Annotated in this window: 83 protein-coding genes (2 of these 83 cut by a window edge); 74 read left to right on the top strand and 9 right to left on the bottom strand. The window is 37.5% G+C overall.

What is annotated here, in order from left to right; genetic code table 11:
• From MY533_RS16755 to MY533_RS16715, 9 genes are all read left to right on the top strand, one after another.
• A protein-coding gene (locus MY533_RS16755) for a glyceraldehyde-3-phosphate dehydrogenase (protein WP_248716862.1) crosses the window boundary here: on the top strand, positions 1-997 show its 3' portion. It extends 26 nt beyond the left edge of the window; only the last 997 of its 1023 coding nucleotides appear in the window; its start codon lies off the left edge, out of view; the stop codon is at positions 995-997.
• Positions 998-1222: 225 nt separating this feature from the next.
• Positions 1223-1693, top strand: a complete 471-nt coding sequence (gene nrdR / locus MY533_RS16750) for a transcriptional regulator NrdR (RefSeq protein ID WP_049667519.1) — start codon at positions 1223-1225, stop codon at positions 1691-1693.
• A gap of 24 nt (positions 1694-1717) precedes the next feature.
• Positions 1718-3088, top strand: coding sequence for a replication initiation and membrane attachment family protein (locus tag MY533_RS16745; RefSeq protein ID WP_371873268.1), 1371 nt, complete (start codon positions 1718-1720; stop codon positions 3086-3088).
• A 2-nt stretch (positions 3089-3090) separates the two neighbouring features.
• Positions 3091-4029, top strand: coding sequence for a primosomal protein DnaI (dnaI, locus tag MY533_RS16740; RefSeq protein WP_248719229.1), 939 nt, complete (start codon positions 3091-3093; stop codon positions 4027-4029).
• 486 nt (positions 4030-4515) lie between these two features.
• Positions 4516-6447: a threonine--tRNA ligase gene (gene thrS / locus MY533_RS16735; RefSeq protein ID WP_248716860.1), complete on the top strand. Its 1932-nt coding sequence runs from the start codon at positions 4516-4518 to the stop codon at positions 6445-6447.
• A gap of 562 nt (positions 6448-7009) precedes the next feature.
• Positions 7010-7513, top strand: coding sequence for a translation initiation factor IF-3 (gene infC / locus MY533_RS16730; RefSeq protein WP_024363824.1), 504 nt, complete (start codon positions 7010-7012; stop codon positions 7511-7513).
• Positions 7514-7544: 31 nt separating this feature from the next.
• Complete coding sequence (rpmI, locus tag MY533_RS16725; RefSeq protein WP_004226312.1) at positions 7545-7745, top strand: 50S ribosomal protein L35; 201 nt, start codon at positions 7545-7547, stop codon at positions 7743-7745.
• A gap of 61 nt (positions 7746-7806) precedes the next feature.
• Complete coding sequence (gene rplT / locus MY533_RS16720) at positions 7807-8166, top strand: 50S ribosomal protein L20 (RefSeq protein WP_004226314.1); 360 nt, start codon at positions 7807-7809, stop codon at positions 8164-8166.
• A gap of 139 nt (positions 8167-8305) precedes the next feature.
• Positions 8306-8569: a DUF1294 domain-containing protein gene (locus tag MY533_RS16715; RefSeq protein ID WP_132357175.1), complete on the top strand. Its 264-nt coding sequence runs from the start codon at positions 8306-8308 to the stop codon at positions 8567-8569.
• A gap of 47 nt (positions 8570-8616) precedes the next feature.
• On the opposite strand, the gene MY533_RS16710 is transcribed toward MY533_RS16715, so the two are convergent.
• Positions 8617-9012 (bottom strand): sigma-w pathway protein ysdB, encoded by a 396-nt coding sequence (locus MY533_RS16710; protein ID WP_132357174.1) that lies wholly within the window; start codon positions 9010-9012, stop codon positions 8617-8619.
• Positions 9013-9116: 104 nt separating this feature from the next.
• On the opposite strand from MY533_RS16710, the gene MY533_RS16705 reads away from it, so the two are divergent.
• Positions 9117-9602, top strand: a complete 486-nt coding sequence (locus tag MY533_RS16705) for a dUTP diphosphatase (RefSeq protein WP_248716859.1) — start codon at positions 9117-9119, stop codon at positions 9600-9602.
• Between the two features lie 96 nt (positions 9603-9698).
• Positions 9699-10787 (top strand): M42 family metallopeptidase, encoded by a 1089-nt coding sequence (locus tag MY533_RS16700; RefSeq protein WP_248716858.1) that lies wholly within the window; start codon positions 9699-9701, stop codon positions 10785-10787.
• A 507-nt stretch (positions 10788-11294) separates the two neighbouring features.
• Here MY533_RS16700 and MY533_RS16695 read toward each other — a convergent pair.
• Together MY533_RS16695 and MY533_RS16690 are read right to left on the bottom strand one after the other, a co-directional pair.
• On the bottom strand, positions 11295-12287 hold the full coding sequence (locus MY533_RS16695; RefSeq protein ID WP_248716857.1) for a serine hydrolase domain-containing protein: 993 nt from the start codon (positions 12285-12287) through the stop codon (positions 11295-11297).
• A gap of 13 nt (positions 12288-12300) precedes the next feature.
• Positions 12301-12759, bottom strand: coding sequence for a MarR family winged helix-turn-helix transcriptional regulator (locus MY533_RS16690; RefSeq protein ID WP_248716856.1), 459 nt, complete (start codon positions 12757-12759; stop codon positions 12301-12303).
• Positions 12760-12995: 236 nt separating this feature from the next.
• Between MY533_RS16690 and argF the strand changes: the two genes are divergently transcribed.
• Both argF and MY533_RS16680 read left to right on the top strand, forming a co-directional pair.
• The gene (argF, locus tag MY533_RS16685; RefSeq protein ID WP_248716855.1) at positions 12996-13961 is read left to right on the top strand and encodes an ornithine carbamoyltransferase; all 966 of its coding nucleotides are present in this window, start codon (positions 12996-12998) and stop codon (positions 13959-13961) included.
• 295 nt (positions 13962-14256) lie between these two features.
• Positions 14257-14412, top strand: coding sequence for a hypothetical protein (locus tag MY533_RS16680; RefSeq protein WP_248716854.1), 156 nt, complete (start codon positions 14257-14259; stop codon positions 14410-14412).
• A 388-nt stretch (positions 14413-14800) separates the two neighbouring features.
• On the opposite strand, the gene MY533_RS16675 is transcribed toward MY533_RS16680, so the two are convergent.
• The 3 genes from MY533_RS16675 to MY533_RS16665 form a co-directional block, all read right to left on the bottom strand.
• Positions 14801-15907: a site-specific integrase gene (locus MY533_RS16675; protein ID WP_248716853.1), complete on the bottom strand. Its 1107-nt coding sequence runs from the start codon at positions 15905-15907 to the stop codon at positions 14801-14803.
• 11 nt (positions 15908-15918) lie between these two features.
• Complete coding sequence (locus MY533_RS16670; protein ID WP_248716852.1) at positions 15919-16419, bottom strand: ImmA/IrrE family metallo-endopeptidase; 501 nt, start codon at positions 16417-16419, stop codon at positions 15919-15921.
• A gap of 106 nt (positions 16420-16525) precedes the next feature.
• A complete protein-coding gene (locus tag MY533_RS16665; RefSeq protein WP_248716851.1) occupies positions 16526-16927 on the bottom strand; it encodes a helix-turn-helix domain-containing protein in 402 nt (133 codons plus the stop codon).
• Positions 16928-17085: 158 nt separating this feature from the next.
• Between MY533_RS16665 and MY533_RS16660 the strand changes: the two genes are divergently transcribed.
• The 28 genes from MY533_RS16660 to MY533_RS16525 all read left to right on the top strand — a co-directional run bounded on the left by MY533_RS16660 (position 17086) and on the right by MY533_RS16525 (position 30349).
• Positions 17086-17310 (top strand): helix-turn-helix transcriptional regulator, encoded by a 225-nt coding sequence (locus MY533_RS16660; protein ID WP_248716850.1) that lies wholly within the window; start codon positions 17086-17088, stop codon positions 17308-17310.
• A gap of 39 nt (positions 17311-17349) precedes the next feature.
• Positions 17350-18051: an ORF6N domain-containing protein gene (locus MY533_RS16655; RefSeq protein WP_248716849.1), complete on the top strand. Its 702-nt coding sequence runs from the start codon at positions 17350-17352 to the stop codon at positions 18049-18051.
• A gap of 27 nt (positions 18052-18078) precedes the next feature.
• The gene (locus MY533_RS16650; RefSeq protein ID WP_248716848.1) at positions 18079-18348 is read left to right on the top strand and encodes a group-specific protein; all 270 of its coding nucleotides are present in this window, start codon (positions 18079-18081) and stop codon (positions 18346-18348) included.
• A gap of 158 nt (positions 18349-18506) precedes the next feature.
• The gene (locus MY533_RS16645; RefSeq protein WP_248716847.1) at positions 18507-18797 is read left to right on the top strand and encodes a helix-turn-helix domain-containing protein; all 291 of its coding nucleotides are present in this window, start codon (positions 18507-18509) and stop codon (positions 18795-18797) included.
• The gene (locus MY533_RS16640; protein WP_248716846.1) at positions 18788-19054 is read left to right on the top strand and encodes a hypothetical protein; all 267 of its coding nucleotides are present in this window, start codon (positions 18788-18790) and stop codon (positions 19052-19054) included. Before MY533_RS16645 ends, MY533_RS16640 begins: the two co-directional genes overlap by 10 nt.
• A gap of 80 nt (positions 19055-19134) precedes the next feature.
• Positions 19135-19527, top strand: a complete 393-nt coding sequence (locus tag MY533_RS16635) for a hypothetical protein (RefSeq protein WP_248716845.1) — start codon at positions 19135-19137, stop codon at positions 19525-19527.
• Positions 19528-19657: 130 nt separating this feature from the next.
• Positions 19658-19942: a hypothetical protein gene (locus MY533_RS16630; protein ID WP_248716844.1), complete on the top strand. Its 285-nt coding sequence runs from the start codon at positions 19658-19660 to the stop codon at positions 19940-19942.
• The gene (locus MY533_RS16625; protein ID WP_248716843.1) at positions 19939-20175 is read left to right on the top strand and encodes a YqaI family protein; all 237 of its coding nucleotides are present in this window, start codon (positions 19939-19941) and stop codon (positions 20173-20175) included. Before MY533_RS16630 ends, MY533_RS16625 begins: the two co-directional genes overlap by 4 nt.
• Positions 20176-20243: 68 nt before the next feature.
• Complete coding sequence (locus tag MY533_RS16620) at positions 20244-21173, top strand: YqaJ viral recombinase family nuclease (protein ID WP_248716842.1); 930 nt, start codon at positions 20244-20246, stop codon at positions 21171-21173.
• A 1-nt stretch (position 21174) separates the two neighbouring features.
• Positions 21175-21372, top strand: coding sequence for a hypothetical protein (locus tag MY533_RS16615; protein WP_248716841.1), 198 nt, complete (start codon positions 21175-21177; stop codon positions 21370-21372).
• Positions 21372-22175, top strand: coding sequence for a recombination protein RecT (recT, locus tag MY533_RS16610; protein ID WP_248716840.1), 804 nt, complete (start codon positions 21372-21374; stop codon positions 22173-22175). Before MY533_RS16615 ends, recT begins: the two co-directional genes overlap by 1 nt.
• Before the next feature lie 180 nt (positions 22176-22355).
• Entirely contained in the window at positions 22356-22721 is a 366-nt protein-coding gene (locus tag MY533_RS16605; protein WP_248716839.1) for a zinc-finger-containing protein, read from the top strand.
• Positions 22722-22762: 41 nt separating this feature from the next.
• Entirely contained in the window at positions 22763-23065 is a 303-nt protein-coding gene (locus tag MY533_RS16600; protein ID WP_248716838.1) for a hypothetical protein, read from the top strand.
• A gap of 50 nt (positions 23066-23115) precedes the next feature.
• A complete protein-coding gene (locus MY533_RS16595; RefSeq protein ID WP_248716837.1) occupies positions 23116-23988 on the top strand; it encodes a phage replisome organizer N-terminal domain-containing protein in 873 nt (290 codons plus the stop codon).
• Positions 23927-24802 (top strand): ATP-binding protein, encoded by an 876-nt coding sequence (locus MY533_RS16590; RefSeq protein WP_248716836.1) that lies wholly within the window; start codon positions 23927-23929, stop codon positions 24800-24802. Before MY533_RS16595 ends, MY533_RS16590 begins: the two co-directional genes overlap by 62 nt.
• A gap of 37 nt (positions 24803-24839) precedes the next feature.
• Entirely contained in the window at positions 24840-25043 is a 204-nt protein-coding gene (locus tag MY533_RS16585) for an IDEAL domain-containing protein (RefSeq protein ID WP_248716835.1), read from the top strand.
• Positions 25040-25360: a hypothetical protein gene (locus MY533_RS16580; protein ID WP_248716834.1), complete on the top strand. Its 321-nt coding sequence runs from the start codon at positions 25040-25042 to the stop codon at positions 25358-25360. The genes MY533_RS16585 and MY533_RS16580 overlap by 4 nt, the downstream gene beginning before the upstream one ends.
• Complete coding sequence (locus MY533_RS16575) at positions 25360-25566, top strand: hypothetical protein (protein WP_248716833.1); 207 nt, start codon at positions 25360-25362, stop codon at positions 25564-25566. Before MY533_RS16580 ends, MY533_RS16575 begins: the two co-directional genes overlap by 1 nt.
• Positions 25563-26075 carry a single-stranded DNA-binding protein gene (gene ssb / locus MY533_RS16570; protein WP_248716832.1) on the top strand — a complete coding sequence of 171 codons (513 nt, stop codon included), beginning with the start codon at positions 25563-25565 and terminating at the stop codon, positions 26073-26075. The genes MY533_RS16575 and ssb overlap by 4 nt, the downstream gene beginning before the upstream one ends.
• Positions 26076-26097: 22 nt before the next feature.
• Entirely contained in the window at positions 26098-26277 is a 180-nt protein-coding gene (locus MY533_RS16565) for a hypothetical protein (protein ID WP_248716831.1), read from the top strand.
• Complete coding sequence (locus MY533_RS16560; protein ID WP_248716830.1) at positions 26274-26891, top strand: dUTP diphosphatase; 618 nt, start codon at positions 26274-26276, stop codon at positions 26889-26891. Before MY533_RS16565 ends, MY533_RS16560 begins: the two co-directional genes overlap by 4 nt.
• 77 nt (positions 26892-26968) lie before the next feature.
• Positions 26969-27400: a DUF1064 domain-containing protein gene (locus MY533_RS16555; protein ID WP_248716829.1), complete on the top strand. Its 432-nt coding sequence runs from the start codon at positions 26969-26971 to the stop codon at positions 27398-27400.
• A gap of 7 nt (positions 27401-27407) precedes the next feature.
• Positions 27408-27662: a hypothetical protein gene (locus MY533_RS16550; protein WP_248716828.1), complete on the top strand. Its 255-nt coding sequence runs from the start codon at positions 27408-27410 to the stop codon at positions 27660-27662.
• A 30-nt stretch (positions 27663-27692) separates the two neighbouring features.
• Positions 27693-28094 carry a hypothetical protein gene (locus MY533_RS16545; protein ID WP_248716827.1) on the top strand — a complete coding sequence of 134 codons (402 nt, stop codon included), beginning with the start codon at positions 27693-27695 and terminating at the stop codon, positions 28092-28094.
• A 360-nt stretch (positions 28095-28454) separates the two neighbouring features.
• Positions 28455-28853, top strand: a complete 399-nt coding sequence (locus MY533_RS16540; RefSeq protein ID WP_248716826.1) for a LuxR C-terminal-related transcriptional regulator — start codon at positions 28455-28457, stop codon at positions 28851-28853.
• Between the two features lie 63 nt (positions 28854-28916).
• Positions 28917-29114 (top strand): hypothetical protein, encoded by a 198-nt coding sequence (locus tag MY533_RS16535; protein ID WP_248716825.1) that lies wholly within the window; start codon positions 28917-28919, stop codon positions 29112-29114.
• A 647-nt stretch (positions 29115-29761) separates the two neighbouring features.
• Positions 29762-29965 carry an Acb2/Tad1 domain-containing protein gene (locus MY533_RS16530; RefSeq protein WP_371873364.1) on the top strand — a complete coding sequence of 68 codons (204 nt, stop codon included), beginning with the start codon at positions 29762-29764 and terminating at the stop codon, positions 29963-29965.
• Positions 29966-30121: 156 nt separating this feature from the next.
• The gene (locus tag MY533_RS16525) at positions 30122-30349 is read left to right on the top strand and encodes a hypothetical protein (protein ID WP_248716823.1); all 228 of its coding nucleotides are present in this window, start codon (positions 30122-30124) and stop codon (positions 30347-30349) included.
• A 140-nt stretch (positions 30350-30489) separates the two neighbouring features.
• Here MY533_RS16525 and MY533_RS16520 read toward each other — a convergent pair whose 3' ends face one another.
• Positions 30490-30666, bottom strand: a complete 177-nt coding sequence (locus MY533_RS16520; protein WP_248716822.1) for a hypothetical protein — start codon at positions 30664-30666, stop codon at positions 30490-30492.
• An 82-nt stretch (positions 30667-30748) separates the two neighbouring features.
• Between MY533_RS16520 and MY533_RS16515 the strand changes: the two genes are divergently transcribed.
• The 31 genes from MY533_RS16515 to MY533_RS16365 all read left to right on the top strand — a co-directional run bounded on the left by MY533_RS16515 (position 30749) and on the right by MY533_RS16365 (position 53298).
• On the top strand, positions 30749-31621 hold the full coding sequence (locus tag MY533_RS16515) for a terminase small subunit (RefSeq protein WP_248716821.1): 873 nt from the start codon (positions 30749-30751) through the stop codon (positions 31619-31621).
• Positions 31602-33062, top strand: coding sequence for a phage terminase large subunit (terL, locus tag MY533_RS16510; RefSeq protein ID WP_248716820.1), 1461 nt, complete (start codon positions 31602-31604; stop codon positions 33060-33062). Before MY533_RS16515 ends, terL begins: the two co-directional genes overlap by 20 nt.
• Positions 33063-33071: 9 nt before the next feature.
• The gene (locus tag MY533_RS16505) at positions 33072-34406 is read left to right on the top strand and encodes an anti-CBASS protein Acb1 family protein (protein WP_248719228.1); all 1335 of its coding nucleotides are present in this window, start codon (positions 33072-33074) and stop codon (positions 34404-34406) included.
• Complete coding sequence (locus tag MY533_RS16500) at positions 34399-35181, top strand: minor capsid protein (RefSeq protein WP_248716819.1); 783 nt, start codon at positions 34399-34401, stop codon at positions 35179-35181. The genes MY533_RS16505 and MY533_RS16500 overlap by 8 nt, the downstream gene beginning before the upstream one ends.
• Before the next feature lie 140 nt (positions 35182-35321).
• Positions 35322-36401, top strand: coding sequence for a DUF2213 domain-containing protein (locus tag MY533_RS16495; protein WP_248716818.1), 1080 nt, complete (start codon positions 35322-35324; stop codon positions 36399-36401).
• Positions 36402-36414: 13 nt separating this feature from the next.
• Complete coding sequence (locus MY533_RS16490; RefSeq protein ID WP_248716817.1) at positions 36415-36861, top strand: structural cement protein Gp24; 447 nt, start codon at positions 36415-36417, stop codon at positions 36859-36861.
• A gap of 14 nt (positions 36862-36875) precedes the next feature.
• A complete protein-coding gene (locus MY533_RS16485; protein WP_248716816.1) occupies positions 36876-37781 on the top strand; it encodes a DUF2184 domain-containing protein in 906 nt (301 codons plus the stop codon).
• A gap of 14 nt (positions 37782-37795) precedes the next feature.
• Entirely contained in the window at positions 37796-38107 is a 312-nt protein-coding gene (locus MY533_RS16480; protein ID WP_248716815.1) for a hypothetical protein, read from the top strand.
• Positions 38108-38118: 11 nt separating this feature from the next.
• A complete protein-coding gene (locus MY533_RS16475) occupies positions 38119-38478 on the top strand; it encodes a DUF4054 domain-containing protein (protein ID WP_248716814.1) in 360 nt (119 codons plus the stop codon).
• A gap of 1 nt (position 38479) precedes the next feature.
• A complete protein-coding gene (locus MY533_RS16470; protein WP_248716813.1) occupies positions 38480-38941 on the top strand; it encodes a hypothetical protein in 462 nt (153 codons plus the stop codon).
• The gene (locus MY533_RS16465) at positions 38941-39282 is read left to right on the top strand and encodes a hypothetical protein (RefSeq protein WP_248716812.1); all 342 of its coding nucleotides are present in this window, start codon (positions 38941-38943) and stop codon (positions 39280-39282) included. Before MY533_RS16470 ends, MY533_RS16465 begins: the two co-directional genes overlap by 1 nt.
• Positions 39279-39764, top strand: coding sequence for a phage neck terminator protein (locus MY533_RS16460; RefSeq protein WP_248716811.1), 486 nt, complete (start codon positions 39279-39281; stop codon positions 39762-39764). The genes MY533_RS16465 and MY533_RS16460 overlap by 4 nt, the downstream gene beginning before the upstream one ends.
• A gap of 4 nt (positions 39765-39768) precedes the next feature.
• Entirely contained in the window at positions 39769-40779 is a 1011-nt protein-coding gene (locus MY533_RS16455; RefSeq protein ID WP_248716810.1) for a DUF3383 family protein, read from the top strand.
• A gap of 12 nt (positions 40780-40791) precedes the next feature.
• Positions 40792-41187, top strand: coding sequence for a phage structural protein (locus MY533_RS16450; protein WP_248716809.1), 396 nt, complete (start codon positions 40792-40794; stop codon positions 41185-41187).
• Between the two features lie 5 nt (positions 41188-41192).
• Positions 41193-41459: a hypothetical protein gene (locus tag MY533_RS16445; RefSeq protein WP_248716808.1), complete on the top strand. Its 267-nt coding sequence runs from the start codon at positions 41193-41195 to the stop codon at positions 41457-41459.
• A 183-nt stretch (positions 41460-41642) separates the two neighbouring features.
• On the top strand, positions 41643-43712 hold the full coding sequence (locus tag MY533_RS16440; RefSeq protein WP_248716807.1) for a tape measure protein: 2070 nt from the start codon (positions 41643-41645) through the stop codon (positions 43710-43712).
• 11 nt (positions 43713-43723) lie between these two features.
• Complete coding sequence (locus MY533_RS16435) at positions 43724-44233, top strand: phage baseplate protein (RefSeq protein ID WP_248716806.1); 510 nt, start codon at positions 43724-43726, stop codon at positions 44231-44233.
• Entirely contained in the window at positions 44230-44556 is a 327-nt protein-coding gene (locus MY533_RS16430) for a phage baseplate plug family protein (protein ID WP_248716805.1), read from the top strand. The genes MY533_RS16435 and MY533_RS16430 overlap by 4 nt, the downstream gene beginning before the upstream one ends.
• On the top strand, positions 44549-45385 hold the full coding sequence (locus MY533_RS16425) for a phage protein (RefSeq protein WP_248716804.1): 837 nt from the start codon (positions 44549-44551) through the stop codon (positions 45383-45385). The genes MY533_RS16430 and MY533_RS16425 overlap by 8 nt, the downstream gene beginning before the upstream one ends.
• Complete coding sequence (locus MY533_RS16420; RefSeq protein ID WP_248716803.1) at positions 45382-45921, top strand: Gp138 family membrane-puncturing spike protein; 540 nt, start codon at positions 45382-45384, stop codon at positions 45919-45921. The genes MY533_RS16425 and MY533_RS16420 overlap by 4 nt, the downstream gene beginning before the upstream one ends.
• Before the next feature lie 11 nt (positions 45922-45932).
• Positions 45933-46289, top strand: coding sequence for a contractile injection system sheath initiator (locus tag MY533_RS16415; protein ID WP_248716802.1), 357 nt, complete (start codon positions 45933-45935; stop codon positions 46287-46289).
• Complete coding sequence (locus MY533_RS16410; RefSeq protein WP_248716801.1) at positions 46267-47445, top strand: baseplate J/gp47 family protein; 1179 nt, start codon at positions 46267-46269, stop codon at positions 47443-47445. The genes MY533_RS16415 and MY533_RS16410 overlap by 23 nt, the downstream gene beginning before the upstream one ends.
• The gene (locus tag MY533_RS16405) at positions 47438-48106 is read left to right on the top strand and encodes a DUF2612 domain-containing protein (RefSeq protein WP_248716800.1); all 669 of its coding nucleotides are present in this window, start codon (positions 47438-47440) and stop codon (positions 48104-48106) included. Before MY533_RS16410 ends, MY533_RS16405 begins: the two co-directional genes overlap by 8 nt.
• Positions 48103-48411 carry a hypothetical protein gene (locus tag MY533_RS16400; protein ID WP_248716799.1) on the top strand — a complete coding sequence of 103 codons (309 nt, stop codon included), beginning with the start codon at positions 48103-48105 and terminating at the stop codon, positions 48409-48411. Before MY533_RS16405 ends, MY533_RS16400 begins: the two co-directional genes overlap by 4 nt.
• A complete protein-coding gene (locus MY533_RS16395; RefSeq protein ID WP_248716798.1) occupies positions 48404-49003 on the top strand; it encodes a hypothetical protein in 600 nt (199 codons plus the stop codon). The genes MY533_RS16400 and MY533_RS16395 overlap by 8 nt, the downstream gene beginning before the upstream one ends.
• Before the next feature lies 1 nt (position 49004).
• The gene (locus MY533_RS16390) at positions 49005-51440 is read left to right on the top strand and encodes a hypothetical protein (RefSeq protein WP_248716797.1); all 2436 of its coding nucleotides are present in this window, start codon (positions 49005-49007) and stop codon (positions 51438-51440) included.
• Positions 51440-51658, top strand: coding sequence for an XkdW family protein (locus tag MY533_RS16385; RefSeq protein WP_248716796.1), 219 nt, complete (start codon positions 51440-51442; stop codon positions 51656-51658). The genes MY533_RS16390 and MY533_RS16385 overlap by 1 nt, the downstream gene beginning before the upstream one ends.
• The gene (locus MY533_RS16380) at positions 51655-51810 is read left to right on the top strand and encodes an XkdX family protein (RefSeq protein WP_248716795.1); all 156 of its coding nucleotides are present in this window, start codon (positions 51655-51657) and stop codon (positions 51808-51810) included. The genes MY533_RS16385 and MY533_RS16380 overlap by 4 nt, the downstream gene beginning before the upstream one ends.
• 112 nt (positions 51811-51922) lie before the next feature.
• Positions 51923-52318, top strand: coding sequence for a hypothetical protein (locus MY533_RS16375; RefSeq protein WP_248716794.1), 396 nt, complete (start codon positions 51923-51925; stop codon positions 52316-52318).
• A gap of 18 nt (positions 52319-52336) precedes the next feature.
• Positions 52337-52603 carry a holin gene (locus MY533_RS16370; RefSeq protein WP_248716793.1) on the top strand — a complete coding sequence of 89 codons (267 nt, stop codon included), beginning with the start codon at positions 52337-52339 and terminating at the stop codon, positions 52601-52603.
• Entirely contained in the window at positions 52603-53298 is a 696-nt protein-coding gene (locus MY533_RS16365) for a peptidoglycan recognition protein family protein (protein WP_248716792.1), read from the top strand. Before MY533_RS16370 ends, MY533_RS16365 begins: the two co-directional genes overlap by 1 nt.
• Before the next feature lie 21 nt (positions 53299-53319).
• Here the strand turns inward: MY533_RS16365 and MY533_RS16360 are convergent, their stop codons facing one another.
• Both MY533_RS16360 and MY533_RS16355 read right to left on the bottom strand, forming a co-directional pair.
• Positions 53320-53529: a hypothetical protein gene (locus MY533_RS16360; RefSeq protein WP_248716791.1), complete on the bottom strand. Its 210-nt coding sequence runs from the start codon at positions 53527-53529 to the stop codon at positions 53320-53322.
• A 143-nt stretch (positions 53530-53672) separates the two neighbouring features.
• On the bottom strand, positions 53673-53810 hold the full coding sequence (locus MY533_RS16355; RefSeq protein WP_248716790.1) for a hypothetical protein: 138 nt from the start codon (positions 53808-53810) through the stop codon (positions 53673-53675).
• A 160-nt stretch (positions 53811-53970) separates the two neighbouring features.
• Between MY533_RS16355 and MY533_RS16350 the strand changes: the two genes are divergently transcribed.
• The gene (locus tag MY533_RS16350) at positions 53971-54246 is read left to right on the top strand and encodes a YolD-like family protein (RefSeq protein ID WP_248716789.1); all 276 of its coding nucleotides are present in this window, start codon (positions 53971-53973) and stop codon (positions 54244-54246) included.
• Positions 54247-54261: 15 nt separating this feature from the next.
• Positions 54262-54416: the 5' portion of a YolD-like family protein gene (locus MY533_RS16345; protein ID WP_248716788.1), read on the top strand. The gene runs 184 nt beyond the window's last position; only the first 155 of its 339 coding nucleotides appear in the window; the start codon lies at positions 54262-54264; the stop codon falls past the right edge of the window.

Raw genomic sequence — 54416 nt, 5'->3', positions numbered from 1 at the left:
TTTCGGACGTATCGGACGTATGGTTTTCCGCCAAGCGATCGTGCAAGAAGATTTAAATATCGTTGCAATTAATGCTAGCTACCCAGCTGAAACGTTAGCACATTTGATTAAGTATGACACAAATCATGGAACATTCGAGGGTTCAGTTGAGCCAGCAGGCGATGCTTTAGTTGTAAACGGTAAACGTGTGCAAATTATTAGCGAACGTGACCCATTAAAATTACCATGGGCAACAATGGGGGTAGATATCGTTATTGAAGCAACTGGTAAATTTAATGATCGTGAAAAAGCAGCAATGCACTTAGAAGCAGGAGCAAAGAAAGTTATCTTAACAGCACCTGGTAAAAACGAGGACGTAACAATTGTTTTAGGTGTAAATGATGAGAAGCTTGATATTGCCAAACATGATGTTATTTCTAATGCTTCTTGTACAACAAACTGCTTAGCACCAGTTGCCAAAATATTAAATGACACATTTGGAATTGAAAGCGGATTAATGACAACAGTTCACGCTTATACAAATGACCAAAAGAATTTAGATAATCCACATAAAGATTTACGTCGTGCACGTGGTTGCGCACAATCAATTATTCCAACATCTACAGGTGCTGCAAAAGCATTAAAATTAGTGTTACCAGAGTTAGAAGGCAAAATTCATGGTATGGCACTTCGTGTTCCAACACCAAATGTATCATTAGTTGACCTAGTAGTTGATTTAAATACAGACGTAACAGTAGATTCTATCAATGCTGCATTTGTGAAGGCTGCTACTGAAGGTCCGATGAAAGGTATCTTAAACTTCTCAGTTGAGCCTCTAGTATCTTCTGATTACAATACAACAACTTACTCCTCTACAGTAGATGGACTTTCTACAATGGTAATGGGTAACCGCAAAGTGAAAGTACTGGCTTGGTACGACAATGAGTGGGGTTATTCTGCACGTGTTGTAGATCTTGTGAAAAAAGTGGCAAAAGCTTTAGAAACAGTTAATGCATAAATTTTAGTGGCATCCGCTAAAAGAAGTTAAACTGAGCACATTGAAATCCAAGTGATTTCAATGTGTTTTTTATTTAGACAGATAGTTTAAATGTTTATTCTATGCTTGTACTTTAGCCTGTCAAGGTTTATCATGAGCACACTAGCGTTAATGCACTTTTCTTACACATAGGAAATTTGTTATAATAGAAATATTAAATTGTTGTGAAATCAGGAGAGTAATTATATGAGATGTCCATCTTGCCAATTTAACGGAACGCGTGTTGTGGATTCGAGGCCAGTTGATGATAATAAAGAAATTCGTAGACGTCGTGAATGTGAGTCATGTGGCTTCCGCTTTACAACGTTTGAAAAAATTGAAGAGACACCTTTAGTCGTCGTGAAAAAAGAAGGTTCGCGAGAAGAATTTAGCCGTGAAAAGGTACTTCGTGGACTTATTCGTGCTTGCGAAAAACGTCCTGTTTCCCTTGAAGTACTTGAGGGACTAGTAATGTCTATTGAAAAAGATCTTCGCCGCATTGGGAATTCTGAAGTCCGATCTGAGGATGTAGGAGAAATGGTAATGGATCGCTTAGCGAAAATCGATGAGGTTGCTTATGTGCGCTTTGCATCGGTTTATCGTCAATTTAAGGATATTAATGTCTTTATTGAAGAAATTAAAGAAATTATCCAACGTCAGACAGAACAGAAATTATAAGGTAAACAGAGAGGGTGAATGACGTTGAACCATTTGTATAAGGAATTGCAGCCTGCTGATTCTTTTGACATTCGTCTACCTCATGCACTTTCTACGCAGGAACGTCAATTAGTAACGCTTTTTTATCAGCCTTTAATTGGAGCGGAGCCAATCAGCCTTTATTTAACACTATGGGCAGAAGCTGAACAAATGTCTAAGCAGCAAATGACACATTATTATTTAATGAATGTACTAGGGCTTCCTATTGGTAAAGTATTTGAGGCGCGTATTGCGCTTGAAGCAATTGGTCTGTTACGCACATGGAAAAAAGAAGATGCTGGCCAGCGAAGCTTTTTATATGAGCTAATACGTCCACTTGATGCAGATAGCTTTATGAAAGATCCACTGCTTTCGATGTTTTTATTTAGTAAAATAGGGGAGCAAGCTTATCGGAAGTTACGTCAACGTTTTATGCCATCTACAAGAGATGTAGAGTATAAAGATGTATCGCGTGCTTTCATAGATGTTTTTAAGCCTGTAAGTACAAAAATTCCAGATGATTTACAAGCTGATACTAGTCATAAGGATAAACAGCAAAAGATATATCCGTTTTATTTTGATCAATTTGATTTTGAACTACTGCAAGGGGGCTTATCGGAGCAACTAGTGCCGGCAAGCCTTCTAACATTTGAGGTGCGTGAATCAATAGCAAAACTAGCCTTTTTATATCATTTGACGGCACTTGATATGCAAAAAGTAGTGATTCTTGCACTAGATGATGACTTAGGGATTTCATTGGAACGTTTGCGAAAGGCCGCTGCGGATTTTTATAAGCTAACGGTATCAAAAGAGCCACCAAAGCTTGCTAGAGTGAATATGCAGCCGTCATCCATAGAGGAAACGAGCCAAAAAACAAAGGATCAGGAGCTTCAGCATTATTTAGAAACGACTCCTCCAGTACAAGTGCTGCGAGATATTAATAATGGCAAAGAACCTTTACAGACTTCCGTGCAGCTTGCAGAGAGTTTAATTGTCCAGCATGGAATGCCGGTAGGTGTTGTTAATGCACTTTTGGAATATGTCATGCTAACAACTGATATGAAGCTACCTAAAAAATATGTGGAAACGATTGCGGATCATTGGGTACGTAAAAATATTCAAACTGCAAAAGAAGCAATGGAATTAGCACGCCAAGAGCATGATAAGTACACTACGTGGAAAAATAAACCCCAGTCTTCGGCAAAAAAGAACTCTTACACAAAAAATCGCCGAGAGGAAAAAGTACCAGATTGGTTTTATAAGCGTAATGAAAAATCAGAGAAAGATACAACAAATACTGGCGCTACTGATTTTGAAAAGGAAAGACAAAAGATACTAGAAAAATTAGGTAATATTCAAAATAAGGTAGGTGAATGACAATCGAACCGATTAATGGACCATTAAAAAGAGCAATTAAAGTACCATCATTTCAAGAACGATATGAAGCGATGCGTAAAGAAATATTAGAAAACCCTCGTGTGCAACAGTTTTTAGCTGAGCATAAGGATGAGCTAAGCTATGATGCGGTTGAACGTAATTTGCCGAAGCTCCATGAATTTATTAGTCAATCTACAGTTTGCTGTGGCTGTGACAGTACAGAAAATTGTACAAATTACTTAAAAGGTTTTTTACCTACCTTACGTGTAGTAAGGAGTACTGTTGAAATTGATTATGTACGATGCGAGCAAAAGATACGTGAAGATGAGCGCCGAGATGTTGCTAATATGATTGCAAGTATGCATATGCCAAAGGATGTGCTACAAGCTACTATAAGTGATTTATTTATTGATGATCATACACGTGTTGACATTGCAAACCGTGCGACTGATTTTGTTCAAAATGTACTAGATACCGGAAATTTACCTGCTAAAGGCTTTTATTTATACGGTCAATTTGGAGTAGGGAAATCTTTTGTGCTAGGCGCATTAGCTAATGAACTTGCAAAGGCTAAAGTGAAGTCAGTTGTGGTTTTCGTGCCTGAATTTTTACGAGAAATGAAAAATGCAATTGGCGACAACACGTTGAATGAAAAAATAGATTATGTGAAAAAGGCCCCCGTGCTAATGCTCGATGATTTAGGAGCCGAAACAATGACTGCGTGGACGCGAGATGAAATTTTGGGGACTATTTTCCATTACCGCATGGCAGAGCAATTGCCAACATTCATTACGTCTAATTTTAATTACGATGAATTGGAGCACCATTTAGCACAGTCACAAAAAGGTGACATAGAAGTTGTGAAGGCTGGACGTGTTATGGAACGTATTAAAGCTTTGACAGAGCCGATTAAAATGGGCGGGCAAAATAGACGTCTGTAAGATTGGCAGTTGCATTTTATAACAATCGAGCGTATACTGTCACATATAATAATTAACTTCTTTCAATAGGTATCCTACCTACTGAAAAAGTTAAAGCCTCCGGATTATGCCGAGGCATAATGGATTAAATGCATTGATGAGGACATGAATTTTGTGTAAGGCTTTTAGAGAGGGAAGTCATTGGCTGTAAGCTTCCTAGTTCGAGCACACTATTTACTACCTGCTGAGCAGCGAAAGGGATAATCTTTCGCCGGTCCCTAGCCCGTTAGCTAGCCTTGAGCTTCGTCTGACTATAAAAAGTCGGAAGGAAGAAGGGTGGAACCACGAGCATACGCTTCGTCCCTTTCGTAGGGACGGAGCTTTTTTATTTTCGTTCAATGGAAAATAGTGGTGAACGAATGCCGCAACTATTGAATGAGGATCAAATCCGGGGATTCTTTGACTTCAATCATGCATCACAACAAAACTATAAGGAGTGCAAACAAAATGTCAGATATGATTAAATTAACTTTCCCAGATGGCGCTGTAAAGGAATTTGCAAAAGGTACATCTACTGATGATGTAGCATTATCAATTAGCCCAGGACTTCGTAAAAAAGCATATGCGGGTAAAGTAAATGGTGCCTTAGTCGATTTAAAAACACCGATTGAAGAGGATGCTACAATCTCGATTATTACACAGGATGATGAGGAAGCACTAGAAATCTTACGTCATTCTACTGCGCACTTAACTGCACAAGCGATTAAACGTTTATTCCCTGATGTTAAACTTGGTATTGGTCCAGTTATTGAAGGTGGCTTCTACTACGATGTTGATGCACCAACTCCAATCACTGCTGAAGACCTACCTGCAATTGAAAAAGAAATGAAAAAAATTATCGCTGAAAACTTAGAAATTGAGCGCAAAAATGTTAGTCGTACAGAAGCGCAAGCAATCTATGAAAAAATTGGCGATGAATACAAATTAGAATTACTTGAAGCGATTCCAGCAGATGAGCAAGTTTCTATTTACCATCAAGGTGAATTCTTCGACCTTTGCCGAGGTATCCACGCACCATCAACAGGTAAGCTTCGTGAGTTCAAACTTCTTTCATTAGCAGGTGCTTACTGGAGAGGTAACTCAGATAACAAAATGCTACAACGTGTTTATGGAACAGCTTTCTTTAAAAAAGAAGATTTAAAACATCATCTTCAAATGCTTGAAGAAGCAAAAGAACGTGATCATCGTAAAATTGGTAAGGAATTAGAATTATTCACTTTATCTCAAACAGTTGGTCAAGGTTTACCACTATGGTTACCAAATGGTGCAACAATCCGTCGCATTATTGAGCGTTATATTGTAGATAAAGAAGTTCGTCTTGGCTACAAACATGTTTATACACCAGTTTTAGGTTCGAAAAAATTATATGAAACATCAGGCCACTGGGGACATTACCAAGATGACATGTTCCCACCAATGGAAATGGACAACGAAACATTAGTATTGCGACCAATGAACTGTCCACATCATATGATGGTTTATAAATCATCAATGCATTCTTATCGTCAGCTTCCTATTCGTATTGCTGAGTTAGGAACACAACATCGATATGAAAGTTCAGGTGGATTATCTGGTTTACAACGCGTACGCGGTATGACTTTAAATGATGCTCATATTTTTGTACGTCCTGACCAAATTAAAGATGAATTTAAGCGTGTTGTGAATTTGATTCTTGATGTGTATAAAGATTTTAATTTAAATGATTACAAATTCCGTTTATCTTATCGTGACCCTGCAGACACTGAAAAATATTACGATGATGATCAAATGTGGGAAAAAGCACAAGGTATGTTAAAAGAAGCAATGGATGATCTTGGCTTAGATTATTACGAAGCTGAAGGCGAAGCAGCGTTCTATGGTCCAAAATTAGACGTACAAGTAAAAACAGCTATTGGTAAAGATGAAACATTATCGACTGTTCAGCTTGACTTTTTACAACCAGAGCGCTTTGACCTAACATACGTTGGAGAAGATGGTAAACCACATCGTCCAGTTGTTATTCACCGTGGTGTCGTATCAACAATGGAACGTTTCGTTGCCTTCTTAATCGAAGAGTATAAAGGGGCATTCCCAACATGGTTAGCACCAGTACAAGTTGAAGTCATTCCAGTTTCAAACGAAGCACACTTTGATTATGCAAAACAAATTGAAGAGCAATTAACTGCAGCGGGCTTACGTGTTGAAATGGATGACCGTGAAGAAAAATTAGGCTATAAAATCCGTGAAGCACAAATGAAAAAAATCCCGTATATGCTTGTTATCGGAGATAAAGAAGTAGAGGCTGGTGGCGTAAACGTACGTCGCTACGGCTCAAAAGATTCAGAAACAATCAGCTTCCAAGACTTCTTAGCTAACATTAAAGCAGAAATTACAAAATAATTTTCATAATTTCACCGAGTAAGATCACCAAAAGTTTGGGATGACATTTATTAAAACGTATACTACTATTAATATAAGTTGATTGGAGTGGAGGCTAGGCGACTCCTTAGGGATCAGCGTCACAGATGAGACCCTGGAGCGAGCAAAGCGAGTGAAGCGGCTCATCGGACGCCCCTAGGAAAGCGCCAGCCGGAACGGAAATCAACCATACGTTATGATGAAAGCCATTATAATAGGTTTATTAATAATAAGTTAAAAAACATTTGACAACTTATGAAAGTACATGCTAATATAGTTAAGGTTAATGAATACAAAGTTTGTGGTTGAAGTAGAGGCTGCCCGCTTCTCACCTGATACAACGCTCTTAAGCTGTGAACAGGTATGACACGTTGAATTGTTTTGCGCAGACTTGCGCATGCACATATAGCGGGCGGACATCTTCAAAGTGTCCGTCCTTTTTTTATGGACATGACAAGAGGATGTACCGTTCAACCGGGCAAGGCTTTGCCCAAACCATGTATTCGCGACAACTACTTGGAGGTGGATTACTATTAGCAAAGACATGTATGTAAACGAAGGCATTCGCGCACGTGAACTTCGATTAATCGATCACAATGGTGACCAGCTTGGTGTAAAGACACGTAATGAAGCGCTAGAAATCGCCACTCGTGTAAACTTGGATCTTGTCCTTGTGGCCCCTCAAGCCAAGCCGCCAGTCGCTCGTATCATGGACTATGGTAAATTTAAGTTTGAACAGCAAAAGAAAGACCGTGAAATTCGTAAAAATCAAAAGGTCATCGTAATGAAAGAGGTTCGTCTGAGCCCAACAATCGATGAGCATGATTTCCAAACGAAGCTACGTAATGCGATTAAATTCCTTGAAAAGGGCGATAAAGTAAAATGTAGCCTACGTTTCAAAGGTCGTGCGATTACACACAAAGACATTGGTCAACGTGTGTTAGATCGTTTTGCTGAAGCTTGTGCTGAAGTATCGACGGTTGAACAAAAACCGAAGATGGAAGGCCGAAGCATGTTCTTAGTTCTTCAACCAAAGAACGAGAAATAATATTAGACGAACAGTTTAGGAGGAATTCGACATGCCAAAAATGAAAACTCACCGTGGAGCTGCGAAACGTTTCAAAAAAACGGGTTCAGGTAAATTAAAATATGACCGTGCTTATGGAAGCCACTTATTCGCAAACAAATCTACAAAACAAAAACGTCACCTACGTAAAGCAAACATCGTTTCATCTGGTGACTTCAAACGCATCAAATCATTACTTGTTTACATGAAATAATTTGACTACACAAACAAAATACTAACATTCATTTTTAAATGAAAAGCAGGAGGTAATTCATATGCCACGCGTAAAAGGCGGAACAGTGACGCGCAAACGTCGTAAAAAGGTTTTAAAATTAGCTAAAGGTTACTATGGTTCAAAACATACATTATACAAAGTTGCAAACCAAGCAGTAATGAAGTCAGGTCAATATGCATACCGTGACCGTCGTCAGAAAAAACGTGATTTCCGTAAATTATGGATCACTCGTATCAACGCAGCTGCTCGCATGAACGGTCTTTCATACAGCCGTTTAATGCACGGTTTAAAAGTTGCAGGTATCGAAGTTAACCGTAAAATGTTAGCTGACCTAGCTGTAACTGATGCTGCTGCATTCACTCAATTAGCAGACGCTGCTAAAAAAGCTGTAGCTAAATAATTTTTGACGAAGTTAAAAAATTATTTCTGCACCGAAAGCGAAGCGATAGGTGCAAAATTTTTCAAAAGGCTGATGGATTTATCCGTCAGTCTTTTTTGTGTTAGAGTAGTAGAAAATAGAAAATAAAAAGGAGTATTCAATGGGGCAAGCATTATTAGCGTATATGGCAATTGTTTCTATAGTCCTGCTCGTGATGATGGGCATGGATAAATCAAAAGCAAAAAAACATGAATGGCGTATTGCAGAACGCACATTATTTACATTAGCAATCGGTGGAGGTGCAATAGGGGGCGTATTGGGAATGTATTTATTCCGTCATAAAACACGCCATAACAGCTTTGCATTTGGCTTCCCGCTGCTAGCAGCTATTCAAATTTTTATCCTAGTACAATTATGGGGATAAATCTCGAAGATAAAACACGGGAATGTTTCGATAAATAAAAAACATCCTCATGATGAGGATGTGTTACGCATAAGCTTTTCAATGGGTTGCTTCCAATTTATTTTTGCGCTCGGATAGTTCAATAGGATTTCTTGCTGAAGGTATTCAAAGTCTCTTTTCGTAAACCCTTGCAGTTTAGCGGCATCACGGGCACCAACAAAAATAGTCACAACCTCGAAGGCATCTTCAGTAGTGCCGAGGTATTTTTCACCTTCAAAAAGAGCACCCTTATAAGAGATAAAGAAATTTTTTCGGACATTTTTGACGTCATCATAGAAATAATATTGGCCTTTTTCATAGGCTTCATCAAGTTTTCGCTTAGGATCGGTTATATAACGAATCGCTTTATAAAATACATAGATAATAAGCGCAATAACAGCAAGACGAATAAGTAACGGCAACATTTTTAATTTCCCCCTTGAAAGAAAGGTTATTCCTTCCTATACGATTGTGAAGGACAATTAGTTTCACTTTTTATAAATATTTTTAAGAAATTTAGGAGAAAAAAATGAATTTACAACAATTGTTTAAAATGCAAAAGGGACTTGATGATTTCATCGAGAAAACACAAAATATAGAACATGATGTATTTAAAGAAAAAGGTTTAGCCTTAATGGTAGAACTAGCCGAACTAGCAAATGAGACACGCTGCTTTAAGTTTTGGAGTACAAAGGGAGCCTCAGAACGTGATGTAATTTTAGAGGAATATGTGGATTCGATTCATTTTATATTATCACTTGGCTTATTAAAAGGTTATACAGCGATCGAAAAGTGGCCGGTGATTGAAGAGAAGAGAGATTTAACAGAGACATTTTTAATGACACAAGACTATATTTTAAGTTTTATTAGTCAACCAACAGAGGATAGATACTTAGCAATCTGGCAATGCTATGGATTGCTTGCATTTAATCTAGGCTTTTCATTTGAGGATGTTGTTGCGGCATATATAGAGAAAAACGAGGAAAATTATAATCGTCAGCGCTCAGGATATTAAAGTGTAAGAAATACACCAATTTTCTGACGATTAGGCTAGGAATATTTCGGTAAACGAAGTATAATAGAGGAGATACAAGAGTCAGGAGGAAAAAGGATGACACAGCTAGATTCAACATTACAAATGTTTAAAGATTTAACAGATGCGAATGGTATTGCAGGTAATGAACGTGCACCACGCGAGGTCATGAAAAAATACATTGGACCATATGCAGACTTAGTTGAAACAGATAATTTAGGTAGCGTCATTGCTAAAAAAGTTGGGGATGAAAATGGCCCAAAAATCATGGTTGCAGGTCACTTAGATGAAGTAGGCTTCATGGTTACTCAAATCGATGACAAAGGGTTCATCAAATTCCAAACAGTAGGTGGCTGGTGGAGCCAAGTTATGCTTGCGCAGCGTGTAACAATTACAACACGTAAAGGCGATGAAATCATTGGAGTTATTGGTTCAAAGCCACCGCATATATTACCGGCAGATGTGCGTAACAAAGTGGTAGACATTAAAGATATGTTTATCGATGTTGGTGCTGCTTCAAAAGATGAAGTACTTGAATGGGGTGTATGCCCTGGCGATATGGTAACACCATATTTCGAATTTAATGTGATGAAAAATGAAAAATACTTATTAGCAAAAGCATGGGATAATCGCATTGGTTGTGCAATTGCCATTGATGTTATGAAAGCATTGCAAAATGAAAAGCATCCTAACATCCTTTATTCTGTAGGAAATGTTCAAGAAGAAGTAGGGCTTCGTGGTGCGAAAACTGCTACGCATAAAATCCAACCAGATATCGGCTTTGCTGTCGATGTAGGTGTAGCAGGGGATACACCAGGGGTAACTGCAAAAGAATCGACTAGTAAAATGGGCGCCGGTCCACAAATTGTTGTGTATGATGCATCAATGGTGTCACACCGTGGCTTACGTGAATTCGTATTAGATGTGGCTGATGAGCACAATATTCCATATCAATTCGAAGCAATGGCTGGTGGCGGTACTGACGCTGGTTCTATCCACGTAACTGCGAATGGTATACCTGCACTATCTATCGGTATTGCAACACGCTACATCCACTCACATGCAGGTATTTTACATCGTGATGATTATGATAACGCTGTAAAATTAATGGTGGAAGTGATTAAAAAATTAGACCGTGATGCAGTCAATAAAATTATTTTTGATTAATACTGCGCTAAGAACTTATAGCCTTCTAACAGAAATGTTAGGAGGCTTTTTGTGTTGGAAATCGGAGCGATTGAGAAAGCATAACAAAAGGGATTCGTATGTAGTTCAATGCATCTATGTAAATAGTTGATTGGAGTGGAGACTGGGCAATTCCTCGAGCGACAGCAACAAAGCGCCTAGTTGGAACGGAAATCACCCACACGTTTTGGTGATGAATCACTTATATACCTGTTACTGTTACATTATCAATAGGTGTAGATTTTCCATTGATGTGAATATTAATCGTATCAAGATTTGAGTCGAACGTTAATTTATAAACATGTTGTTTTATTTCATTATCTTTTTGATTTGTAACATCTAACTTTATTATTAATGTATCATCTTTAGTTTCAAGGGCTGTTGTAACTGTTCCTTTTGTCCGAAAAACGATATAAGAAAATTCACTTTAAAATGAGGGTATCTTAAAAAGTGGAGATACCCCGTTTTATATTCATAAAATATCTACTATTAAACCTGTAAAAGTTTTAAAATATCTTTCCCAATCTGCCCAGGGTTTGTCGCCAAAATAGGCGAACGATAATTTGATAAAACAACGACGCCTGTTTGTTGTGTTTTATCAAACCCAAGATAACTAGAGAAAGCTTTCGTCGAACCGTTATGCCAAATGATATTGTCTTCAAGAAGCCATCCTAGCCCAATACCCATATGTTCCGAAAAGGTCTCAGTTGCTTGATGTGTTAAGGTATACCCTAAATTTTCATCACTTAAATGTACGCTCATAAACTTTAAAAGATCATTGACAGTTGAACGGATTGCTCCTGCTGCCATAAAGTCATTCATTTGGAGCGGTGACTTTTTATGTCCAAGAACCGTGTAGCCTTGCAATACTGCCTCAGCTTGATCAGAAGGGATAGAAATAAATGTATTTGGCATATTTAAAGGATCTGTTAATCTTTGTTTAATAGCTGTTTCATAATCAGTGTGAAGTGTAGTGGCTAAAATATATCCTAAAAGCCCCATTCCTACATTAGAATATCTAAATTTAATTTTAGGCTCGTCTGTATGTGTTTTAAAATAATGAATAGTCTCTTCCAGTGAATATTGGCAAAAAGGATCACGAGGTGTTTGTGCGTCAAAAAGATTGTAAATGTTCTTCAGCACACCTATTCCTGGTAGTCCAGAAGTATGATTTGCTAAACGTTTGAGTGTGACAGGGTGATTATCGGGAATTTCAGAAAAGTATTTGCCAATAGAGTCATCTATATGGATTTTTCCTTCTTGCATCATTTCCCCTAATATGGATGTAGTAAAAACTTTAGAAATCGACCCAACTTCATATATATAAGGCTTTTCTTCCAGCATAAAATTTGAGCCGCCGAAAGTAAAAGTAGCTTCTTGGTCTTGAGAAATGATACCGATAGATAAAGCAACATTTAGACGGTTTTTTATATAGGGATAAGCAATTTTAAATATGTCCTTTTTTAAATCGTGTAAATCCACAATAATTCCTCCATTAAGAACGCTTATTTTTTTCCTGCTCCTCTGAAATAATAAAACGTAATTTCAAAAGTATGTCTTTTAATTGTAACAAGTCCTCTCTATTGAGCTTTGTATAATATTTATTTATAATAGCAAGCTCAATTTCCTCCTGTTTTTGAAAATAAAGATGTCCCTGTTCATCTAGTTCTATAATAACCTCTCTACGATCCTTTTTACTCATTGTTCTTTTTATATAATCTTCTTGCTCCAGCCTATTTACTAGTTGGCTAACAGCACTTGGGGATGTACCCATTAACTTGGCTAATTCATAAGTTTGAAGGGGACCTTTCGTCTGAAGAAGATTTAAAAATATTGCTTGTTTTGTCGTTAATGTTTCATCGAACAATGAGGAAAATTCTTCAGTTAACATTAAATTGGTTTCATATTCAACTTGATTGATTTCTTTAACAAGATGCACCAAATCCTTATCCATGTATTTTACCACCTAAATAATTAATATATATAAATTATAAATATGTATTAACAATAATGCAATGTTCTTACTATGCGATCAAAGATGGAATATGCATAAATATTCGATGATTCGAATTTTAGACACAACTGAAAATAAAATTCAAACTTTTTAAAATTAACATAAAAATTCAGTTGATTTTATATTTATGCATTGTTATACTAAGCCCAACAGCAATTTAACAAGGAGCGAAGGTTATGAAATTACTCGAGGAAGTACAGTTAAAGTTAGTATCTAGTTTAAAAGGTAAGGACCTATTAACCTTTCTAGACTATACAAGTGAAGAGGTTCAGCAGTTAGTTGAATTAGCGACACAGCTGAAAATAATTACAAAAGAAGGGAAATGTCCGAAGCTGCTAGAAGGTAAGACACTCGGCATGATTTTTGAAAAACATTCAACTCGTACTCGTATTTCATTTGAAGTTGGTATGATCCAATTAGGTGGAAAAGGTATGTTTATGCATGCGCGTGATTTACAGATTGGTCGTGGTGAATCGATTTATGATACAGCACATGTGTTATCAGGCTATTTAGATGGTATTATGATTCGTGCGAACTCTCATGCAATGGTAAAGGAGCTTGCAGAGCATGCATCTATACCGGTTATCAATGGACTAACGGATATTTATCACCCATGCCAAGCTTTAGCTGATTTAGAAACAATTATTGAAAATAAAGGACACCTAAAAGGATTAAAAATAGCATATGTTGGAGATGGCAATAACGTGGCGCACTCATTAGTAGTCGCTTCTGCTCACGTAGGAATGAACGTGGCAGTAGCAACGCCAGTTGGCTATGAATGTGATGCAGAGGTGATTGCAAAAGCACAGGCTATCGCAGCAGCAAATGGTAGCCTAATAACCATCACAAATGATCCTGTAGAAGCAGTGTTAAACGCGGACGTAGTATACGCGGATGTATGGACATCAATGGGCCAAGAAGAGGAAACGGCAAAACGTCTACAAGACTTTGCCGGTTATCAAATTAATGATGAACTTGTCGCATACGCCAAACCAAATTATATGTTCCTACACTGCTTACCAGCTCATCGCGAAGAAGAAGTAGCGTCAGCTGTTATAGATGGCCCAAATTCCTATATTTTTGAGCAAGCAGAAAATAGACTCCATGCGCAAAAAGCAGTGCTAGCATCAATTCTAGCTTAATTTCTTTCAGCAAGTGTTTTTTTGTGGCGAAAGCGAAGCGTATGCTACAATTGTTTTGAAGTATTATACTTCTTAGTTGAGAAAATATAAAGAGAGTTCATATTGGCAACAGGGGGTGTCAATATGAATAGCATAAAGTGGTTGCAGACAGAGGGATGTATGCCACGCGTGATGTATGTTATCAAGATGGATGACCACATCGCTACATATTAAAGTAACCTGGGAGACGCTAGGTTACTTTTTTCTTGCAAACTGCCCATTTACTTGTTGTTTATACAGAAAGGGGATAAGAACGATGACAGTAGTTGAAATAGTGATTGAGCATTTAAAAGAGGAAGACTATGCAAAGTATTTAGAGGTTTTAGAGGAATATGAGAACCCAGAGGACTGGGCTTCTTACTTAAGTTATATTCGGCATCTGTCGGTAACCCTCATGCAGAGACAATTTTAGTGGCAAAGCGGGGTGATGAGATTTTAGGGGCCTGCAATTATCTACAGATTCTGAAAAAGCTTATGGTTTGCTAGAGCTTAACATAAAGTCTACCATTTTGTGCTTACTTGGCGTGCATCCTAAAGGGAGAGGGCTAGGGGCCTAAAACGGCTTTGCCTTTGCACGCAATCGTCAGGATTAATCTTTTGGCTACTATTATTCTTTATTTATCCTTGGGTTTTGTAAGAGATGAATCAGGGAGATAAGCTTGTAAAAAGTTTTCCGCTATGATTTATAAAAAAAGAACCCGTTGATATTGGACATTAACGGGTAATAAGGTATAACTGTTGATATAAAAGGGTTTATCTTGGGGGTATTCTGAATTTGCCCCCTTTTTGCCCCTTAAAGTTTAATTTTTAAGGTAATCCTCGAATTTTTTCAGAGTATTTCTTTCATGCTCTGGTGTGACATGCAAATAAGTGTTAGCTGTAATGTCTATACTTTTATGCCCTAATCTTGTACTAACAGTTTTAATGTCCGCACCAGATTCCAACATCATGACAGCATGAGTATGACGTAATAAATGAGTAGATTTTCTGGGTGTTAATTTTGCATCACTAAGTAATTTTTTCATCAAATCCTGAGGTTTCGATTGATAAAACATTTTACCATTTTCGTCTACAAAAATATAGTCTGATTTAATGTAATTAGCTTTAATTTTCCTGTTTTCCTCTTGCCATTCTTTGTATGCTTTTAACTCATTAATCAAATCGTCTTCTATTGTAATAATTCGATAACCCGATTTTGATTTAGGTGGTCCAAGTCCTTGTCTAGTTCGTTGGCGATCAACTGTAAGTGTTTTATTTTCGAAATCAATGTCTGACCAAAATAAACCTAAAAGCTCCCCACTACGTATTCCTGTATGAAGTAAAGTTATGACCATAACACGTTTGTAGATATCTTCATTTTCTATTGCGTTTAATAATTGTTTGACCTCTTGCTTGTTTAAGAAGACCATTTTTTCCACGTCTTCATCTTTAGTAATTTGTATTCCTCTTAATAAATTTTTTTCTAGTTCATCGTGCTCCACTGCACTGTTTATAATAGACATCATTTCACCATGAATGCGGTCAACTGTGTTTTTTGCATAGTCAATATCAAATAACAATTCATTAATAAATAACTGATAATCAGCGCGTTTAATTTTATTTAGCTTATATCCTTTAAATCTATTGAGTAATTTTAGTTGTCCGTTTTTTGCTGAAATATTGCTAGATTCCCTTCTATGTTGTCTATTCATCTTGTTATGAACGTCTAACCAATCCTCAAAAAGAATCTCACCTTTTCTTAAATTTTCGATTCCACCTTTAACTAGCTTTTCTTCTATTAACACAGCTGCAGCTTTAGCTTCTGTCTTGGTTCTAAAACCGCCTTTTGAAATCTCCTTTTGTTTACCAGCATCATTGTACTTAATACGATACTCCCAATTGTCACCACGTTTACGGAAGTAAGCCATAGTATCACTCCTTATATGTAATCAACAGAAGGACTATTATTATGTTCAATTATTTCTAGAAAGTGATTGTTTAAATAATGATCTAATCTTTTTTTAGCAAATTCATAGTCTACCTTAAATAATATACAAATTGTAATAATGGCTTCCTTTTTATTTTTAGGAAGGTTGATATTATTTAACATGAAAGTAGGTACACACGCTTGGAAAGCAAAATTATTCGCTTTCCACTCCTGGTACTCTCTAAACAAATAGTGAGTTTTAGTTTGATTGCCAGAATGAGATAATACATGGCCTAATTCATGACAAAATTCTTGCCATTGTTCCTCTTCTGATAATCGTGAATCTATATAGATTATGTTGTCATAACTAACTGATTCACAAGGTAAATAAATTACTATAAAGCCAAGTCTAGGAGCAATTATTCGTGGATCTAAATGTTTTGGTTTTGTTACTCCGATTTCGGTGTATAGCTCTCGAATGTAATCTTCTAAATGAGTATAAACAAAATTCATAACATCCCTCTTTCACAAACGTATGTTCTATTGATGTTAACAAAAAAATCCACCACTGAAAAGGCGAATTTTAAAATGTCTGGAAAGTCTACATAAGAATGTAAAATTACTTCTTATTCTCTTGTTGTTTTTTCCATACCTCGTAATACACTTCGAATTGTTCGAGAGCATCAAGTAAATTATCTGGTTGATTTTTAAAAAATAAATTTTCTCTAGTTAAGAAGAAATCGATAACTTCTTTTTGGTATGCACTAAGATTGTTGTAATCTTCATCGGATATTCCAGCTAATTTATAATCTGCTGGTTTAGAATTATCAGTAACGCCTAATAAATAATCAGTTGTTACATCAAAGTAGTTTGCGATTTTTTGTAATAATTCCAGTCCAGGCTCTCTTTTTCCAGTCTCATATTTCGATAACGCAGAATATGTTATACCTAATGAATTGGCTAGATGTTCACGAGAAATATTTTCGTTCTCTCTTAACTTCTTTAATCTTTCATGAAACATAAGAGCTCTCCTTTTGATTTGATATATTGAATTTTACACTTATTGTCCAATAAATAATTGATTTTGGACAAAATGTGTAATTAACAGTTGACTTTGGACATTTTGTCCATTATAGTTAACTCAAGAGACAAATAGTCCAAACGAAATGAGGTGAAAAAATGAGAACTAATCTAAAAGATCTTCGAAAGAAGAAAAAATTAAGTGTAAAGAAAATATCTCAAATGTTAGGGATATCTACTTCGCACTATTACAAAATAGAAAGTGGTATTAGAAATCCGAACTTCATTCTTGCAGGCAAAATAGCTGCAGTATTCAACTGCAGTGTTGATGACATTTTTTTTAAAGAGAAATTGGACGAAATGTCTAAAATGAATGTTTCTTAAAAGACAAAATGTCTAAAAACATTTAATAGGAGGACTACTATGAATCCATTACAAATCATCGTACATGACAATCGTCGAGTACTAACAACAACGCAAATTGCTGAAAGTTACGAGACAGAAAACAAAGTCATCTCAAACAACTTTAATCGTAACAAGGATCGTTACAAAGAAGGTAAACATTACATTGCATTAACCGGTGAATCTAAACGTGAATTTTTAAACCTTCATCAAATTGAGGACGGTTCTAAAAACGCTCAAATTCTTTATCTTTGGACTGAAAAAGGTGCGTGGCTACATGCCAAGTCACTTAATACAGATAAAGCATGGGATGCTTACGAAATGTTAGTAGACGAATACTACACAGTTAAAGATAATGTTGTTCCGTTATCTAAAGACCAGGCGTTGGTAACAGTATTACGTACAACCGCTGATTTAGTTGAGGATACTCAAGCAATTAAAAATGAGCAACATGAAATTCGAAAAGAACTTTCATTAATCAGTGAAAAAGTTGAAGAACAAATTACCTTAACATCAGGTGAGCAACGTGCAGTTCAAAAGGAAGTTGCTAAAAAAGTTTACAGTATCGAAGATGATACAACTATTCGTCCTAAATTATTTAAAGAACTACATCGTGAAATAAAAGACCGTTTTGCTGTAGCAAGTTATAAGGATGTTCGAAGACAAGAATTACAAATAGTTATTAATTATATTCGATCTTGGGTTCCAAGAAAGGTATCTTGAACGACTTAAACACAGGAGGTGCTGTTGATGATTCAAGTACAAATCGACGAGCAACAGGTATTTGAAATAGCACGTAATGAAATTAAAGCTAAATTACAAACTATTGAATCTGAATTTATATTTTGGGATTTAAAAACCTTATGTGAAAAAACGTGTATGTCACGCAGTTTTGTATTAGAAACATTCTTCTTTTTGCCGGATTTTCCGAGACACAAGGTCGGCACTAAATGGTTAATACCGGCAAAGGAAGCAAGTGAATTTTTACTTAAATGGCTGAAACAACAACCAAGAGCATAGGAGAGGCCAGGGCAAATGGCCTCAAGTCAAACTACCAATCTAGTAAGAGGTTGGGGCAACAACCTCTTATCTTTATATTAAGTTAACTTGGCGTGAATTAGTATACGAAAAAAGAATATATTCCAAATTGAAATATTGAAATAAAGGGGCAAAAAGATATGGTTGCAGATTTTGCAAAAGTCGGAAAGATGTTAAAAAAATTCCGCATCGATGCAAATATTACTCAGGAAGAAATGGCGGAGCGATTAGATAGTACACAATCAGCTATCAGCAAATTAGAAAGTGGCAGAAAAACAATAGATATTTTCACCTTCGCTTCATGGTTGAAAATTACTGAATCAGAGTTTGCTGGAACAGCAATGATGTTCGGAATGGAAATAGCGAATGCTATTACACACTTATCACAAACAGTACCAATGTTTATAGGAGGTATGTTCAGATGGATATAGCAAAAAAATTAAAGCTAGAAATAGCGATGTTAGAGGCTTGCAATGAGGATTTATTAGTAGCAATAGGAGTTCATAACCAACGTGATGAGTATCACTTATCTGCTGAGTGTACACGAAAAATCAATAAAACGAATCGTGAAATTGAAAGATTAAAAGTACGTTTACAAGATCATCAAAACTTCATGTGGGTTATCAAGGTTGCACAGGATAAAGGACTACTTGGTGAGGTGGTGAAGGAATATGCGAATCAAGCCTAGAGCATGGAAGCACATGACATTAAAGCAGAGGTTAATTTATTTACACTTCATTTGCGATAAGAGGGAGTTAACAAAGTTAGATGAATATAAAAAAGCTGCTTAATCTTAGCGAGAGATTAAACAGCGACAACATATACAAATCTATTATACCACAAAAGGGGATTAATAGAGAAAAAGGGGATAAAAAAATGAAAAACTTAGCAGGGTTAGAGGTTAGTAATTCAATTTTTGAAACTATCGTAAAGCGTATCGATGTTTCTCCAATAGAGCCTTATACATTCTATATTCATGGAGTAAATGCAGTTGGTGGAAAGTTAAATAGTGCTTATTCTGCATTTGAAAAGATTAAAAAATGGGCTATTTCAAAAGGCGCAGAAGTAAATTTGGTTGAAGAGCAAGGCTATGTATTAAAAGTTGAAATAACAGATCCAGTTGCAGCGAAAATTGAAACGTTCTTTAAAAGCAAATTATAAATCAGACGTTTGCGAGTGTTATCTCGCTCTCGTCAAGCAGTTCATAATCCTCCTCAAATTGGTCTGGTTAGCCAAACATTATGAGCTGCTTGATGGGATGCCATCAAAATAATCGAAAGGGTTGATATGTATGAAATTAGCAAATGTAGTGTCTAGAATTACTGAATTGCCTAAAATTTTAGAGCAACATGGTGTAGCGTCAGAGGATGTTATCCGAGTTGAATATAGTTCCAGTTCAGCTGCTAATGCTGACATTCTTGTTCAGTTATATTCATGTGAATCTATTAAAAAACTAGGTGCTTATGATATTGAAAATAAGAAAGGCTATGAAGGTGAAGATTGGAGGCAATATAAAGTTATTAAATGCGGCATTTCATTCATCTGTTGGCAACGTGAAAGTGAGGCGATAGCGTGAGAGCACTTGCAGAAGTTGAGAATCCAATGGTATTAGGAACAATCGAGCCAATAAATAATGTACCAACATTTCAATATGTAGAAATGAAAAGAGATTTTCGTGATGTCTATGGCAGTTTAATCGTATTCAACGATGATTATATGGAGTTTCCAAACGGTGATGTCGTTCACATGGATAACATCCACACTTATCTTGAGGATCATTACAATGCAGTATTTTGCACAAAAAAATAAACCACTACTCGTAATAGTGGCTTAGAAAAACATTTATTAATGAGATTTTAGCATAGGAGGGCAACGGAATGGAAGCAGTTTCTACCTTAGAAATGAATCGTATCGAATGGCTACAGCTTCGTAAGAGTGGTATTGGTGGTTCTGATGCATCGGCTATTCTTGGTTTTAATCGTTGGAAATCAGCATTTCAATTATATATAGAAAAAACATCTGATTTTGTAGAGGAATCAGATAACGAGGCGGCATATTGGGGCAACATTCTTGAAGATGTTGTAGCTAAGGAATTTGCAAAACGAACAGGAAAGAAAATTCGAAAGATCAATAGAATGCTACGGCATCCTAATCATTATTTTATGACCGCAAACTTAGATAGGGATGTAGTTGGTGAAAAAGCGTTTCTGGAATGCAAAACAGCAAGTGAGTACTTAAAGGACAGTTGGAATGGTGAAGATGTTCCAGCAGCATACCTTTGTCAGTTGCAACACTATCTTGCGGTCACTGGCTACGAAAAAGCATATATCACCGTATTAATTGGTGGTAACAAATTTGTTTGGAAAGAAGTTGCTAGGGATGAAGAATTTATCGAGTTGATGATACAACATGAGAAAGAGTTCTGGGAGAATCATGTATTAGCTAACGAACCTCCTGCAATCGATGGTAGTACATCAGCTACTGAATTACTAGCTAAGATGTACCCGCAGGATGATGGTTCAGCAGTTATGTTGGACGAGCAATCTAACACATTGATTGAAGCTATAGAATCAATAAAAACTGAGGAAAAGCAATTAGAAAAGCAACGTAAAGAATACGAAAATCAACTCAAGATGACACTTGGTGAAGCAGCCGAAGGGCACTCTAATCGTTTTAAAGTTTCATATAAAACCATCTTTTCCAATCGATTTGATAGCAAAAGATTGAAAGATGAGAACCCAGACTTATACAAAAAGTATTGCAAAGAATCACCATCAAGACGTTTAACAATTAAGGAGGCTAATTAAGTTGATTAAACCTATGGATAAATCAAAGGAATATCTAGTAACAGAAACAATTTTAACTACCATTACTACAGTTGTTATGGCAAATGACGCAAGTCATGCAAGATCGCGATACAAACATGATAGACAAGGGATTGATATTTCAACTCAAAAAATAGAATCAGACACTAATTTAGTTATTTCTCAAAAGGAGGATAAATAATGGCAACTACAACTGATTTAAAAGCTCAAATGCAACAAACACCATCTACTCAAGCAAAACCTAAAACAATTGATGATTACCTAAAACAAATGGCTCCAGCGATGGCGCAAGCTTTACCAAAACACATGGACGTTGACCGTTTAATGCGACTGGCAATGACTACGATTCGTACAACTCCAGCACTTAAAGATGCAGATGTTTCTAGTTTACTAGGTGCAGTTATGCAAGCAGCTCAACTAGGTTTAGAGCCAGGATTAATGGGTCACTGCTACTTATTACCGTTCAAAAACAACAAAAAGGGCATTACAGAAGTTCAATTTATCATCGGTTACAAAGGGATGATTGACCTTGCAAGACGTAGTGGTCATATACAGTCGATTTACGCTCATGCAGTGTACGAGAAAGACGAATTTGAGTATGAACTAGGATTAGACCCTAAATTGAAGCACAAGCCTTGTATGGATGAAGATAAAGGGGGATTTGTGGGTGCTTATGCGGTAGCTCACTTCAAGGATGGAGGTTATCAATTTGAGTTCATGTCAAAAGCCGAAATTGAAAAGCGTAAAGGTCGCTCAAAGGCTGCGAATTCAAACTATTCACCGTGGGCTACAGACTACGAAGAAATGGCGAAAAAGACCGTTGTACGACACATGTGGAAGTACCTACCGATTAGCGTGGAGATGCAACAACAGGTAGCTTATGACGAGGGTACAGCACCAAAGCGTGAAATGAAAGATATCACACCAGAAACAGAATTCTTCGTTGATGCACCTGAAATTGAAGTGGAAGTTGTAAATGAATAACGTACCGCACAAAGTCCTTCTGCCTGCTTGGATATTCCAACAGGCAGGAGGTAACAAAGACGAAATTAAGCGACTGGTGCTGCAATACATGCAACGATATCCAAACTATCGAGTTACCAAAGTGAGTGGTAGTTTCGCGGTTTGTGAAAGGCATGAAGGGCTGTTATAGGAGGTTTAGAAATGATTTGTGGTTACTGTGGTAACGAGGCCGAGTTTATGTCCAGCAAACAGTTTTATGGACGTGATTATGGTGTGAACATGTATGTGTGTAGACCTTGTGATGCTTATGTAGGTACGCACGGTAAAGGAAAAACACCTCTTGGTACTTTAGCTAATGCTCGATTACGAAATATAAGAAGGGCTGCTCATTCAATGTTTGATCCGTTATGGAAAGGCAAATATCGAAAAATGAGTAGAAGTAAAGCGTATCGAGTGATGCAAGAATTAATGGATTTACCACCGAAAAAGGCTCATATCGGCATGATGGACGAAGAGCAATGTTTTGAGTTGATTCGGAAGTTAAAAGAGTATAGGGGTTTAGCTTAGACAACAGGCAAGATGATTTTTATACCGTAGGAGGAAAGTATATGAGTATTCAACTACAACAATTCATTGAACAAAAACAGTCACAACTTGAACAGAGTGGTAAATATCGACACGTTTCAATCCACTCAAAAGATGCTGTAATGTTGGCAAGAAAAACAATTGGAGAGCAATTCCTTTCAACTGATACGCCATATTCGCAACTAGGGCGAGAGGTACAACATAGTGAGTTTCCTGATATTTCATCGGTACCATTTGAAGAGAATGCTACAAAAGTGGTCTTTGAGGTTATCGAGAAGCGAAAACGTAATCCAATTACCGTTATTTTCTACTTCTTATGGGATTAATTTTATGATTAAAAATTTGAATATTGTGACATAAGGAGAGGCGAGGGCAAATGGCTGAAATCACTTGGATTAAGCTCAAAACAGATATGTTCGATAACGACAAAATTAAACTAATTGAAGCGTTGCCGGATAAAGATGCAATCATCGTTATTTGGGTGAAATTATTAGCCGCAGCTGGTAAAGCAAATTGTAATGGCTACATCATGCTGACAGAGAATATTGCAATGAATATTGAGGAAATGGCAACAATCTTCAATAGACCATTGAATACAGTGCGGTTAGCAATCGATACATTTAGACGCTACGGAATGATTGAAATGGACGATGGCGATGCAATACGCATTAAAAATTGGGATGTTCACCAAAATATCGAGGGCATGGATAGGGTGAAACAACTCAACGCTGAGCGTAACAGAAAGTACCGCGAACGTAAGAAACAACAGGCTTTAGCAGCACCTAAAGAACCTGAAAACACTAAAAGTGATGTTAGCGTGACGTCACGCATGACGTTAAGTGACGATACAGAGACAGACTTAGACTTAGATAAAGACTTAGACAAAGATATAGATAAAGACAAAGACATACAACAAACAGTCGGTCAGTCGTCTGTTGCATCTCAAAAATTATTCACTTTCTTTACAACAAGATTAAATCGCTTTGCAAGTGAGCAGTTAAGAGAGGACATTAATTTCTACTTAGAGACTTACAACGATGCTGATTTAATTATCGAAGCATTTAACAGATCACTAGCAGATGGTCGTGTAAAGGTCAAAGAAAAGTACGCTTTAGGCACATTACGTAACTGGAAGCATGAAGGTGTAACATCTATCCAACTATTAGAACAAAAGGAGGCGCAGCAACTTGCAAGCAATCAAGGAAACAATACAAAAAGCGATGGGTACCAAGCTAATTTGGGCTTCTAGCACATGTGATTTACATTTCCCGAAATACGATTACTCAAAATTCACTGAGCAAGAAATGGAAGACATACGTCGTAAATACTCTGTTCAAAAAATGATAGTGGATGGAGTAGAAAAGTGTCCTTCATGTGAGCGTGAAAGATTAACTAGTTTACTAGAGGAAGAAGCCAAAAAAGATGCATATGAAATTTTGAATAGAGGGAAATACAATACATTAGCTCAAAAAAGCATCTTACAAGATGAAGAAATCACAGAAGCTCGTTTTGATAATTATCGAACTGAAAATGAGCCAGAAGCATTTCACAACCTAAATTTAATGGAACAGCATGCGCAGGATATTTTAACCGGACAAGCATTCAACATTTTGCTTTATGGAACACCAGGTGTTGGTAAAAGCCATCTTAGCTATTCGTTGCTACATCATGTAAATGAATTATCGGACTTTACAAGATCATGCTTATTCATAGACCTAGACGAAATGCTCCGTAAAATTCGAGATTCATTTAATAATCCAAATAGTCCTTATACAGAAATGTATTTTACAAAATTATTAAGTGAAGTGGATTTACTAGTACTAGATGATTTAGGTGCTGAAACAGGTAACGAACATACAGAGAAAAAAGCTAGTGATTTCACTGGGCGAATACTACGAGCTGTAGCGAATAGTCGTCAGAAGAAAGTAACTATTGTTACTACGAATTTAAGTGGGACACAACTTAACAAAATGTACGATGGCAAAACATTATCGAGACTTTCGAAGAATCGAAAAGTAGTTATGTTCAAAGAAACGGTCGATAAACGACCTTTGGGATATTAAGAGGGGCGCACAGCCCCTTGATTGGAGGGTGCATTCAATGACTAATCCTAATCCATTTCAACAAGTCTCTGATTTCGTGGCGAAGATGGGTGAAGCTTATCGTGAGTTTGAACTGAACAACCTCATGACGGAGCTTGAGGAGTTTAATATACAAAATTACAAAGATGCGGCTATTGATGTAGCTTTGGAAACTGGCGACCGTGAGGCTTTTTACAAATTGATGGGAGTGAATGAGAAATGAATCAAGAACAGTTGAATGCCATTAAAGAACGTGTGGCGAAGGCTACACCGGGACAATGGAAAGTTGCTTACGATACTGATGATCGTGATCATGTAGTAGATATTTGGTTTGATGGCAAGGACAACGGGCATGCAGAGATACATGATAACGGTTTTGGTAATGCCCCAGATAACGCTAAATTCATTTCTCACGCTCGCGAAGATGTGCCAACGCTTGTTGCTGAGGTTGAGAGATTGAGAGCATTAATCAGTGAACTAGCAGGCGATACAGCAGAAAATACAGCTAAATTTCTAAGGAAAGTGAGTGTGATCGAGTAATGAATCCAACATATTTAGGCTATGGCGCAACACCGTATGCAGTCATCATATGGCGCGATGGAGATGAAGCTAAGTCAAAAACAATTTGTTATGACGAACTGGAGGTGCAAGATGCTCTAACAATGCACGCGGATCCAAAGGGTTTTTATCACAAATATGAGCCAAAGGTTTATTACACAGCGAAGAGAGAGGAAATGATTGCATGATTAACCGAGTCGTTTTAGTTGGAAGACTAACAAAAGATCCTGAGCTACGCTATACCCCAAATGGCGTTGCTACATGCCGTTTCGCAGTTGCGGTAAATCGTACATTCAAAGGGCAAAACGGAGAACAGGAAGCTGATTATCCAAACTGTGTAGCGTGGCGTAAACAAGCTGAGAATCTAGCTAACTTCATGAAGAAAGGTAGTCTCATAGGTTTGGAAGGGCGAATCCAAACAGGAAGCTACGAGGGGCAGGATGGCAAGCGTGTGTATACGACTGATGTTGTAGTCGACAGCATTCAGTTTTTAGAACCACGTTCGAACGGCACAGGAGGCTCGCAGAGCACTTCAAACTACGAATCTAGTACAAATACAGGTGGAGCGTATCAAGGCGGTTCACAAGGGCAATATGGCGGTAATAACAAACAGCCAAGTTATACAAGGGTAGATGAAGATCCGTTTGCTAATAGTAAAGGGCCGATGGAAGTTGATGAATCGGATTTGCCTTTCTAAATAAATATAAGAGGTGATAAAAATGGCACAACTAAAGAAAATCACCAAGGCTAGAACACAAAGAGAATTAGAACGATTGGTTGCTGATGATACGGAGAGAGGTTGGAACGTTGCGAGTCGGATGAACTACATCTCTCACGATCCACGACCATATCAAATACTATTGAAATTCAACACTGAAAGGGAACAGGTGAGTTTATGAGTCTACAAAATATTATCGATGCACAAAAAGAGCTTGATGCTCGAATTATCAAAGAAAAAGGGTTAGAAGTTAAGGATTTAGTATCAAATACATTTTTAGCCTTGAAAGTCGAATTAGCTGAATTTGCAAACGAAGGACGCTGGTTTAAACATTGGAGCAATGACCAGGAACCTAGACTTAAAACAGAGTCAATATGTGGTTGTGTAATGTGCGAACACCATTCTATACCTAATGACAAGAATCCAGCACTAGAAGAATTTGTCGATGCTGTTCACTTCTTTGTTTCAATTGCTAACCAACAAGGCTGGGAGGACGTGCTTTGGGTATATGAGGAGCAACTTGATCCAGATGAATTTGATGGTGATTTAACAAGTTGGTTCTTAGAAATGGATTACTTCTTAAGTATGGCATATATTCGCAAGTTTACGGATGAAGAAGAAGCTAAGTGTAAAGATAGATTGGGATATTTAAATAACGAATATTGCTTTAGAACAGCTTGGATTTTGTTCTTAAATATCGGTATGAACGGTTTTGGCTTCACTTGGGAGCAAATTGAGGCTGCTTACTTTAAAAAGAATCAGATTAACCATGATAGACAAGAAAATGGCTATTAAATAAATACACGCTGCTGGTAGAACGGCATTAGGTTGTTTTATCAGCAGATTTAAAAGAGTGCTAGTAGGAGGTAAAAATGAGTAAAGCGAAATACGGCAATAAAAAAGTTGTACACGACGGAATTACATTCGATTCAGCAATGGAAGCAAAATATTATGATCACTTAAAACATCTACAAGCACAAGGCATTGTGTCCTCCTTCGAATTACAACCAAGGTTTGTACTGTTGCCGAAGTTCGAAAAGAACGGCAAGAAATACCGTGAGATTGGTTATAACGCTGATTTTACAGTTCATTATGTAGATGGACATACTGAAGTGGTTGACATAAAGGGAATGGTTACACAGCAATTTGAGTTAAGGAAGAAGTTATTCGAGTACCATTTTCCACATGAATTAAAGCTTCTAACGTATTCAAAGATTGATGGTGGTTGGATAACTCATGATGAGCTTAAAAAGGTTAGGAAGGCCCGTAAAGAGCTAAAAGAGAAGCAATTAATGGGTAGGTGACGATTGAATGGGCAGAAAAGTAGACAGTAGATACATCTTATTCACTGGTGATGTTCACGAAACGGTTAAGTTTGATTTTACAATACAACAGATTGGAACCTTTATTACCATGTGGAATCAAGGCTATCCAATAAACAAAATAGCTCAAAGGCTTAATACAAGTAAGGTTAGTGTGGCTTTGATTGCTATGGATTTAGAGATGACAGGAAAGATTGGGCCTAGGGCTGGTGGATTACTAGGGGAACAGAAAGTGGTTAGTTGAAAATTATTCGATAATTAAGGAGATGTTGAGATGAGTAAGGAGTATGAAATTAGTTTTCCGTTAGCTAAAGCGAGAATGCATTTTTTAATTGAAACAGTAGATGGTGAGGAAGAAACTTTTGTAGAAGTATGGGAAGGCTTTGAATTAATTGAAAGAATGAAACAATACGCTACAGATGATTATAAAAAATTATTTGAAAATGAATCAATGCCTGTACATTATGCTCATTTACAATACATTGAATACAACCATGATCAGGATGGTGCAAATTTTACTTTTAAAATTAATGGGGACGATATTTCTACAGCGAAAGTGAAGTTCAATACAAGCGTTCTTGAAGATGAAAATGCTAAAAAGGTAGCTATGATACGTGAGGTTTTAGATTTTGATCCTGAAGCAGAAACTAGTTTGTTAAGGGAGCTATTCAGATAAAGACTGCTGCACAATATGATGAAGAAAAAGTTTGGTAGGGATTAACTACCAAACTTCTAGTTAGATCGGAATTTTTTAAACAACAATGGTGATAGAATTCCCAAGAGAATAGCTATCCAAATCAATTTATTTGGCAAAACCATTGCTTTCCAAAAGATAGAAATGACATTAGCCATACTTTCTAACACAAAGGATAAATCGAACATAATTTACCTACTTCCTTTTTAACCAAATTATAGCATATTAGTAGATTTAGAAAAGAAAAAGCCACAGCGTTTGCAGACGCTACAGCTCGAATTGGTTTATGCCCTTTGACGGTGCTTACAACATTATTATAACACACCGTAGGAGGGCAAACCTATGAAATTACTAACGCAAGACAAGCTAGACGCAATGATTACAGACTACCACTGGATGGTTAACGCCATCAAAGAAATGCGAGCAGAAATGGTTATTGGGGCAAAAACAGCGCAGTATGGTATCGAGGCTACGCTACCAAAAGCAGTAGGTGGAGTAGGTGATCCAATTATGCAGGAGGCTATTAGACGTTCGAAAAATATTAAACGTGTTGCAGAGTATGAGAAGAAGCTTTTAGAGGTTCAGAAGCTTATAGATAATGTTACTGGTGATAGAGAGGTTCAAGTGTTGAACTGGATGCTAGACGGCAAATCACAACGTTGGATAGGGCAACATATGGCTTTATCAGCGACGAGTATTAAGCGTATTAAGGATAACATTGTAAAACAGATGATTGCATGATGTGGGGGCTTTATGCCCCTAATAAAAGGTTTGGAATTTATGTAAAGGAAGGTGTACGGAATAATGAGTAAAGTATCTGTGAAAATTAATAAAGAAGTAGTTGAAGGCGAATTAGTTGGAGTTTTTCAGTATTCGCAACCTATTGGCGAATCCATAATGATTGGTGGTCATGCAGGTGGTGTAGTCGCTTATCCAGTAGCTGTTGTAAAAATTGAGAATGAATTAAAAGAGGTACCAATAAATAGATTGCGTTATTTATAATTACACATTCCATCAAAATTACCGAACGATATAAGGGTATGTTACAAATGTGATAGATGTTACAAACGTTACATTCGTTACACATTAGGTATTAATAAATTTATCTTGTAAACTGAAGGGGAGGTCGGACAGGTAAATGTTTCTTCCCTTGGTATTTATAAAATCCTAAATATTAGGGAAAGACAGACCGACGACCGACCTGCGCCTCATAAACTTGTTCGAGGCAAGACATACACGGCCGGCCCATATTTTTTAAGAGATTAGGTATCTTAATTAATATAAAAGGCTAAAAATTACTGAAGGGGTGGTTTATATGTGAACTTCGTCCACTTTCCTTTTAGTCAAACTTACTAAGCAACAAGTGCGCGGATACGCACTATAAACAAAAACACAATTCGCTTTACAATAATAACGTGGTGCAGCTCTACCACGATTTCGCAAGTGAGCTAACTCGACAATTAAATATTTTACCGCAGTAGACGAGCCTTACACCTAGCACAGTAAGGCTTTTTATTATGTCAAAAGAATGGGAGGTAATTTAACAAATGGGTAACAAGAACAAATGCTTTTCATCTGATTGCAACAACGAAGCTGAAACAGAATTTTGTACAGAATGCTTGGTGAATGGAGGCTCAAAGCTACATCTAGTGAATCAGCAAATTGAGAATAACTTTATGTATCACTCTCCGAAAGAGGGGCAACCAGCGAAGTACGAAGCTATTCGCGAAAAGGCGAAAGAGCTTGCATATTTGATTGATGAAGTTTGTCCTAACAGCCGTGAAAAGTCAGTTGCTATGACTAACCTTGAAACTGCTGTAATGTGGGCTAACGCTTCAATCGCACGTAATTAAGGGCCTTCTTCGAAGGCTTTTTCTTTTGCTTTGAAAACTGCATCAAACAGCCAAAACGCTATGAGTAGAGAGGGCAGGGTTTGGTGTGGTTTTGAGAGCAAAAAGTTATTACATATATTTCATCTTCTGGGTTACTATTGGGTGGGAGGTGATAATATGTTAAATCAAATCAATACATTAAAGCACTTAACAATTTCACTTTGTGAACCTAATGGAGATAGTATTATATCCTTCGATGTAAATGATCATATTTCGGTTATTGTACCGAATGTAGGAGACAAAGTATGTGTGGACGGTATATTCCGAGTGGTTACACAAAAAGTATTTCAATACCTTCCGAATATGCAAACTGCGGTTGTAGAAATTACCTTAAAAGAAAATTGATTTAAGAAGCCACGTTTAATTACGTGGTTTTTCTTTTGCCCTGAAAAGTGAGTATCGAGCAGGTTCCCCCTTTGACTGCTAGGGCAACGGTACTTACTTTTGAGAGCAAAAAAACCACCAAAAAGGTGGCTAGTAGAATACTATTCTGATTTGTTTTGTTTTTTAGCCCAATCTCTACCCCATCCTGTTGCGCCACATGTGGTACAAATAAAGTCACCTGTTTGAGCACCAAGGATGTATTCTTTTTCTAAATGAGGGTGATCACAAGGTTTATCGCCCCATTTTTCGCTTATTTCTTGTGCTTTATCGTGTTGCATAGAAATCACGCTCCCAAAAAGTATATTAGTAATGTTAATATTTACTATCTTAATTATATTGGAGGTAGGTGCTTAATGTAAAATGAAATGGATACAAATTAAAGAAGAATACGAGACAACTGATATAACACTTAAAGTACTTGCTGAAAAGTATGATATAAAACTCGGTACATTAAAGAGCCGAAAGAGCCGAGAGAAATGGTCGAGGGATGCAACTAAAAAGGATGCAACCAAAACTAAGAAGGTTGCAACCATAAAAGAGGATGCACCCAAAGAAGAGATAGTCTATTTTTCTGATGATGACGAAAGTGGCTTGAATGATAAGCAACGGCTATTTATTGCGTATTATGTGAAGTGTTGGAATGCTACTAAGGCATATCAGAAAGCTTATGGGTGTGCTTACTCAACAGCATTAACAAACGGACCAGCGTTACTCAGAAACACTCGGATTCGTGAAGAAATCACCAAGGTTCGAGATGAAATAACTGAGGATGCATTACTCGACAAAAGAACGCTCATTCAAAAGTGGATAGACATAGCCTTCGCTGACATTACAGATTACGTGAAGTTCGGCAGACAGGAAGAAGTTGTTTACGGCGAAGATGGTCAACCTGAGCTTGATATGAATGGCAATGTTAAGACATACGCATTCAACTATGTTCATTTTAATGAATCGGCTGAGATTGACGGAACGCTTATTACAGAGGTTAAGCAAGGTAAGGATGGCATTAGCGTTAAACTTGCTGACAAAATGAAAGCTCTTGAATTCCTGTCGAAGCACATGGACTTACTTAGTGAAAACGAGTTGAAGAAGTTAAAAGAAGAAAAAGTCAAAGCTGACATTGCGAAGACCCGATCTGAGACAAAAGGAAATGGAATTGCAATGGTTAGTTCAGTTGATTTGAGCAATTTAACAACAGAGGAGTTGAGAGCAATTGCCAACTCTAAGCGCTGAACAGGATAGCTTATTAATTTATGAGGCACAGAAAGAGCTCGCTCGTCGTAATTATCGTGAGTACGTAGAATTTGTACACCATGGTCACTATACACATTTTAGGCATACAGAAATAGTTTGTGATGTACTTCAACGTATTGCTGATGGCGAACAACTTTCAATATTAATCGAGATGCCACCGCGGCATGGTAAGTCTATGACGGTAACAGAAACGTTTCCGTCTTTTTATTTGGGGAAAAATCCAGATAAACGAGTTATTGCTGCTGCATACTCGGACGGCCTTGCTACAAAATTTGGACGGTTGAATCGTAATAAATTTAATGAGTTTTCACATGAACTATTTAACACTCAATTATCTGATTCCAATGCAGCTACAAAGGACTGGGGAGTCGAAAACAGACGTGGCGGCATGATTGCAACGGGCATAGGTGGTTCTATAACTGGTCAAGGTGCCGATTTAATGATTATCGATGACCCTATCAAAAACATGAAGGAAGCTAGTTCCCAAACTATACGAGATAATATTTGGGATGAATGGGAAGCGACTCTTTCTACACGTTTACATGACGGTGCTTCAGTAATCGTGATTATGACTCGTTGGCACGAAGATGATTTAATCGGTCGTTTGCTTGCACGTAGCCCGCGTAAATGGGTTCGTTTGCGATTGCCAGCTATTGCAGAGGATGAAGATGATTTATTAGGACGTGCACCAGGAGAGCCGTTATGTCGTGAATTAGGATTTAACGAACAATGGGCAGCTGATAAAAAAGCAGAGGTTGGTAGTCGTACATGGAACGCTTTATACCAGCAAAGACCTTCTCCTGCAGGTGGTTCCATCTTTAAACGTGAGTGGGTTCGATATTATGTACGTTCTAAAGAGCAGCATCGAGAATGGGCTTTATCAGATGACGTGGCTATTTTACCTACCCATTTCGATAAGATGGCTCAATCATGGGATTGTACTTTTAAAGGTACTGATACTAGCGACTTTGTTGCTGGTGGTGTGTGGGGACGTAAAAAAGCGCAGTATTTCTTATTTGATATTGACCATAGGAGAATGGGTTTTGCGGATACATTGAAAGCGATTCGTGCTATGTCCGATAAGTGGCCGAAAGCGAGAAGTAAATATATTGAGGATAAAGCAAATGGTTCAGCTATCATCGAAATGTTAAAAGATGAGATTAGTGGTATTGTTCCAGTTGATCCTGAAGGTGGTAAGGAGGCACGTGCTAACGCGGTGTCTCCTTTATTTGAGGCCGGAAATGTTTATCTACCTCATCCAAATATGTGTCCGTGGGTCGAGGACCTAGTAGAAGAGCTTGTATCCTTCCCTAACGCGGCACATGACGACTTGGTGGATATGACAACACAAGCGTTGAATCAGCTATATACAAGCAACTCTAATCCAATTGATCGCTATAAAAATTTATTAGGAAAGTAGGTGAGAATAATGAAAACAATTGACCAAGCCAAACAATATAAAGAAGACTTCATGCAAGGCAACGGCAAAGCGAATCCAAAAGATAAGCTGACCAGACAGATTGCTGGTGTTGGTCGTAAACTATCTCACGATGAAATCACTAACTTATATGGTGATAGCCGTATTGTTCAAAATATCATTGATATTCCTGCTGAAGATATGACACGCAATTGGTTCACCTTGAAGATGAAAGATGATCAATTAGCACGAAATATTATGAGTAGGCTTGCTGACCTAAAAGCTAAGAAAGCATTTAAAGAAATGTTCACTTATGACCGTCTCAGAGGAGATGGTTTTATTAGTCTAGGGGTAACTCAATCTTCTAAATTCAAGTTAAGTGATGAACTACAGACGGATAAGTTATTTACAGTGGACTACCTACATGCGTTCAGCTCCATGAAAGTAAATAAATTCCTTATTAACGAGGACGTATTTGACATTAAATACGGACAATTAGAGCAGTTATGTATCAATCGTGCATCAAGCCACGGACTACAAACACAAACTACAGAATCACCTGTACACATCTCTCGCTTGCTCCACAGCCAGACAAGGCGATTCGAAGGGGAAGCACAAGGGCGTTCACTTTTAGAACCGTTATACGACATTCTGACGGTTTTTGACACGTCTGTTTGGTCAGTTGGTCAGATTCTTCATGATTTCACTTTTAAAGTGTATAAATCGAAAGATATAGATGATATAAGCTCGCAGGACAAAAAAGATTTGTCCATGATTATGGATTTCATGTTCCGAACTGAAGCACTAGCCATTATTGCGGCAGATGAAGAGCTTACAAAACAAGGCACGTCTGTCTCGGGTATTAAAGATTTACTAGATTTCGTTTGGGATTTATTATCCGGTGCTGCTCGAATGCCTAAAACAGTTATTAAAGGGCAAGAATCAGGTACCATTACTGGCGCTCAATATGATGTTATGAACTACTATTCTCGTATTGTTGCAGATCAAGAGAATGAAATGAAGCCTCACTTAGAAAAGCTTATTCGTATGCTGTTGATGGCTGAGAAAGAGCTTGGTGGTCGTATTGACCCGGAATCATTGGAATGGGAGATTCAGTTCAACCCTCTTTGGAATGTCGATGCTAAGACAGATGCTGAAATTCGTAAACTTGTTGCAGAAACAGATCAGATTTACTTACTCAACAACGTCATAACGACTGACGAAATCCGTGAGGCACGCTTTGGTCAGTTTGGTTTGTCAGATACCCTTAAATTTAGTGGAGATGAAGCAGACCTGAAAGCAATGGCAGACAGCGTTTATAAAGGTTGGCGTGATGCGAATGGCTAAAAAAGTGCCAATCACTCGTTTTCCGGATGCTGCAACCGTTAGTTATAGTCGCGCTATCGAAAAGATGATTACAGCGCTTGGTGCTGAAACGCTAAAGTTATTCGAAAAGTACATTGTGCCACAACTAACAACAAGGCAAGATGCCTATTATGTTGAAGATGGCATACTAGATGGCTTCAAGAAAATGCTTCATTCCATGAAGAATAAGGCGAGTCAGATTTTCACGAATACTAGAAGCGAACGCGCTGCATCATCTTTCGTAAAGAACATCGATCGCTTTAATCGCCATAACCTTGAACAGCAAATGAAGGTTAAGGGAATTGATCTAGTTTCTACCGAACCATGGTTAAAAGATTTCCTAAACACAAAAATAAAGGACAATGTAGGATATATCAAAACAATCCATGAGGATTATTTCACTAGTATCGAGAAAGCTGTTTATGATGGTGTGAAGAAAGGGAGTTCGATTAAACAAATACGTGAGCAACTCATGAAAGAAGTTGATATTTCCAAGAATAAGGCACAGTTTATCGCTGTTGATCAAGCAGGCACCATCTTAGGGCAAATGACAGCTCAGCGTCATCAGAATATCGGGATTGAAAAATTCACTTGGTATGATTCAGCTGACGAACGTGTACGGGATTCGCATAAAAGACTTAGTGGAAAGGTATTTTCTTATGAGGACCCGCCGACCGTAAATGGCCGAGTAGTATTGCCGGGCGAGGATTATCGTTGTAGATGTGTTGCGATACCTGTTTTTGATGATGAAGATTAAAGAGAAAGGATGTAAGGTGATGAAAGGTTACACTGAAGTTCCGAACATCGTGCTTATAATTTGGATTGTTTTTTCAATCATAGCTTCAGTGATGATTAGCTTATAACGAATTTACATTTTTGTCGGAAGGAGGTGAAACATTGAAACTACAACGCTATGACACATCTTATATAAAAGACTACATGGAAACACCAGAAGGGTATTTAACGGTCAATGTACCGATTACTCGTCCTGGTGTTTTTCCATATGCGCGCAAAGATGGCACAGTACAAATGGAGGCTAAGTTGCCTGACGAAATCTTTAGTGACCGTACTATCTATTCAGCACGATCTAAGCCTGTTACAGATGGACATCCTAGTGAACCAGTAACTATTGATAATTATCAAACCTATGCGAAAGGTATGAGTCATACAGATTCGCGTGTAGAGAACTTTAAACTCTATATTTCGTTGACTGTGACGGACAAAGAACTCATTAGGAAAATTCATGATGGATACAATGAAATCAGTATTGGTTTCTTATCGGATGTAGTAGCAGAAAGCGGAACATACAACGGTGATCAGTACGAATATGTTCAGCGAAATGTTGAAATTAATCACATTGCGATTGTAGAAAAAGGTCGTGCAGGTCCTGAAGTTGCTATTCGCTCAGATTCAGACGCATGGCAAATCGATGAAAAAGAAGGAGGAAATACCGAAATGGTAAAAATCAAAATTGAGGGTACAGAATACGAAGTAGACCCAGCGGTAAAAACGTATATCGATGCATTAAAAGCAAAAGAGGAAACAGCAAAGGTGAAAGGTGATAGTGCTGATGCGTTACAAGGTCGTCTCGATGCATTAGATGTGACTTTAAAAGCAAAAGATAAGGAAATTGCTACTCTAAAAGAAAATACACTATCTGCTGACGCATTAGATAAGAAAGTTGAAGAACGAGTGGCTCTAATTAGTGCGTCACAGCCAATTCTAGGCGATTCATTTGATTTTACAGGTAAATCAGAACGAGAGATTAAAGAAGCTGTTATATCGACTGCTAAGGCAGAATTTAAAGGTGATGGTAAGTCAGACGACTATATCAACGCCTTTTTTGATGCAACTGTAGAACAAGTACAATCAAACGGCTTCTCAAGCACTGGTCCTAATAGTGCATACACAGGCGATGCATCCAACGATAAAAATTTAGAAGAACTTAAAAATAAACGCTTAAACATGCGTAAATAAGGAGGACGAACACATGCCTATTACAAATTATCCTGATTATATGCAACCTGCAGGTAAAGCCGGTCAATTATCCAGTTACCAAGATTATACGGCGGACACATACGCAGTAGAAAAAACAGTACCATTTGGTGCAGCAGTTCAATTAAATGCTACTGGCACAGCTATTAAGCCAATTGCTACTGGCGGTACAGTAATCGGTATTGCTTTAGCTCAAAATATTCATGACTGGGTAGAAAAGAAAGATGATCAAAACTATCCTGTTGGTGAACCTGCAGCAATCCTAAAACGTGGTCGTATTTTTGTGGTTGCTGGTGGTGACGTTATCAACGGCCAAGCTGTCAAAGTAGATCCTAAAACTCAGAAGTTCACTGTAGATGGAGAAGTAGCCATTAACGGTGCTGTATTCAGATCAAACGCTACAGCAGATCAATTAGTAGAAATCGAAATTAACTTACCTTAAGGAGGAACATTTACATGACAATTCCATCATATCGCGGAGATGCTTTAATCCGCCCGCAAGACTTAAACGCAATTGACCAGCGTGTGTATGAGCCGCACGCTTCAGAATTAAAAGCACGATCTATTTTTGCTTTAAAAACAGATATTCCGGCAGGGGCGAAAACTTACAGTTATGATGTTTTAACACGCTCAGGTGCTGCTAAAATCTTAGCTTCTGGTGCAACAGATGTACCTTTAGTGGATGCAGACTTAACAGAAGAAACGGTTAAAATTTATTCCATTGCTGCAGCCTTCAATATTTCTATCCAGGAAGTACGCGAAGCTCAAATGGCAAACCGTCAAATCGAAGTTACAAAGGCTGATACTGTACGTAAAGCTATTGCTGAAAAGGAAAATCAAATCGCTTTCTCAGGGGATAAAACTCATAGCATTAAAGGCTTAACAGATGCAGTTGGTATTCAAGTATATGCTACGCCAAATAACGAGGCCGGTACTTCTACGAAATGGAAGGACAAAACAGGGAAAGAAATCGTTGCTGACATTCGTAAAGCAAAAAATATGATCAATAAATTGAATGGGCATGAAGCTGATACATTGTTGTTAACACCAGACTTGTTTGAGGAGTTAGAAAAAACATTCAATGAGTATACACAACAATCTGTGTTGGAGTACATTAAATCTCAAAATTGGTTTAAACGTATTGAAACAGTAAACGATTTAGCTAAAAAAGGATTAGCTAATTCAGAATGCTTTGTTGTCCTTGATTCTTCACCTGATGTTGTAGAGCTTGGGATTCCGTTAGATATTACTCGTCATCCGCAAGAATACGCATTCCCTAACACGAAAGTACCTTTTGAAGAGCGTACAACAGGCTTAATTATTCGTTATCCGATGGCTATTTGCCGTGCAGACGGAATTTAAGGGGGGATTAATCAATGTTAGTGCAAAACAAAGGTAATTACTCGTATACAGCAAATGATTTAACACTTGCTCCTGGTACAAATAAAGTGGATGAGAAGGAATTTGAACGTTTTCTTACTCATCCACTGATGAAGCATCTCAATGAAAAAGGCGAATTTGCTTATGGCAGCGAGAAAACAAAGCCTTCAGCAAAGGATGCAATCGCAATGATTGAAGATGCATTTGATATTGATATGCTTGAGACCTTGAAAGCTGAAGAGGACCGTAAAACAGTTCTGGATGCTATCGATAAACGCATTGAAGAATTGAAAAATCCCGAAAAATAAGGAGGATTCACATGCCATTAACGTCAATTGAACGTATTCGCATGCTTAGTGATGAATTTACTTCGATTTCGGATGAACGATTAACGATGTACATTGAGGATGCTTCCATAGAAGTGTCCTCTTTGTCTGCTCCGGAGATATATCGTGAGCGATTGGCACGTTATTTAGCCGCCCATTTAGCTGTTTTAAGCATTTCTAAAGATCAAACAGTAATTCGTGAGAAAATGGACGTTATTGAGCGTCAATACAGCGACCCAAGTAAGAATATTGGACTTCTAGCAACAAGATGGGGTCAAGAGTATCAACGTATTTTAGATGAGTTGGATGAACAATTAACACCTAAAAAAACAATAAACTTGATGGTGATATAATATGGGCAATAACGTAAAAGTACGAAATGTCACTAGGATTCCACAATTAAAACAAACCTTAAAGGAATTAAAAAGTTACGCTGTTGAGGTTGGTATATTCGGTGATGGAGAATACGTGATGATTGCTAGAGTTCATGAATTCGGTACAACAATAAGGACCAAAAAAGCGACTATCAATATTCCTGAACGGTCTTTCATGCGATCTGCATTTGAAGAAAAACAAGATTCGTGGACTAAGTTTGTGAAGAAGCAATTACCACTTGTATTAGAGTCAAAATTAGATGCTCATACATTATGTGAACGTCTCGGAGCCCTAATGGTAGGAGATATACAAAAGAAATTGACAGATATAAAAAGTCCAGCGAACGCTCCTTCGACAATAGCTCAAAAAGGCTCTAGTAATCCGCTAATCGATTCAGGTGGCCTACGTCAACGTATTACGTATAGGGTGGTGAGACGTTAATGCCCGAAAAAATGTTGTTTGCTTCTGTTATCCAGTCTCAAGGTGTGCCGTTCATTGCACATTTGCAAGGTGAAAGTGGCTACGTTGATGGTGAATGGGTTACAGGGCAAGAAGTACCTAAGGAAATGACAGGAGTAATACTACCTCTTAGCAATGATGACTTAAAGTATGCAGAAAACGGCACATATACAGCTAAGGAAAAGAAATTGCTAACTGTTGACCAAATACCAGAAGGAACTAAGGTGGAGTACAAAAACCAAAAATATACTCTGCAAGCTTTTAAAGATTATTCCGAGTATACAGACGTCAATATATATTTGTTGAGGTGGCGAGAAAAGTGAAATTAGTTAAATTGATACGTAATCAGCTCGCAACCGATACGGATTTAACGATAATTCGTGCAGATCAACCAGGAGATTTACCAAAATTACCTTATGCAACGTATAAAGTGATAGGTGATCGTAAAGGTGTAGGACAGGAAGATGTGTCACATATTAATAAGCCTGACGCATTATCAGAAACACGAACACAAGAACGTAATTCAACAATATCATTTAACATTTATGGAACTTCTCATGATAACGCTTATGAAGTGGCTACACAGCTTCGTAAGTGGTTTGAATGGGGAGGTTCTTTGTTTTTGGAAGATATTAATGTTGCAGTAGTAGATCTTACTGATGTAACAAATCGTACTACCTTTTTGTTAGATTCCTATGATGAGAAATGGGGTTTTGATGTAATCATTCGTTACCTCGATATTGACGAACACGATGTAGATTACTTTGACAAAGTGGAGTACGAAATTATTAGAGATGGGGAGTGAGTAAATGTCACGTTTCGTAACCGTAAACATTACACGAGAGACCAAGCCAGTCTCAGAAAAAGGATTTGGATTGCCACTTATGTTAGCTACTAGTAAAGAGCTAGATTATAAAATTTATACTGATATTAGCGAAGTGTCAGCTGATTTTGATGAAACCTCTCGCGAATATAAACTAGCATCTCGGATGTTTGGGCAGTCACCTAAGATTGCAGAGCTCGCTTGTTATGGCGTTCCTTATGTACCTGATGCAGATGATGTAACTGTTTTAACAAAAGCTTTAAATGAGTTAGTCCAAATCAATAATGATTTCTTCTATCTTGTATGTTCTGAAAATGGTGATAAAGAAATTAAAGTCCTAGCTGAATGGATGTCTACGCAAGAGAAATTTTATGGCGCTACTACTCAAAGTATTGCTCTTGTAGAAGAGTTATCAGGAAAGTATGAGAACACATTCCTCTCAGTACATGATGATCCTGATGCTTTTCATGCTGAGGGCTTAATTGCTCAATCTGCACCAAAAGATATTGGCTCATATACGTGGACATTTAAACAAATAAATGGTGTTGGCGCTGCTAAGTTAACCAATGCCGAAATTAATGCGGTCATTAAAAATAATGCAACGACTTGCATTAATGAGATGGGTATATTATTAAACGCTTCTAGCAAAGTGCTAGGCGGCGATTATATTGATGTTGTGCAATCAGATTATTACTTACGAGCGCGGCTGCGTGAAGATGTCTTTAGAAAACTAGCAGTAGTTGAAAAGATACCTTATACAAATGAAGGTATTGCTCAGATTGTAGATGTGATGGATAACCGGTTTAAATCATCTTTCCGTCAAGGTATTATCGCTACCAATGATGCAGGAGAGCCTGATTACACAATCACTTATCCACTACGTTCAGAAGTACCTAAAAACACAATTGCACAACGTATCCTACCGGATATTAAATTCCGATTAGTGATTTCAGGTGCAATTGAAAAAGTAGAAATTAACGGTGTTCTTACATTGTAGGAGGTGCAATTAATGAAAAAAAATGTATTTAACTTTAAAGATACGGTTGGAATCGTTGGGGGAATTATATTAACTGGATACATGGATGGTACTCCTATAGAAGCTGAAAAAAATGAGGATACCTACTCACAACATGTTGGAGCAGATGGATCTGTAACATATAACGAATCAGCAGACGACACAGGTACTTTTACAGTTAGTTTAAAGCAGGATTCCAGTGTTTTAGCAGCGTTAGAAGCATTAAGGAAATCAAAAGAATCGTTTAATGTTTCTTTCACTGATACGAAACGTGGAAAACGAGTATCTGGAGAAGATTGTCGCTTTCAAAAAAATGCACCATTTAGTCGTGGATCAGAAATTGAAGGCGTAGAATACACAATTTTAGCAGCACATTATAAGGAGGATTAATTCAAATGGCATTTACACCTAAAACAAAAGAATTTAAATCAAAGGCTGGTAATGAATATACGTTCCAAACTGTACCTAATTCAAAACAAGCTGAAATTGTGGATGAGGGTACAGGATTACATGGAAAAGTTCTAAATTCAAGAATGATGCCATTAATGTTAGAACATGTTGTAGTTGTACCAAATGGATTAACTATGGATGAATTTGAAACATGGGAAGAGTTAGAAGAGGTCACTACTGAAGCCTTTAACTTTCTTCGAACAGGAAAGTAATAAACTTAGAAACTTTTCAGGGGTGCAAAGCATCCCTTCTTTTTATGAAAAAGAAGCAGAGAAAAAGTCTTGGAAGTATATCATAGGTTTTCACTATAAGATTGATCCTCATTCTGTAGAGCAATGGGATAATGACACTATTCTAGAAACACTCGCATCATTAAAAATGCTAGGGGTGATTAAGTGAGTAGCACAAGTAGCATGCGAGATATGTTTGTCGGTATTTATTTTCAAGATGAAGCATCTAAAATTATTGATCAAATTGATAAAAAGATGGATGAAGCTGAACGTGCGGTAATAGGGCTTGGATCAAAACTAGGTAAAACATCATCTGGTTTTAGTTCGATGGGGAAAGTTGGTATGAGTACTGCTGCATCTGTTAGTAAAAGTATGAATAATGGTGTGCAAAGCGTCGGAAAACTTAACCAAAAAGTAGATGAAACTAGTAGTAGTTTTGGTAGTTTAAAAAGTACAATCGTTGGTATTGGCACAGCTATCGGTGCAGTCAAGGTTATCGATAAAGCTATGAGTATGGTAAAAGGTTCTATAGATGGCGCTATAGGTCGTGTGGATACACTAAACGGTTTCCCTACTGTTATGGAAAAAATGGGCTTTGCTAGCGAAAAATCTTCAGCAAGTATAGATAAATTATCTAATGGCATTCAGGGTCTACCAACGACGTTAGATGGCATTGTCGGCAGTACAAAGAATATTGCGCTTATGACTGGCGATTTAGACATGGCGACAGATACAGCGCTATCGTTAAATAACGCATTCATCGCGTCAGGATCAACGTCAGCAGATGCAGAACGTGGGCTTGATCAGTATGTAAAAATGCTATCTAAGGGTAAAGTTGAGGCTGATAGTTGGTCGACGCTACAAGAAACAATGGGATTCGCACTTAATAAAACAGCAGAAGCGTTTGGCTATACAGGAAAGTCGGCGCAACGAGATTTATATACCGCACTACAAAAAGGTAAAATCAAGTTTGAAGATTTTAATAAAAAGATAATTTCATTGAATGGCGGTGTAGGAGGATTTGCTGAAATCGCTAAGGAGAGTAGTTCAGGCATCGCTACTTCATGGAGCAACATGAAAACTGCTGTAACAAGAGGTACGGCCGGCATTATCCAATCAATTCAAAGTGCACTAGCTGGAACCCCATTAAAATCAATTGAAAATGTGTTTGGCTTAATAGGTAAAGGATTTAGTAACACCTTAGGTCTTGTTGCTGAAAAAATAAAGGGTATCGACGGAAAGCAGTTAGGAGATAAACTAACTCAGGGATTTAAAACTGTAAAAAGTGTAGCAATTCCAACATTAGAAGGATTTAAAACAGGTTTAAGTTGGATTAAGGACAATAAAGATATTGTAATAGCAGCAACAGCAGGTATAGCAGGCGGTTTTGTTGTATTTAAAACTATCTCTACTGTAAAAACAGCACTAGATTTATTTAAAACTAGTACAATCTTATCTACTATTGCCACACAAGGTTTTAATGCGGCTTTAAGGGCTAATCCAATCGGTATGGTAGTAACAGCTATCGGTTTGTTAGTAACTGCCGGGGTGTACTTGTATCAGAATTGGGATACCGTGCGAGCAAAAACGGGAGAGTTATGGAATAAACTTGGTGCATTTAAAGGGGTAGCTACATTGGTGCTAGGTCCATTGGGTCAAATTATACGAACAGCTGTCACTATGGCAGAGAATTGGGATAATACAAAATCTGTGTGGGAAAATGTATGGAATGGTATTAAATTATCTGCTGCAAGTGCTGTCAATGATGTGATCGGTAGTATCAACTGGTTAATTGAAAAGATTAATTCCATCCCTGGTGTGAATGTCCCTATTATCCCCAAGGTGGAATGGGGAAATGTGAACAGCGGAAAAGCGAAAGCAGCAATCAATAAGGTGTCGGCTGGTGGATTAGTACCAGAGCATGCCACAGGACTGGAACGCGTACCTTATGATGGGTATTTTGCCGAACTCCATAAAGACGAATCTGTATTGACAGCGCAACAATCTAACGCTCTAAGAAGTGCAGGAATGTTAACTCAAAACTCAAATGGCACACCGGAGCTGAACATGGAAGGCAGAGGCGGTGGCGGAGGCGCAACTCAACAAGAGCCAAACGCAGGCAGTGGTGGTAATCAATTTATTTTTCATATCACAGGTGATAATCCTATGGACATCGCTCAAAAAGTTCGTGAAGTAATAAGTGATATGTTAGATTCTGAAATGCAAACAACGTAGGTGGTGAAGTAATGCCATACATTAAAGATGTATTAATCGATGTAATTACAGGTGTATCGGCGCCTGAATCGTCCACAACGACTGATCATGCTCTTGAGGATGGTGAACAGATTACTGACCATGTGAAAAGTGATCCTTCCACCATCTCGTTAACTGGCATAATCCTTGATGATACAGAGGCAAAGGTTTTAAAGTTACGTGAATACAGGGAAAAAGGTGAAATTTTTGATTTTGATTATATGACATCTTTGAAACATGTTATCATAACTAATTTTAACCGTGATTACTCAGCTAAAATTAAAGATGGTTATGCTTTTACAATGACACTTAAACAGATTAAAACAGCAAAAGTTGCTAAGTTTGTGAGTGTGTCAGTACCAATTAAGCAACAGACTAAACCTGTGAGTAAAAAAGGACGTCAACAGACGAAAAAGACACCTAAATCTACATCGAAATCAAGCAAAAAGAAATATACAACGCCACCAAAAAAGAAATCGTCTAAAAAGGAGGGGCGTAAGTGAACGAGTTTATCGAGTATATCGATATTGATAAAAATGAAATACCATACTCTTTTGAAGTTGAGCTAGCAGAAGAAATTTATGAGTTAGAAGTCAATTACAATCAATCTCATGATTTTTTTACAATTGATTTATTCAAAGATGGTAGTGTGCTAGTGATTGGTGAAAAGTTAATTCTTAATCGACCATTGTTCCGAAATCGTATAGATATTGATTTGCCAAAAGTACAAATAATACCTAAAGACCGAGCTGATTCAGCTAATCGTATCACTTACGAAAATCTGAATGAGACGGTCTTTTTATATGTAGGTGAGACAGATGAGTAATTTATACATGCGTAAAACTACATTTTTAGTAAGTGGCCGAGAAATTACGGATCCATTAACGATTAAATTCAGCGTGCCGTTTGGTGACAATGAAAAGGTAGATACAATCGATATTCAAGTCTATAACTTGAAAGACGATACGATAAACACTATCGCTACCAATCAAGTAGCTATTTTAAGCGCTGGATATGTAGATGAGAGTGGCGTTATTTTCAGTGGCACGCTTAAAAAGAAGGAAACGAAGTGGGAAGGTCTAGATAAAATCACGACATTTAAGTGTATTGATTGTAGCTTAGACTATACTAGTGGAGTTATTAAGAGGACATACGGACGGAATACTCCTGCATCGCTCATTTTACATGAATTAGCACGTGATGCAGGTCTTGCGATTGGAGATATTGATTTACCTGTTGATTTTATTTATCGTTCAGGCAAAGCGCTCAATGGCAAAATTAAGTTTCTTGTATCCGAAATTGCAAAGGACTGTAAAGCTAAGTTGCACATTAACAAAGGTCGTCTATTTGTCAGAGATGGTAAAAAAGGTGACAACTTAGGACTTGATATATCGAAGGTAACTGGCTTGATAGATGAGCCAGAAGAAGTTGAGGAAGAAATAAAAGATGAAAAAGGCTCAAACTTGAAAAATGACAAGAAAAAAATTAAAGGTTACAAAATAAAAATGTTACTGAATCATCGAGTTACAACAGATGTAATTATTAAACTAACTTCTAGAAATGTTAGCGGTGTGTTCCGTGTATCAAAAGGTGAACATAAGGGAGATACATCAGGAACAGAGTACTATACAGAGTGCGAGGTGGTGCCAGTATGACAAAAACATCAATGACTCAATTTCTTGGTACAGCAATTGAGGAAAGTTTTATGAATATGAATACGTGCCTTATATGTAGAGTACTCGAGGTAGACATGAATCTATATAAAGCTGATGTGTTACCTCTTAACGACCCAGAAGCAACACCGATTTTAGATGTGCCGATAGCATTTCATCAAACAGATCGATTTGTAATTCAAATGCCATACAAACAGGGTGATAGAGTACTTGTAGTTTGCTCTCAAGCTGATATTGATCCGCTAATGTTTGGTGGTGGAGATGCTGCTAGTCGTTCATTCAGTGCCAATGATGCTCTAATAGTTGGTGGTATTAATCTTTTTACAAAGCCGATACAAAACGAACATCCAAACGATGTAGTAATAGGTACTAAGGATTTTCAAACAAAAATTGTATTAAATGATTCTGGTGAAATTAATGTAAAATCATCTAAATTTAAAGTTGAAGCTGATGATATAGAATTTGTAGGTGATACCATTACTGCAAATGGTAAGAATTTAGTCACAAGTATAGAGTAGGTGGTGGAGAAATGCACACTCTTAAATATGATGACAACGGTGATTGGATACTTAACGAGCTAGTACATGGTGATGAGCAACTTATTCAAAACTTGAAGCAATTGTTACGTACTCGAGTTGGTGAATGGATATTTAATGATAATCACGGTTTCCGTAGATCAGTGATTGAACAAAAGCTACCAAACAAAAAACAGATTGTTCAAGCTATGCACGACTGTTTGTATCAGGAACCACGAGTAGCAGAAGTGCTAAGTGTAGATTATGAATTTAATCGTATTAAACGGTTTTTATCCATTAATTTTAGAGCTCGCACTATAAATGGTGACGAGGTAGGGGGTGAAGCTGTTGTTAACCAAATTTGGGTTTAAACGAATGCGTACAGCTGATTATTTACCAATCATTGAGGAACAAGCGCGTGAGTTGTTTGGTGAGGATACAGACATATCGGATCGCACGCCTTTAGGTAAATTCATTCATTTACAAGCTCAACAAAGAGCTGAGGATAATGAAGAACTTGAACAGGTTTACAATGCTCGCTTTGTTGATACAAGTGAAGGCGCTGTGTTAGAAGCAAATGTTATGCGTGCATTAATTACTCGTAAACGTTGGTTAAAAGCAAGTGGTGAGGTCATTGTCAATTTAGATAAAGGTGCAAAAATTAATTTAGGTGATTTATTTAGAACACGATACAACGTGTATTTTAAAGCATTAGAGGATGTTGATGCGGTTGAAGATGGAAACTATCGTATTTCTGTAGAAGCGCTTGAACATGGGGCAATAGGTAATGTAGAACCTGGTGATATTTCAATAATTGTAAATCCTCAGAGTGGCATCAATTCGGTAACGAATCCAGATGCTTTTTTTAATGGCCAAGATGAAGAAACTGACGAAGAACTGCAAGATCGTTACTACGAGTCATTAGGTAAAGTAGGCTCAAGACGTGTTGAATCAATCGAAGCGAATGTTCTTGACGATGTGCCTGGTGTACGTGCTGCTATCGCCATTGAAAATGATACAAATGAATTTGATGCAGAAGGACGTCCACCTCATTCAGTTGAAACGGTTGTTTTAGGAGGCTTAGACGAAGATGTTGCAATGGCTATCTTTAGGAAAAAGGGTGGCGGTATACAAGCTTATGGACAAACTGTATATACCTATAAAGATAGTCGAGGCATAATACACGAAATTGGCTTTACAAGGGCAACAACAATACGAATATTTGTAAAAGTATATATCGAAAAGGGTAAACAGTATCCGTTAAACGGAGATGATTTGGTTATTGCTCAATTAGTCAAATATGTTGGTGGCACATACAATAACACACTTTATCCAGGTGTAGGCATGAGTAAAGATGTTATTTGTACAAAGGCTGAAGCACGCGTTTTATCAATTGATGGTGTTGAGGATGTAAGGGTTGAGTTTGCGACAGATGGACTTACTTTTGAACCACGTAATGTAACAATTGCATTTCCAGAAGTTGCTGAAACAGATGAATCTAAAATCGAGGTGTTGAACCTTGTCTAATCAGCGATTACAAACTTTATTGGACCGTATGCCACGACAATATGCTAGTGATGAGGATAGCAATAACTACAAACTCCTAAAAATCATTGCTGAAAACAGTGTTGAAAATCTTGCTGTCCAACAAACAATTTTAAAGTATTGGGATGTAGATCAAGCAGAAGGGCACGGACTTGATCGCCTAGGCAAAGATGAAGGCATCTCCCGAGGAGGTTGGAATGATAATGAATATCGCAAAATGATTAAAATTCAGTGCATTCTTAATTTGTCCGAAGGTGATATAGACACAATGAATCAGATAATGGATGCCTATATGGGAACTGATTTTATTGGATTTGAGGAAGGCTGGAAGGAGTTTGATCCAGCTACATTACTTTTGAATGTTCGAGCATCTGCTAAAAGCATCCCTGATACATTAATTAGAAGAATAAAGACCGCTGGTGTAGGTATTTATATATTTTTAAATGAAATAAATGAATTTCTAATACTTCACGCAGGCACCTATGCATGGCAAATTAATCACAAAATCTGTGGTCGTTTTAAAACAGCAAGAACTCATGGTTCGTTAGGAAATGAAATAATAAATGTATCAAACAAGTCATATGGCTTCATTATGGAAAATCGAATTTGTGGCAGATTTAGAGCAGGAGGTGTGAGGGATTGAATGAAATACAACCATTGATGATAGATTTAACCCAACAATTTTTAAGTAATCTTGTTGCAGGTGCCAAGGTTACTATTGATGGTGTCGTTTACGACAAAGAAATCTATCATACTAGCACTAAATATGGATTAAGGAAGTATGTAAAATTGTCATTGGAAAAGGGCTTAGTAACACGTGCTGCTTTAGTCGATAGTTATGGGCGTGAATTGTATGTGAAAACAATGAACTATCAAAAAGGTTCGCAGGGGTATGTAATTGCTTTTCCTCTGCAACTTGAGGCGAAGGAAGTGAAAGTAAGTGAATAAATTAATGAATGGCGAAATACCTTTAAATTTTAAGAAAAATCCGTATGAACGGACACAATGGCATGATGATATTACTGATCCTGTGACAGGCGAAGTCATTGATGATGGTACACCGTTCATGTCTGAATTCGCAAATAATTTCGAGTGGGGAATATATAATGCTTATAGATTTATGATAGAGATATATCGCCAACAAGAACGCATGCGTATACAGTTAGAATTGGATGGCCGTGTACCTGGGAACAGTGGAACATTTGCAGACGCACTGGATGGCAGTTCAAACAAAATCACATTAGACAAAGCCATGACAGATATTATCGAGGCTGTAGCAATAGGTACTACTACTTTAAAAGTGGCTAGTGTTGATGGTTTTACACCATTTACGCAAGTCACTATTTTTGATGATGTAGCTAGTGAGGACGTTGTGATTACAGAGGTAAGCAATGACACAATTAAGGTGCAAGCTCTTAAAAATGCATATAAAAAAGGCGCAAAAGTGGCTCGTAGTAATGTTTTAATTGATACAGCTAATTCGGAGATGGGTATTGGCGATTGGCAAACATACAAAGTTGAATTAGTGGAGGTGGTTTAGGATGGTCAAATATTATTATGACAAGTTCGTAGCTAATCCAAACACTTTGTATAACGATGATGCACCGTGGGAGTATTTTAGTACTAATAGAGGGACATATGAAGGTCTATTTAAAAAATATACGTTCGATAATGTTACTAATACGTACACTCCAATTGACACGTGGATCTCATCGGAAATGGTTGCAGTAGATGGCGTCGCCTATGGTAAGAGTGGTGATGACTTTTTTAAGTTTGTAACAACCCAAAGTGGTCAAGCTAGTAGCGATCTTAACTACGTATTACACCAAAAAGTAAGGACGAAAAACACGACAACGACAAACTATACTAAAGGCACACTAGTACAACCTAACATTCCTGCAGAAGATGGCGCATATCCGGTAAACGGACGTCATACTGACGGTTATTGGTACGTTAGAGGTACTATTGTCAATACTGCACCAACACAACCGGGAGCATTTACACAGCCTAGCGGAACACTTGAAATTGGTGACTCAAAAGTATTTACAGTCGGTGCGTCAACCGATGCAGAAGGTAATTTATCAAAGTATATTTGGGAAGTTTCTGTTAATAACGCTGCATACTCAAAAGCTGGAGAAACGACAACATCGAACTTTCCGTACACAATACCTAATGCGACAAGCTTAAAAATGCGCGTCAAGGCTGTTGATTCAGATGGGTTAGAAAGTCCATATCGTGAGAGTAGTCAATACACAGTTACAAAGCCAAAGTATTATTATGCTAGGTATACGGTGGCGAGTACGACAACATATCAAGAAGCTCCTTGGAGTTCTCCAGTTGGTTGGACTCCAACAGAATTCGCTAATCTATACCGATCATACACGTTTTATAACGGAAGCAACTATTACGGAGTAAATAGTCAAATAGGTTACAGCGTACCTATGTCAGTTGGTGACGTTGGGTATGAAATGAACGGCTCAACTTTACAGAAATATACCATACAGTCAATTGGTACAGGTGGTAACCTGTCAGGCGCAGCACAAATTGTATCTATGCAAAGAAAAAACCCAAGTGATTCGACGTCATCGACAAGTTACAGTAAAGGCTCGCTAGTACAAAGCGACATTCCTGCCGAAGATGGCACATATCCAACAAACGGACAACACGCAGATGGTTATTGGTATGTTCGTGGTAGTCGTGTAAGTCAATCTATCGCGCCACCCTCACCATTTACAGCGCCAACAACAGGTAAAAAGTTTAAACCTAACGAGGTTGCGAGTATAGTCTTTGGTGCCTCAAGTGCGCAAAATATTTCACTTTATGAGGTAGATTACAGATACAATGCAACCGGTACATGGACACAACTTCCATACAACAACACACTTACTCGTAGCTTGACGATTACAACTGATAAGACATTAAAAACGTTAGAATTGCGAGTACGTGCAAAGAATACAAGTAATGTGTATTCGGACTATGTATATTCAGAGGCTTTTGTAATTGAGCATAATGTAGCACCTGCTGTGTCATTAAGTAGTCCAACGGAAAACGTAACATTATATGAAAACGATATTTTAAAAATTGCAGGAACAGCTTATGATGCCGATGCAGATCAATCAGTTACCGTTTATTATCAGATTAATAGCGAGCAACGGAAAGTTTTAGCTACTAACCTAAGCCAAACACAAATTGCATTGTCTAAGCAACTAACATTTAAAGCAGGAAAACTTTATGACGGTGATACGGTCCTCACTGGAAGTCTCGCTGATGGAGTAGCACACAAGTTAAAAGTTTGGGCCGAGGATAGCGAAAAAGCATCTTCAGCAATTGTTGAAAAATCATTCTATGTCGTACCTAATCGAGCACCATTATTATCAGTGGACGCTGTAGTGCCGTCTGGTGTTGTTGATGCTGATAAATTTAAAATTAATGGTAAAGCATGGGATGAAGATGCTAATTCAACACTTAAAGTGACTAGACGTATCAATTCAGGAAATTCAGTTGAAATATATAGTGGCACAGGTGGAGAGTGGGAGTTTGAAATAGCGCTTGCACAATTGCAGATTGGTGCAAATACGCTTGTTGTTGAAGTCTCAGACAATTACGGCGCTAAGACTAGTAAGACGATAAAATTGAATAAAGATGCTGTGAAAACGCCTATTTTGCAATCTGTCGCTCGCTACAAAATCGAGCCACCTAAAGGTTCTGCAAAAGGCGTTTTATTATGGGTTCAACGAGACAAGGAACTTGATTTAACTGTAGAGTTATCGATGACTCTAAAAGGTGAACAGGAGCAATATGTATTACTAGAAGTGGACCCAGACGACATATTACCGGTTACGGATGGGATTGTTGAAGATGAATATTACCATGAAACTGTTGAACCAAAGGATAATATAATTCTTAAATTAACAACAACTAGAGCTAACATTAATATTGATCATAAAATCTATTTAATCATGGGGGTGGTTGAATAATGTATAGACGTAGAAGATTGCCTGATGGCTCATGGGGTGAACTTGAAAAAATAGGTTCGCTACCAACAACTGAAGAACAAATGCTATCTTTAGGCGAACAGTTAGCTCAAGAGAAAGTAAAAAACATTCAAAAGGACCTCTTGATTAATAGTCTTGGTTCACAGCTCTCGCAATTAAAACTTGATGTCATCTCATTGAAAGGTGGTGGGGAGGGATGAATTTTTGGCAAATTGCTTTTATCTCGAAATGGGTAACTGCAGCACAATTACGGATTGCAGTAAAAACCGAAGCTAATCCGTTTGGCGAAATCACTCCAGAACAGTACAAAGAAATAACAAAGCAAGATTTTGAAACGCAAGCTAAGGCTTAGCGTTATTTTTTATGGATTTTTTAGCGCTATGAGAGCAATCGGGATGGGCAACAGTACATAGTACTGATTCTCGGTGCTTCTCACAGCATTACTTATTTAAGGGCAAAGGATTGTGATGTTATTGGAACACGCGCAAACTGTAGAGCACCGCCTGACGGACCATGAAAAGCGTCTACAACATTTAGAAAAGCAAGATATCAAGAAAGATGAACGAATAGAAAACATGGAGCAGAATTTTTTAAAACTAGAAAACACAATACTTAAAGAAAACCAAGAAACTCGAAATTTGTTCAAAGAAATTACTTCACGTCAATGGTCTTTGATTGAAGGTCGAGAAAAAGCAGAAGAAGCAAAAGAAATCCGCGAATATGAATTAAATGCTTCAGAAAAGAAAGATGAGCTTGAGTTCAGGAAGCAAAAATTTAGCTCTTATTTAGAATTAGCCATCAAGCTATTAACGGCTGGTGGTTTAATTTATTTACTTATCGAATCGTTACTTAGAAATTAAACTATGGAGGGATTATATATGGATTTAACAAACATTTTTATGATTGCAGCAATTATGGTGGCTATCGTTTTAGCAGTAGCAGAGGTACTTAAAAAAACATTCAACATTAATACTCAATACATGCCAATCGCGTCGGTAGCGATTGGTATTTTTGTTGGATTGCTTTGTTGGCCATTATCAGAATATCAACTGTATATTATGCTGATGGCTGGATTTATTGCAGGGTTAACGGCTTCCGGGACGTTCGATTTATTAAAGGCGGCTAAAAAAGAAGGTGAACAATAATGGCGTATATACTCAAACAAAACTTATTGTTGGCAAGTAAATATCCTATTAAGTCGCCTTACACTATGAACCCTCAATACATCACGGTGCACAATACAGCAAACGATGCGTCTGCTGAAAATGAAATTAAATACATGATAACTAATGGAAATCAAGTATCCTACCATGTCGCAGTAGATGATAAACAGGTTATTCAAGCCATTCCATTTAACCGAAATGCTTGGCATTGTGGCGACGGGCAAGGTAACGGCAACCGAAAAAGTATTGGTATTGAGATCTGCTACAGCAAAAGTGGTGGGGCTCGTTATGTTGCTGCAGAAGAAAATGCAGTACAATATATCGCCAAGTTATTAAAACAATATGGCTGGGGCATTGAACGTGTGAAAAAACACCAGGATTGGAACGGAAAATACTGTCCGCATCGTATCCTAAGTGAAAATCGTTGGAATAGCTTTTTGAAACGAATTGAACTAGCTATGAAGCCGACAACTCAAACAATTACACCTACACAACCAAAGGAGGAAACAAATATGGCAAATTCACTAACATCAACAGCTAAAGAGGATTTAAAAGCATTATTAAAAACGACATATCAAAATGGAATTTTAAAAGTAGACCATAGTGAGAAAGTAGGTTCTATGACAGATGGTGAAGCTTTGGGGTTGCTTATTTCAGTAGTTAAACGTACATTATAAGATACAAAATGACCAAGATAGCTAAATGCCATCTTGGTCTATTTTCATGTCATTTAATACTTGTTTACGCTCCAATATCAATTCCATAAACTCGTCTAAATCTTCCTCTAAGGCATGATTTTTAATAAAGCTGCGTGCTCTAGATCGAGCGCTAATGTACTTTGAACGCTCTTTATTCTTTTCTTGCCAACGTTTATTTGCTTCTGTCTGAGAATTTCTTTCCAACTTCATCACGTTCCTTCAATAATCTTTTTTGCTCACGTTTTAAAAAATATCCTCGGATATATAACGCAAGCAGAGTAACCAGTGAGACAATGAGTAGGATACTTAAAATTTTCATATACATGTAGTATACTTAGTAATGAGGGAGGGGATTAACCCCCTCGTCTCATTTTTCTAATTTCTAGCTCTAGCTTCTTGTTTTCTAACTTCTTCTTCCGGTTGTCGAGCCATTTTGAATGAAGTTGTAAAGCAATGAATGCTAGGGCTATTATTGTTCCTAAGTATTCCACCAACTAACCTCCTTTCTATACTTTAATTATACTAGTACTAGTATCAAAAGTCAATGTTTTCCTTAAATTATTTCCATTAAAATTAAATATTTTTATTGCAGAAAACGAACACTAGTTCTATAATGTACACAAACAAACGTTCTGTTAAGGAGAGGTAATAATGACTACTAAGACAAAAACGCCAAAAAAAAAGAAAGAACCGAAGCACCTAGAAAGAGATGAGTTTGAATTAGAGGAAATTGCCTACACACTAACTGAATCGATGCAAGAATCAAAGAACAAAGTATTTTCAGTGTATAAAAAGGATGAACAGTTAACAGGTATGGTCACAAAAATGGATGCAAACACTAAATTAATACATATCAAAGATAAGCATATGGATATTCACAAAGTGCATTTCTTGGATATTTTAAATGTATCAGAATGTGATTATTAATGGAGAGTGATTTGTATGTTACGTGACCGAAGTAATATTAAGTGGACATCATTAATGTTGCCAGAACATCTTGTAGAGCTAAAAAAGTGGAAAGAAGAGCAATTTCACGATAAAAAGCGAGAGTTGATCGAATGGGAACTAGAGGAAATTGAACAGACTATACAACGTGC

It is taken from the genome of Lysinibacillus sp. Ag94, from assembly GCF_023242215.1.
In the GTDB taxonomy this organism is placed as follows: Bacteria; Bacillota; Bacilli; order Bacillales_A; family Planococcaceae; genus Lysinibacillus.
Note: the sequence above shows the minus strand (reverse complement) of the source record. Positions and strands in the feature narration are given on the sequence as shown.

What these genes read in the sequence shown, in the direction of transcription:
- nrdR (WP_049667519.1), top strand. Translation starts at nt 1,223, where the DNA reads ATGAGATGTCCATCTTGCCAATTTAACGGAACGCGTGTTGTGGATTCG.
- thrS (WP_248716860.1), top strand. Translation starts at nt 4,516, where the DNA reads ATGTCAGATATGATTAAATTAACTTTCCCAGATGGCGCTGTAAAGGAA.
- infC (WP_024363824.1), top strand. Translation starts at nt 7,010, where the DNA reads ATGTATGTAAACGAAGGCATTCGCGCACGTGAACTTCGATTAATCGAT.
- rpmI (WP_004226312.1), top strand. Translation starts at nt 7,545, where the DNA reads ATGCCAAAAATGAAAACTCACCGTGGAGCTGCGAAACGTTTCAAAAAA.
- rplT (WP_004226314.1), top strand. Translation starts at nt 7,807, where the DNA reads ATGCCACGCGTAAAAGGCGGAACAGTGACGCGCAAACGTCGTAAAAAG.
- MY533_RS16715 (WP_132357175.1), top strand. Translation starts at nt 8,306, where the DNA reads ATGGGGCAAGCATTATTAGCGTATATGGCAATTGTTTCTATAGTCCTG.
- MY533_RS16710 (WP_132357174.1), bottom strand. Translation starts at nt 9,012, where the DNA reads ATGTTGCCGTTACTTATTCGTCTTGCTGTTATTGCGCTTATTATCTAT.
- MY533_RS16705 (WP_248716859.1), top strand. Translation starts at nt 9,117, where the DNA reads ATGAATTTACAACAATTGTTTAAAATGCAAAAGGGACTTGATGATTTC.
- MY533_RS16700 (WP_248716858.1), top strand. Translation starts at nt 9,699, where the DNA reads ATGACACAGCTAGATTCAACATTACAAATGTTTAAAGATTTAACAGAT.
- MY533_RS16690 (WP_248716856.1), bottom strand. Translation starts at nt 12,759, where the DNA reads ATGGATAAGGATTTGGTGCATCTTGTTAAAGAAATCAATCAAGTTGAA.
- argF (WP_248716855.1), top strand. Translation starts at nt 12,996, where the DNA reads ATGAAATTACTCGAGGAAGTACAGTTAAAGTTAGTATCTAGTTTAAAA.
- MY533_RS16680 (WP_248716854.1), top strand. Translation starts at nt 14,257, where the DNA reads ATGACAGTAGTTGAAATAGTGATTGAGCATTTAAAAGAGGAAGACTAT.
- MY533_RS16675 (WP_248716853.1), bottom strand. Translation starts at nt 15,907, where the DNA reads ATGGCTTACTTCCGTAAACGTGGTGACAATTGGGAGTATCGTATTAAG.
- MY533_RS16670 (WP_248716852.1), bottom strand. Translation starts at nt 16,419, where the DNA reads ATGAATTTTGTTTATACTCATTTAGAAGATTACATTCGAGAGCTATAC.
- MY533_RS16665 (WP_248716851.1), bottom strand. Translation starts at nt 16,927, where the DNA reads ATGTTTCATGAAAGATTAAAGAAGTTAAGAGAGAACGAAAATATTTCT.
- MY533_RS16660 (WP_248716850.1), top strand. Translation starts at nt 17,086, where the DNA reads ATGAGAACTAATCTAAAAGATCTTCGAAAGAAGAAAAAATTAAGTGTA.
- MY533_RS16655 (WP_248716849.1), top strand. Translation starts at nt 17,350, where the DNA reads ATGAATCCATTACAAATCATCGTACATGACAATCGTCGAGTACTAACA.
- MY533_RS16650 (WP_248716848.1), top strand. Translation starts at nt 18,079, where the DNA reads ATGATTCAAGTACAAATCGACGAGCAACAGGTATTTGAAATAGCACGT.
- MY533_RS16645 (WP_248716847.1), top strand. Translation starts at nt 18,507, where the DNA reads ATGGTTGCAGATTTTGCAAAAGTCGGAAAGATGTTAAAAAAATTCCGC.
- MY533_RS16640 (WP_248716846.1), top strand. Translation starts at nt 18,788, where the DNA reads ATGGATATAGCAAAAAAATTAAAGCTAGAAATAGCGATGTTAGAGGCT.
- MY533_RS16635 (WP_248716845.1), top strand. Translation starts at nt 19,135, where the DNA reads ATGAATATAAAAAAGCTGCTTAATCTTAGCGAGAGATTAAACAGCGAC.
- MY533_RS16630 (WP_248716844.1), top strand. Translation starts at nt 19,658, where the DNA reads ATGAAATTAGCAAATGTAGTGTCTAGAATTACTGAATTGCCTAAAATT.
- MY533_RS16620 (WP_248716842.1), top strand. Translation starts at nt 20,244, where the DNA reads ATGGAAGCAGTTTCTACCTTAGAAATGAATCGTATCGAATGGCTACAG.
- recT (WP_248716840.1), top strand. Translation starts at nt 21,372, where the DNA reads ATGGCAACTACAACTGATTTAAAAGCTCAAATGCAACAAACACCATCT.
- MY533_RS16605 (WP_248716839.1), top strand. Translation starts at nt 22,356, where the DNA reads ATGATTTGTGGTTACTGTGGTAACGAGGCCGAGTTTATGTCCAGCAAA.
- MY533_RS16600 (WP_248716838.1), top strand. Translation starts at nt 22,763, where the DNA reads ATGAGTATTCAACTACAACAATTCATTGAACAAAAACAGTCACAACTT.
- MY533_RS16595 (WP_248716837.1), top strand. Translation starts at nt 23,116, where the DNA reads ATGGCTGAAATCACTTGGATTAAGCTCAAAACAGATATGTTCGATAAC.
- MY533_RS16585 (WP_248716835.1), top strand. Translation starts at nt 24,840, where the DNA reads ATGACTAATCCTAATCCATTTCAACAAGTCTCTGATTTCGTGGCGAAG.
- MY533_RS16580 (WP_248716834.1), top strand. Translation starts at nt 25,040, where the DNA reads ATGAATCAAGAACAGTTGAATGCCATTAAAGAACGTGTGGCGAAGGCT.
- MY533_RS16575 (WP_248716833.1), top strand. Translation starts at nt 25,360, where the DNA reads ATGAATCCAACATATTTAGGCTATGGCGCAACACCGTATGCAGTCATC.
- ssb (WP_248716832.1), top strand. Translation starts at nt 25,563, where the DNA reads ATGATTAACCGAGTCGTTTTAGTTGGAAGACTAACAAAAGATCCTGAG.
- MY533_RS16565 (WP_248716831.1), top strand. Translation starts at nt 26,098, where the DNA reads ATGGCACAACTAAAGAAAATCACCAAGGCTAGAACACAAAGAGAATTA.
- MY533_RS16560 (WP_248716830.1), top strand. Translation starts at nt 26,274, where the DNA reads ATGAGTCTACAAAATATTATCGATGCACAAAAAGAGCTTGATGCTCGA.
- MY533_RS16555 (WP_248716829.1), top strand. Translation starts at nt 26,969, where the DNA reads ATGAGTAAAGCGAAATACGGCAATAAAAAAGTTGTACACGACGGAATT.
- MY533_RS16550 (WP_248716828.1), top strand. Translation starts at nt 27,408, where the DNA reads ATGGGCAGAAAAGTAGACAGTAGATACATCTTATTCACTGGTGATGTT.
- MY533_RS16545 (WP_248716827.1), top strand. Translation starts at nt 27,693, where the DNA reads ATGAGTAAGGAGTATGAAATTAGTTTTCCGTTAGCTAAAGCGAGAATG.
- MY533_RS16540 (WP_248716826.1), top strand. Translation starts at nt 28,455, where the DNA reads ATGAAATTACTAACGCAAGACAAGCTAGACGCAATGATTACAGACTAC.
- MY533_RS16535 (WP_248716825.1), top strand. Translation starts at nt 28,917, where the DNA reads ATGAGTAAAGTATCTGTGAAAATTAATAAAGAAGTAGTTGAAGGCGAA.
- MY533_RS16525 (WP_248716823.1), top strand. Translation starts at nt 30,122, where the DNA reads ATGTTAAATCAAATCAATACATTAAAGCACTTAACAATTTCACTTTGT.
- MY533_RS16520 (WP_248716822.1), bottom strand. Translation starts at nt 30,666, where the DNA reads ATGCAACACGATAAAGCACAAGAAATAAGCGAAAAATGGGGCGATAAA.
- MY533_RS16515 (WP_248716821.1), top strand. Translation starts at nt 30,749, where the DNA reads ATGAAATGGATACAAATTAAAGAAGAATACGAGACAACTGATATAACA.
- MY533_RS16505 (WP_248719228.1), top strand. Translation starts at nt 33,072, where the DNA reads ATGAAAACAATTGACCAAGCCAAACAATATAAAGAAGACTTCATGCAA.
- MY533_RS16500 (WP_248716819.1), top strand. Translation starts at nt 34,399, where the DNA reads ATGGCTAAAAAAGTGCCAATCACTCGTTTTCCGGATGCTGCAACCGTT.
- MY533_RS16490 (WP_248716817.1), top strand. Translation starts at nt 36,415, where the DNA reads ATGCCTATTACAAATTATCCTGATTATATGCAACCTGCAGGTAAAGCC.
- MY533_RS16485 (WP_248716816.1), top strand. Translation starts at nt 36,876, where the DNA reads ATGACAATTCCATCATATCGCGGAGATGCTTTAATCCGCCCGCAAGAC.
- MY533_RS16480 (WP_248716815.1), top strand. Translation starts at nt 37,796, where the DNA reads ATGTTAGTGCAAAACAAAGGTAATTACTCGTATACAGCAAATGATTTA.
- MY533_RS16475 (WP_248716814.1), top strand. Translation starts at nt 38,119, where the DNA reads ATGCCATTAACGTCAATTGAACGTATTCGCATGCTTAGTGATGAATTT.
- MY533_RS16470 (WP_248716813.1), top strand. Translation starts at nt 38,480, where the DNA reads ATGGGCAATAACGTAAAAGTACGAAATGTCACTAGGATTCCACAATTA.
- MY533_RS16465 (WP_248716812.1), top strand. Translation starts at nt 38,941, where the DNA reads ATGCCCGAAAAAATGTTGTTTGCTTCTGTTATCCAGTCTCAAGGTGTG.
- MY533_RS16455 (WP_248716810.1), top strand. Translation starts at nt 39,769, where the DNA reads ATGTCACGTTTCGTAACCGTAAACATTACACGAGAGACCAAGCCAGTC.
- MY533_RS16450 (WP_248716809.1), top strand. Translation starts at nt 40,792, where the DNA reads ATGAAAAAAAATGTATTTAACTTTAAAGATACGGTTGGAATCGTTGGG.
- MY533_RS16445 (WP_248716808.1), top strand. Translation starts at nt 41,193, where the DNA reads ATGGCATTTACACCTAAAACAAAAGAATTTAAATCAAAGGCTGGTAAT.
- MY533_RS16435 (WP_248716806.1), top strand. Translation starts at nt 43,724, where the DNA reads ATGCCATACATTAAAGATGTATTAATCGATGTAATTACAGGTGTATCG.
- MY533_RS16425 (WP_248716804.1), top strand. Translation starts at nt 44,549, where the DNA reads ATGAGTAATTTATACATGCGTAAAACTACATTTTTAGTAAGTGGCCGA.
- MY533_RS16420 (WP_248716803.1), top strand. Translation starts at nt 45,382, where the DNA reads ATGACAAAAACATCAATGACTCAATTTCTTGGTACAGCAATTGAGGAA.
- MY533_RS16415 (WP_248716802.1), top strand. Translation starts at nt 45,933, where the DNA reads ATGCACACTCTTAAATATGATGACAACGGTGATTGGATACTTAACGAG.
- MY533_RS16390 (WP_248716797.1), top strand. Translation starts at nt 49,005, where the DNA reads ATGGTCAAATATTATTATGACAAGTTCGTAGCTAATCCAAACACTTTG.
- MY533_RS16385 (WP_248716796.1), top strand. Translation starts at nt 51,440, where the DNA reads ATGTATAGACGTAGAAGATTGCCTGATGGCTCATGGGGTGAACTTGAA.
- MY533_RS16380 (WP_248716795.1), top strand. Translation starts at nt 51,655, where the DNA reads ATGAATTTTTGGCAAATTGCTTTTATCTCGAAATGGGTAACTGCAGCA.
- MY533_RS16370 (WP_248716793.1), top strand. Translation starts at nt 52,337, where the DNA reads ATGGATTTAACAAACATTTTTATGATTGCAGCAATTATGGTGGCTATC.
- MY533_RS16365 (WP_248716792.1), top strand. Translation starts at nt 52,603, where the DNA reads ATGGCGTATATACTCAAACAAAACTTATTGTTGGCAAGTAAATATCCT.
- MY533_RS16360 (WP_248716791.1), bottom strand. Translation starts at nt 53,529, where the DNA reads ATGAAGTTGGAAAGAAATTCTCAGACAGAAGCAAATAAACGTTGGCAA.
- MY533_RS16350 (WP_248716789.1), top strand. Translation starts at nt 53,971, where the DNA reads ATGACTACTAAGACAAAAACGCCAAAAAAAAAGAAAGAACCGAAGCAC.